Raw genomic sequence first — 55,893 nt, forward strand, 5'->3', positions numbered from 1 at the left:
CGCTCCGCCCCTCGCGCCCGCTCCGCCCCTCGCGCCCGCTCCGCCCCTCGCGCCCGCTCCGCCCCTCGCGCCCGCTCCGCCCCTCGCGCCCGCTCCGCCCCTCGCGCCCGCTCGGCCTCGGTGTCGGCGAGTGCGTGCAGGCGGTCCCGTACGGCGGTGAGCTCCTCGACGTCCACGCCGGTTCCGTACCAGCCGTCGCCGTGGCGCAGTGCCCGGCGCAGTGCGGCGTCACTGTGGCCGCCGATCCAGACCGGAGGGCCGCCGGGGGTGACCGGGGGGACGCCGAGCCGGGCCGCGCGCAGGGTGGTGAACGGCCCGTCGAAGTCGGCGGGGCGGGACGACCAGAGCGCCCGGGCGGCGGCGAGGTGGTCGTCGGTACGGGTGCCGCGCTCGCGCACGGGGACGCCGACGGCCGCGAACTCCTCCGGGTTCCAGCCGGTGCCGACGCCGAGGACCAGCCGGCCGCCGGACACCACGTCGAGGGTGGCCGCCTGGTTGGCCAGCACCGCCGCCGGGTAGTACGGCGCGACGAGCACGGAGGTCACCAGCCGCAACCGGGTGGTGGCGCCCGCGACGGCGCCCAGCAGGACGAACGGGTCGGTGTCGAGGCCGAGCCCGCTCTCCAGGAGGCGGTTGCCGACGGCGACGTGGTCGAAGCCCAGCTCCTCGGCGCGCCGAGCGGCGCGGAGAAGTCCGGCTCCGTCGTCCGACGGGCGGTCGGGCTGGAGCGAGACACCGATGCGGAGCCGGGGCACGGCGGGGCCTTTCGACGGGAGCGAGTGAACCGGTGGGGCGGTCGGCGCTCGGGCCGGCCGCCCACGGGTTCTCAACTCCTGTGCGGGCCACGATCATTCCGTCGGGGCGGGGCGGGGCGGGGCGGGGCGGGGCAGGTTGCGGTGCGTCGGCGGGTGCGGGGCGCTCTTCGGGGGCGCGGCTCCGCTGTGCGGAACCGCGCCCCGGTCAGGTCACTTCTTCGGGGCCGCCGAGGGCGACATCGAGGCGTGGGGGGTGGCGCTGGGCGCCGCGCTCGGGGTGCCCGTCGCGGTCGGGGCCGGGGTCGGGCAGCCGGGGGTGCCGGTCGGCGTCGCCGTCGGGGTGCCGGTGGGCGTGGCCGTGGCCGTGGGCGTGGCCGTGGGCGACGGGGAGCCCGTCGGGGTGGGCGTGCCCGTGGACGAGCCGGTCGGGGTGCCGGTGGGCGTGGCCGTCGGGTCCGGGCAGGCCGTGGGGGTGCCGGTCGGGGTGCCGGTGGGCGTGGCGGTCGGGGTGCCGCTGGGCGTGCCGGTCGGGGTGGTCGTCGCGGTCGGCGACGGCGAACCCGTGGGCGTGGGTGTGGTGGTGGGGCTGGGGTCCGTCGTCGGCGGCGCGGTCGGGGACGGCGAACCGGTCGGCGTCACCGGCGTGCTGGGCTCCTGCGTCGGGGTCGGCGTCGGAACCGGCGCGGTACCGGTGCCCGCCGCGCCGCCGGTCGTGGGGCCGCCGACCGTCGGGAGGTACGGCGAGGGCAGCGAGGAGGACGGCGTCGGGGAACCGGCGCGGTTCGGGACGGTGGTCACCGTGCCGCTGCCGTAGTGGGCCATCCAGTTGCGGACCGTCCGCAGGTACTCGCCCGAGTTGTTGTAACTGAGCACCGCCCGGTCGAGCTGGGCCGGGTCGGCGAGGTCGCGGCCGCCGGCGCAGAGGTAGCGCCCGGCCGCCTCGGCGGCGTCGAAGACGTTGTTCGGGTCGGCCTTGCCGTCGCCGTTGGCGTCCACGCCCCAGGAGGCCCAGGTGGACGGGATGAACTGCATCGGGCCGACGGCACGGTCCCAGCGGGAGTCGCCGTCGTAGCGGCCGCCGTCGGTGTCGGGTATCGCGGCGAAGCCGTTGCCGTCCAGGGCCGGGCCGAGGATCGGGGTGAGGGTCGTGCCCGCCGCGTCCACCTGGCCGCCGTTGGCCTGGCCGGACTCGACCTGGCCGATGGCGGCCAGCAACTGCCAGGGCAGGTGGCAGCCCGGCGAGCGCTGCGCCAGCGAGGTCTCGGCCTGGCGGTAGGCGGCCAGCACGGTGGCGGGCAGCGCGGGGCCGGTGGCGGCGAACGGGCCGGCGGCGGGCGCGCCGGGCAGCGCGCCCGGCGGCTGCGGGAACAGGAGGGTACCGCCACCGTCGGCCGGGACTCCCGTGCCGGGTATACCGGGTGAGGGGGTGCCGAACGGGGAGGAGGCCGTGCCCTGGCCGCCGTCCTGGGCGGTGCCGTTGGCCGGCCCGGTGTCGGCGGCCGCGACCGGCGCGAGCCCGAGGCCCGGCACCTGGGAACCGGTCAGCGCGGCCAGCGCGGCGAGGGCCGCCGCCGTGCCCGTGACCCGCTTGCCGACCCGGACCTTGCGCCCGCCTCGGGCGCTGCCGAACCTCACCGTCATCCGCTTCCCCTCCCCGTCGCCGTCCGGTCCACCCCGGAACGGTTGAGCTGTCGTCATCGTGCCCGTCCACCCGAGGACGGGAGCCGCCACCGGACGATTAGTATCACGACGATCTGACAGGGACGGGGTGACCTGGAGACGGCCGGGACCCCTCCGAGCGGTTGATTCGGCACGACAGCGGGGCTCCGGACGCGACCAGGTCGCAACCCGGGTGTCCTCCGAGCGTTCCCCGGCTCGCCGGGCGGCGGCATGTCCCCTGCTGCTACCGGGAGTTGACCAGGGCCCCGACGGAGGTGGGGCGGACGCCCGCGGGCCCGCGCGGGCGGTTCGGAGCACGAGGGTGGTACGGGCGCGGCGTTTCGGGCTCCCCGGCGGCGCCCGCGGCCGGACCGCCTGACCTGCCGGAACCTCCGGGGTGCGGTCGGCACGCCCTAGCAGGACGGGCCCCCGCGCGCCAGGGTGCGTCCCCAACTCGCCCCTGGACGGGTGACGTTCCGGTGAAAGTGGGCATGCCAGGAATCGCCGCCCGGCATGCTGTGCCGCGTGACGATGCGGATGGAGGTCCAGACCGTGAGCCCGAACCTGCCGGAGACCGTCGCCGAGGGAGCGGTCGTCCTGCCGGCGCCACCTCGGGTCGTGGACGACCTGGCGCGTGACCTGACCCAGGCCGCCGCCGCCGTCCGGGCGGTGTCGCGCGGCTGCCGCACCGGCGGGGACGTCGCGGTCGCCGCGTACACCGCCGTGGTGTGCACCGGACTGTCGGCCGCCCGCGCCCTGGAGGAGGCGGCCGCCTGGTGCCGGCAGGCTCCGGAGGCCGAGGTGCACTCCCTGGCCTGGGCGCGGGTACCGGGACACCGTGAGGACGTCCACGAGTACCGCGTCACCATGGCCGTCAGCTTCCCCGACGACGAGACCGGGGAGCACCTCGGAGACACCCACCACGCCCACCGCTGAGGCCGTATCATCGCCCCATGGATGAGGGGGGTACGAACGACGTGGTGGAGGACGGTACGGTCGGCGCGGCCGGCGCCGGGGCGACGGACGGTGTCGGAGGCGGCGCCGGGGCGACGGACGGTGTCGGGGGCGGCGACCCGAAGGAGCTCTCGCGGGGCGCCGCCGTCGCGGCCGCCGTCCTGGCCGCGCTCTGCGGGGCGGCGGTGCTGCTGGCCGTGTTCCACTGGCTGGGCTGGAGCGTCCCGGGGATCGGCTGGCTCGTCGCCAAGCTCGGCATCAAGCTGGCCGTCGGCGGCTTCGCCGCGGTGGGCGTCGGTCTCGCCTGGCTCCGGGCCAGGCTGCGGCCCCGGGCCCGGACCTGACCGAGCTCCGGGCCCGGACCTGACGGAGCCCCCGGCCCGGACCTGACGGAGCCCCCGGCCCGGGCCCCGGGGCCCGGGGCCGACCGGAGGCCGGGGCCCATGCCGGAGCGGGGCCGGGAGTCGGGCTGGAGCCGTCAACTCGCCTGCGGAGAGGCGCAGGTGAGGTCATGCGCCGGTGCCCGGTCGTCCAGCAGGTACCGCTCGACCACGTCGGTGACGCAGGAGTTGGGCCCGGGGTACTGGCCGTGGTCGCCGTTCCCGGTGACGGTCACCAGCCTGGAGCCGCGCAGGGCGCGGTGGGCGCCGAGCGCCGCTTCGTAGTAGGTCGCCGGGTCGTGCACCGAGTTGAGCATCAGCGTGGGCGGCAGGTGGGCGCCGGTGACCTTCACCGTGGGTGCCGGGGCGACCGGCCAGGCGGCGCAGACCGCGCCGAAGGCCAGCGTCCGGGCGCCGACCAGCGGCAGGCGGGCGGTGTTCTCGGCGCCGCGCCGGACCCAGGTGGCCAGGTCCCTGGTCCACGGGGTGTCGGAGCAGGTCACCGAGAAGTACTCGGCGAGGAACTCCGGGCTCAGGTAGCTGTTGAACGTCTTCGCGGCCGCCGTCCTGGTGGCGGCGTCGGCGGTCTGCCAGGAGTCGAGGACGGTCAACAGCCGGGCGAGGTCGGGGAAGTGGGCCGCCGAGTAGATCGCCGAGATCGCCACGTCGTCCAGCTGGTTGGGGCCGATCGTCAGTGCGCCCTCGACGATGGGGGCGTCGTGCAGCACGGCGCGCCGCTGCTCCCAGTGCGCCCGGACCTGCTCCGGGGTCGAGCCCCAGTGGTAGGTGGCGTCCCGGGCCGCGAGCCAGGGCACGAAGTCCTCGTCGAAGCGGCGCTGGAAGCTCATCGGCTGGCCCAGCTGGAAGTTCTCCCAGGTGCCCTCGAAGCCGATGTTGCTGTCCAGCACCATCCGTTCGACCCGGTGCGGGAAGAGCGCCCCGTAGTAGGCGCCGATCATCGAGGCGTAGGACGGGCCGAAGTAGCTCAGCTTGCGCTCGCCGAGCAGGGAGCGGAACAGGTCGATGTCGTGGGTGGTCTGCTCGGTGTTCAGATAGGGGATCAGGTCGCCGCTGCGCTCCTGGCAACCGGCGGCCAGCTTCTCGGAGTTGGCGATCACGCGGTCGATCGCGGCGGGCGACTGGTCGCGGTAGTCGCCGGCTAGGAAGTCCCGGAACTCCTCCGGAGTCTGGCACACGGCCTTGGTGCTCGCGCCGACTCCGCGCTGGTCGAAGCCCACGATGTCGTACGCAGCGCCGACGGCCGGGGCCGCCTCGGCCAGTCCGGCGGGGCGCAGCAGGCCTGAGGCGCCGGGGCCGCCGGCCGCCATCAGCAGCGTGCCCTTGCGCCGGGCCGGGTCGGTGGCGCGGTGCCGGGAGACGGCGATGGTCAGGTCGGCGCCGACGCCGGGGTGGTGCCAGTCGCGCGGGGCGGCCATGGTGGCGCAGTCCAGGGCGGGCCGGTCGGCGCAGGGTTGCCAGTCGAGGGTCTGGTGGGTGTAGCGGCCGGGTGCCGGGGTGGCGTCGCCCGGGTCGCGGGCGGTGTCGGCGCGGGCGGTCGTGGGCAGGGCCAGGCAGGCCAGGACGGCGGCGGCCACGGCGAGCGCGGTACGCCGGCCCCGGGGCGTGGTGGTGGCCGGGGCGCTGGTGCCGGTGTGGGTGGTGGCGGGAGTCCGGGTGGTGGTCACGGGATCGATCCTGCCGGGCCCGGTCCTGACGATCGATCACGTACGCGACAGTCTTCGGGGTGGTGCTGGGTGCACCTCCGCCCGGGCGCGGGGTGCAGCGTCCGGGCGGCGACGGTCGGCGGCGGCCCCGCCCCCCCGCTCGGGGCCGCCGCCGGTCAGTACCCGGCGGTGAACCGGGTACGGCGGTGGGTGGGCGTCTCGACCTCGTCCAGGAGGGCGACGGCGAGGTCCTCCATGGAGATCGCCGAGCGGCCGTCGGCGTCGACCAGCAGTTCGTCGCGGCCGAGCCGGAACCGGCCGGTGCGCAGGCCCGGTTCGAGCAGGGCTGCCGGGCTCAGGTACGTCCAGTCGACGTCGGGGCCGGCCGCGCGGTAGTGCGCGAGCTGCTCGTTGCAGGCCAGCGCGATCGGGCGGATCGCGGCGGGGAAGTCGGGGTTTTCCACCAGGGTGGCTCCGCCGGTGCCCGGGACGGTGAGGCTGCCCGCGCCGCCGACGGCCAGCAGTCGTGTGCCCGTCCCGGCGACTCCGGCCAGCAGGCCCTTGGTGGCGACGGCCAGTTCGTGCTCGCTGCCGGGCGCCGGACGGGTCGCGGTGATCAGCACGTCCTGCCCGGCGGCTATCCGGGCGACGTCCTCGGCGTTGCGGGCGTCGCCGACGGTCACGGCGAGGTCGGAGGGCAGGTCGTGCGGTTTGGCCCGGTCCCGGACGACGGCGGTGACCTCGTGGCCGCGGGCGAGGGCCTCGGCCACGACCCGGCGGCCGACGGTGCCGGTGGCGCCGAACACGGTGATGCGCATGCGAGTTCTCCTGGGGTGAGAGGGGCGAAGAGGGGTGAGAGGGGCGATGGAGGGCGGAAGCGGCGATGGAGGGTGTGCGGGGCAGGGCGGTACGGGATCGGGATCCAGGCGGCCGGGTCAGGCGGGCTCGCGCACCGGAGGTGCGGTGGCCGGGCGGGCCGGCGGTGCCGACGGCCCGGCGGCGCCCGGTCGTCGGGTCTGGGCGACGACGAGCGAACCGAGCACGACCAGCGCGCCGAGCGCCTGCAGCGGGCTGAGGTCCTGGCCGAGGGCCAGCCAGCCGATCCCGGTGGCGACCACGGGGCTGAGCAGGGCGAGGAAGGAGACCGAGGTCGGCGTCAGCGCCTGGATCCCGCGGAACCACAGCGCGTAGGTGAAGGCCGCGCCGATCAGGCACAGGTAGGCGTAACCGAGCAGGTTGGCGGCGCTGTAGTGGGTCGGCGGCGCGCCCTCGGCGAGCAGGGTGACCGGGAGCAGCAGCAGTCCGCCGGCGGTGAGTTGCCAGCCGGTGGTGGCGAGCAGCGGGGCCGGGGAGGCCCAGCGCTTGGAGAGGACGACGCCGGCGGCCATGACCACCGCGCCGCCGAGCGCGGCGGCAACCCCGACGGCGTCCAGCCGCGCGTCGGCCCGCAGGACCAGCAGGCTGACGCCCGCGACGCCCGCGATGCCGGACAGCACCGTGCGCAGGGTGAGCCGGTCGCCGAGGACGGCCGCCGAGAGGCCGGCGGTGATCAACGGCCCGACGGCGCCGACGGTGGCCGCGATGCCGCCGGGGAGGCGGTAGGCGGCGGTGAAGAGCAGGGCCTGGAAGGCCCCGATGTTGAGGGCGCCGAGGACGAGCGAGCGCCACCACCAACCGGCCTGCGGCAGGCGGCGGGTGAGGGCGATCAGCAGCAGACCGGCGGGCAGGCAGCGGATGACGGCGGCGAGCAGCGGACGGTGCGGCGGGAGCAGTTCGGTGGTGACGAGGTAGGTCGTCCCCCAGATGGCGGGGGCGAGGGCCGTCACCAGCACGATGGCGAGGCGATGTCTTAGCACTAAGCCAATGTAGCTCAGCGCTAAGGTAATTTCCGTCCGCATCCGAGGTGGCGTGGCTCACAGTTACCTCACCGCTAAGGAACCCAGTCGGAATCGCCTACCCTGGAGCGGTGACAGATCATGTGGACCGCGTCGTCGCGCAGTGGGCCGTCGAGCGGCCCGACCTGGACGTCTCCCCGATGGAGGTGTTCGGCCGGCTCAAGCGCCTCTACCGCTTGGTGGACGCGGCGCTCAACCGCACCTTCGCCGAGCACGGTCTGGACGCCGCCTCCTTCGACGTCCTCGCGACCCTGAAGCGCAGCGGCCCGCCCTACCGCCTCACCCCCACCGGACTGATGCAGTCCGCCATGGTCACCTCCGGCGCCATCACCCAGCGCCTCGACCGGCTGGAAGCCCGGGGCCTGGTCACCCGGACGCGCAGCGACCAGGACGGCCGCAGCCGGGAGGTCGCCCTCACCCCCGAGGGCCACGCCCTCATCGAGCGCGCCCTGCCCGACCACCTCGCCACTGAGGCCGAACTCCTCGCCGGGCTGGACGACGCCCGGACCGCGGCCCTGGTCGACGCGATGCGAACCCTGCTCGCCGCCCTCGGGGACGGCGAGGGCTAGCGGCGAAGCTCCGCCCGCCGGCACCCGGCGTCCCCCGGCTGCCTCGTCGATCTGTCCGCGTCCAGGTCTCCGAGGCAGCCGTCCCCACCGGTCAGCGGTCCGCCGGCCGGGTACTCGGCTCGGCGACGACGTGGATCTCGTGGACGGCGTTCCGGTCGCCGCCGAGCGGCTGGACGCGCCCGGCGGAGTCGGTGGCCCGGCAGCGGATGCGGTGCGGGCCAGGGGCGAGGTCGTAGCGCAGCCGGAAGCGCTGCCAGGCCGGGTCCGGCCCGCGCCGGTCCAGCGCGGCGGGCTGCCAGCCGGCGTCGTCCACGGCGACCTCGACGGACGTCACCTCGGTGGAACTCCAGGCGTACCCGGCCAGTTCGAGGGTCCCGGCCGGGACGGAGCACCCGTCGCCCGGGGCGAGCAGCTTGCTGTTGACGTCCTTCTCGCGCACCGGCCGGGCCTCGCTCTCGCCGGGCAGGACGCGGGTGTAGAGGCGCGTGGTGAAGAGGTGGTCGGGGCGCTCGGCGGCCAGCACGATCCGGGTCAGCCACTTGACCGAATTGGTGCCGAACATCCGGGGTGCCACCGCCCGCAGCGGGTAGCCGTGGTCCGGGCGCAGCGGTTCGCCGTTCATGCCGTGCGCGAGGACCACCTCGGCGGCCGCCTCGTCCAGGGGCAGGTCCTTGAGGTAGCGCACGCCGCTCTCACCCGCGAAGTCGCCCGCATCGGCGCCCTCCAGCCAGACGTGCCGGGCCTCCGGGCGCGGGCGGGCGAGCTCCAGCACGGCGGCGAGCGGGACGCCGGCCCACTCCAGATTGGTGACCGCCCGGGTCGGCACGGTGGGGTGCAGCGGGTTGCCGAAGCACTCGTGGACGGCGGTGAAGCGGGTCTGCGGCAGGCCCCGGAGGGTCGGGAAGTCCAGCCGCAGCGGCCGCTCCACCAGGCCCTCGACGGTGAGCGACCAGCTCGCCGGATCGAGCCGCGGGTGCGGACCGAGGTGGTTGCGGATGAACACGTCCTCGACCGGGGTGCGGAAAAGGTCGGGTGTCGGCGGGTCGGTCCTGATCATCGGTCATTCCCCCGTGTCGATCTGTGCGTTGCGTGCGGTCGACGGTACAAGGAGCACCTGACATCGCGCGGGCCGGGGCCCGGGGAAGGGAGCTGCGGCCGGGGCCGGGGCCGGGCCCGGGGCTGCGGCCGGCATCGGGCGCCCCGGCGACCGGCGCGGGGCACGTGGCGGGTGACCCGGTCGGCGTAGCGCGGCGCGCGGGCCGGGTGGGGTGCTGCGATCTTCGGAGGGCACCCGGCCGTGCCCGACCGCCGGGGACGCGTCGTCGCGAGACCGTGGAGGCCCCGGATGTGGCAGGCACCCCCCGCCCCCGTCAGCCGTGAGTGGCTCCCGGTGCTGGACATGCCGGCGCCCGGCCCGCAGAACCGCTGGACGGTGCTGCTGCGCGCCCTGCTGCTGATCCCTCAGTTCGTGGTGGTGTGGGTGCTGTCGGTGGTGGCGTTCTTCGCCACCGTCATCGGCTGGTTCGGTGCGCTGGTGCTCGGCCGGCTGCCCGGTTTCGTCGCGGACTACCTGGCCGGGTACGTGCCGTACGAGACCCGCGTCACCGCGTACCTGATGCTCACGGTGGACCGCTATCCGCCGTTCCGGTTCCGGGCCCCCGAGTACCCGGTGCAGGTCGGACTGGAGCCCGGCGAGTTGAACCGGCTCGCCGTCCTGTTCCGCATCGTCCTCGTCATCCCGGCCTCGATCGTGCAGGGCCTGGTGAACGCCGGGTGGTGGGCGGTGTCCTTCGTGCTCTGGCTCGTGGTGCTCGTCCTCGGCCGGATGCCGCAGGCGCTGTATGAGGCGACGACCGCCATCCTGCGCTACCGGATGCGGTACACCGCCTACCTGGTGATGCTCTCCTCGGCCTACCCCAAGCGCCTGTTCGGCGACGAGCCGGGCAGCGAACCGGACGGCCCGGTGTCGGCCACCCGCCCGCTGGTCCTCAGCGGTGCCGGTCGCGGCCTGCTCGTCGCCTTCGTCATCCTGGGCCTGGCCTCCTGGGCGACGAGTTCCGTCACCGCCACGGTGAACTCGGACGACGACGGCGACACCACCAACCCGACCCAACGCGTCGTCGCGCCCCTCGTGCCGGGCCCGCTGATCCGGCAGGACGGACTTCGCTAGTCTGATCGGATGACCGACAAGCTGGTGCACCGTTACCGCGGGGCTTTGGCACCCCTCCTGGCGCCCGGGGAACGGCTGCTGGACGTGGCCACCGTCTACCCGGTCGCCGGAGCCGAGGGACTGGGGGACGGGCTGGGCGCCCGGCTCGGCAACAAGCTGGGGCGGATGGGCGCGGTGTCGGGGGCGGCGGGCAGCCTGGCCCACGGCTTCCCCACCGGTGAGGGCGCGGCGCTCCACAAGCTGCTCATGGTCACCGACCGGCGGGTCGCCTTCGTCTCCGCGCGTGACATCCGGAAGGCCGGCGAGGTGCTCTGGCACGTACCGCGCCACCTGGTCGCACGGATCGAACGCCGCCCGAGGACGCAGGCGATGGCCCGCTTCCGGCTGCACTTCGCGGACGGTTCGGCGGTGGCGGCCCTCACCCCGCGTCGGCGCACCATCGAGGCCCTCGCCGACCAGCTGGGACGGTAGGCGCCACCGGCGGCTCATGAGCTTCTCTCATGGGGTGCGGGCATGAGCTCGTCTCATGGGCCGACGCCATGAGCGCTTCTCATGGGCGCACGCACCGATGAGCTCCTCTCATGGCCCAGGCCCATGAGCTTCGTTCATGACCCCGTGCATGAGCCCGGCTCATGGCCCGTCCGGGTGACTGCGGCTCACGGCTCGACCGCCACCGCCTTGAAGAAGGTGTAGTGGAACGTCCCGCCCGGCTCGGCCGCGCGACGCAGCTCCGTGATGCCCCGGTCGAAGGCCGCCGGTGTGGTGAGCCCGGCGGCCAGCGCCTCCGCCCGGACGGCCTCGACCATCGCGACGAAGGTCCGCCGGGTGAAGCCCTCCGTCAGCGCCGGACGGCCGCCGTCGGCGTAGACCGTCCGTGGACGGACGTCCACCTCCGCGAAGCCGGCCGCCGTCAGCAGCGGGTACAGACGGCGGCCGAGCAGCCCGTCGCCGCCGCCGTCGGCCTGGAGCCGGACCAGGTGGTCGATCGTCCGGCGGGCGGCCGGGCTCTCCGGGTGGAAGAAGGCCGAGCCGTGGTCGCCCTCGATCACCGTGATCGTCCCGCCCGGCCGCAGTACCCGGCGCAGAGCGGCCAGCGCGGCCGCCGGATCGGGCAGGTGTTCCAGCACGAAGCAGAGGAAGACGTGGTCGAACGCGTCGTCCGGGAACGGCAGGCGGTGCAGGTCGCCGTGGTGCCAGGAGACGTTCGCGGCCGGCGCCTGCGCCGCCACCCGGGCGCGGGCCTGCGCCAGCGACCCGGCCGAGAGGTCCACGGCGGTCAGCACGACCCCCGGGCTGTTGGCCAGCAGGTGCACCGTCTGCGCCCCCACCCCGCAGCCCGCCTCCAGCACCCGGCTGCCCGCCGGGAACACGGTGTCCGCGTGCAGCAGCCCGGCGAGGGTGTCGGCCTGGTCGCCGAGGCGCCGCGCCTCGGTGTCCGAGTATCCGTGGACGTAGTCGTGGACGTACTCGTGAAACCGGTCCCGGTCGTCAGCGTGGCTCGGTTCGTCCATGCGGTCCTGGTCGTCAATACGGTCCTGGTCGTCAGTGCGGTCGTGGTCGCCGGCGCGGCCGCGGCCGTGGTCGGTGTTCCCGGCGAGTGCCGTTTCCGTGGTCATGGCCCCACCCTCGCGCCACTATGGTCCGGTGAACAGGTCCAAAGCCGCCGCATCCGACCGGTCCAAAGAGGCCGGTGCCGACTTCCTCCAGCTCGACACCGCCGACGCCCCGCCCGGCGGACTCACCGACTGGCTCGCCCGCCGGCTGCGCGAAGCCGTCGCCGACGGGCGCCTGACGACCGGCAGCCGACTGCCCGCCAGCCGGGTCCTGGCGGCCGAACTCGGCGTCTCCCGAGGAGTGGTGACCGACGCCTACCGGCGCCTGGCCGAGGAGGGCCAGGTCTCCGGGCAGGGCCGCGGCGGCACGGTCGTCGTCGCCACCCCGGTCCCCGCCGCCACCCCCGCCCCCCGGTCGCCCCGCGCACCGCAGGCGGCGCCCGCCCTCTTCCGGGACGACCCGGACCCCGAGGTGTTCGACCTCCTGCGCGCCACCCCCGCCCGGATCGACCTCACCCCCGGCGTCCCCGACCTCGCCGCCTTCCCCCGCACCGCCTGGCTGCGCGCCGAACGCGCCGTCCTCGACGGCCTCGCCGCGCAGGACCTCGGCTACGGGGACGTCCGCGGCACCCCGGACCTGCGCCGGGCCGTCGCCCACTGGCTCGCCCGCAACCGGGGCATCCGCGCCGACCCCGAGGAGGTGCTGATCGTCGCCGGCACGGCCCAGGCCCTCGCCCTGCTCGGCCGCGCCCTCGACCGGGCGGGCATCACGGAGGTCGCGGTCGAGGACCCGGGCTCGCTCGGCGCCCGTCAGCACCTCGCCCACTGGCTCGCCGCCACCCCGCCCGTCCCGGTGGACGCCGAGGGCATCCGGGTCGACGCCCTGCGCGCCACCGGCGCCCGGGCCGTCCTGCTCACCCCCGCCCACCAGTACCCGACCGGCGTCGTCCTCGGCGGCGACCGCCGGCGCGAGCTGCTGCGCTGGGCGGCGGAGGGCGGTCTGGTCATCGAGGACGACTACGACGCCGAGCACCGCTACGACCGTCCGCCCGTCCCGGCGCTGCGGGCCGTCCTGCCGGATCGGGTCTGCTACGCGGGCAGCATCTCCAAACTGCTCGCCCCCGCCCTGCGCACCGGCTGGCTGCTCGTCCCCGACCGCCTCCGGGACGCCGTCCTCGACGCCAAACGCTTCGCCGACCTCGGCAACCCGGCGCTGCCCCAGCTCGTCCTCGCCCGCCTGATGGAGTCCGGCGAACTCGACCGGCACCTACGGCTGCTGCGCCGCCGCCACCGCCGCCGCCGGGACGCCGTGATCGCCGCGATCCGCGCCCACCTCCCCGGGGCCACCGTCCACGGCGCGGCGGCAGGCCTCCACCTGATGCTCACGCTGCCGGAGCGACTCGGCTGCACCGACACCGAGTTGGCCACCGCGGCGCTGGCCCGGGGCGTCAAGGTCCAGCCCCTCTCCTGGCACGCCCGCCTCCCGTACCCACCCGGACTGGTGGTCGGCTACGCGGCGCTCTCGCCGTCCGACCTCGCCGAAGGCATCGCGGTCCTGGGCGACCTGGTCCGCCGCGCGGGGTGAGCCCGCTGCCGCGTCGGGTACGGGTACTCAGACGAGGAGGGGACGGCTACTCATGCGCCGACCGGCCGCCACCGGGCACGATGCCGGGCATGGAGAACGTTTCCCGCACTGCCGATCCGCGTCCTGCCGGCACGCGTCCTGCCGATCCGCGTCCTGCCGGTCCGCGTCGCATGGCCGCCCCGCTGGTCACCGGCCTGGCGCTGTCGGTCGCCCTGGCGCTGTCGGTGGTCCTGGCGACGAGTGCGATGGCGTTCGGCCGCGCCTGGACGAAGGAGTGGGAGGGCGAACCCTTCCCGACAGCCGACCCGTCCGCCACGGCGAAGCACCTGAACGATCGCGCCCTGACCGTCTTCGACGCCCTCGGCCTGCCGCCGACCGCGGTGCTCGACGCGAGGTCCACCGCCGACATCGAGGCGGACGTCTACGACTGCCACCGCCGCGGGCTCGCCCATGTCCTGGACGGTCTCGACGCCTCCGCTCCGCCCGCGCTCCGCACCGCCAGGATCCACGCGGGCTTCACCGTCGCGGGGCTCACCGACTCCCAGGGGCAGACGGCGCTCCTCCGGGCGCAGCGGACGCTGACCGGGCAGGGCTGGGTGGTCGCCGACTCCACCGGATCCGGCCGCGCCGGCCTCCACCTGACGCCGCCGGCCCCGGGCCCCGGCGGCCTCACCGCGGCCGTGTCCGTCTGGTACGACAAGGGCTACCTCGACATCCATGCCGGGACGGAGTGCGCCCACTACCCCGACGACACCGCCGTGGACCGGGAGGGCAAGCCGCAGGGCCTGCCCGACCTCGTCCTCCCAGCACAGCTCCGGCGCGGATGAGCGCCGAGTCGACCGCTACCCGGCGCCGCCCGGCGCCGTGCCACCAGGGGGCCGCGATGCGAGCGAGCTTGGCGGGGCGCCGTCGGGCAGCTCACGGTCCGGCCCGCGGACGGCGTTCCGAGGACGCTGCACGGTGGCGGTCGCGGAGAGGCGGCGGCAGCAGTCACCGGTGGCGGGTTCGGCACGCCGAGCCGTCGCCGGCGCGGCTCCGCCGTCCTGCGGATTCGGCAGCTCGGCCGTCCGATCCGACGCCCCGGGGCCACGACGTCCTCGCCCTTCCCCGTGGACCCGCACCCCGGCGGGGCGTGAGGCCAGGGGGCACGATCTGCAGCTCCGGTCGCTCGACCATCCGACCACTCAGGGTCGGTCGTCAGGCTCCTGACGTCCGCCCGGAAGGCGGGCCGGAGGAGGGTTCGACCCACGCAACCCTCGTCCCGCGCGGTGCACGGTCGGTCGGGATCCCGGAAGGCTCCGGCGCGGGGAAGGGCCGGCGGCCGTGCTCCCGGGTACGCTGACGGGCCGTAGACCCGCTGTCGACCCAGGAGGCGTGATGGCCCGGCTCCGGCGAGTCGTCCGGTTCGGTGCGGTGCTGGCGGTCCTGGGGGCCGCGCTCGGGCCCGCCTCGATCGGGGCGGCGTCCGCATCGCGCAACGCGCACCCCGAGAGGACCGCCGCCATGGCCGCCCTGGAGCACGAGCAGTCCCGCACGCTCGCCGGACGGCGGATCGTGCTCTCGTACGCGGGTCCGACGCCTCCTCCCGGGGTCCTGCGGACGATCCGGGAGGGCCGCGCGGCGGGGGTGATCCTGTTCGGCGAGAACATCACGGGCCCGGAGCAACTCGCCGAGGCGGTGGCCGCCTTGAAGCAGGCCGCCGCCGAGGCGCCGAACCCGCGCCCGCTGCTGCTGATGACCGACCAGGAGGGCGGCATGGTCCGGCGGCTGCCCGGGGCGCCGGAACTCTCCGCCCGCCGCACCGGATCGGCCGCGGACCCGGTGAACGCCGCACTGTCCTCGGGCAGCGGCGCCGCCCGGAACCTCACCGACGCCGGGCTGAACGTCAACCTCGCCCCGGTGCTCGACGTCTACGCCACGCCGGACAACTTCATCGACCACCACGAGCGTTCCTACAGCCAGGACCCGGACACGGTGGCCCGGTTGGGCAGTGCCTTCCTCGCCGCCCAGCAGGTGCTCGGCGTGGCGGCGACGGCCAAGCACTTCCCCGGTCTCGGCACCGCGGCCCGCGAGGAGAACACCGACGAGCGCCCGGTCACCCTCACCGTCCCGCTGGAACAGCTCCGCGCCCGGGACGAAACGCCCTACCGGTCCGCCATCGCGGCCGGCGTCCGGCTGGTGATGGCCTCCTGGGCGGTGTACCCGGCCCTCGACCCCGAGCGCCCGGCCGGACTGTCGCCCACGATCATCCAGGGCGAACTCCGCGGCCGGCTCAAGTTCGGCGGCGTGACCGTCACCGACGCCATGGAGGCCGGCGCCCTCGCCCCGTACGGAGGCACCGGCTCCCGCGCGGTGGCCGCCGCGGGGGCCGGCATGGACCTGCTGCTCTGCTCCGCCCGTGACCCGCGGCAGGCCGAGGACGCCGCCGAGGCCCTGGCCGCCGCCCTCGACTCCGGACGCCTCGGCCGGGACGCCTTCCTCGCCGCCGTCGCGCGCGTCGACGCCCTGCGCGCCTCCCTCGGCTGACCCCGCCCACCCTGACCGGCGGCACCGCCCACCCCCTGGTCGCTCGGGGCCGGAGCGGGCTGCGGGGTCGATGGCGCGGGCGTCGCGGGCGTGGGCGCGGGCGCCGTCGATGTCGCGGGGGAGGGCTTCGGCGTCGAGGCAGTCGAGGGAGGCAGGCGAGGCGGCGGTCGGTGCCGGCGGCGAGCGGGGCGAGGTCGGCGATGACGGCCGCGGCCGTGGTGCGCAGGCGGTTCATCCGGGGGCAACGTGGCCGTCGCCCGGAGGGGTGCGCGGGTTCGACTGGGCGAGGGAGATCGCGCCATCGAAGGTCAGATTTCGGTCGCGGCATCGGTTCAATGGGCAAAAGCGGCTCGCGCCATGGGAATCGCATGGCACAGTCTCTGTCGTGGGCCTGTGAAATGTCATATGTGCCACGCCACCTGTCCTTGACCGTCCTCAAGCCCTCCGAGGAGGAGCCATGAACCGCATCGCCAGCATCGCGGCCGGTGTCGCCGGTGCCGCCGGTGCCGCCGCACTGCTCGCCGCGCCCGTGCCGGCGTTCGCCGCCGCCCAGCCGACTGCCGCTGCCCAGTCGACTGCCGCCGCCGTCACCACCTGCGGGTGGTCCGGCCTGCAGGCGGGGCTGTCCACCAAGGTCTGCGCCGACGTCACCGGTGACAGCGTCGTGCTGTACGGGCAGATCGGGCTGGCCGGTCCGCCGTCGCCGGGCACTCCGTGGCCGCCGGCGCCGGAGGAGCTGCTCACCCGCCTGTCGGCCGAGGTCGTCGGGGGTGGCACGCTCGGCGCGGTGAACGGCCGCACCGTGTTCCAGGTCAGCACCGTGCGGGTCGACGGGGGCACCGTGCACGCGCCGTGCGGTTCGACCGTGCACGCATCCTTCTCGGTCGAGGCGGTCTGGCGGGGACCGGCCCCGGTCACGGTCGATGTGCCGGTAGTCTGCTGACGGCTCGTCACGGTGGCCGCCGAGCCCGGGAGTTGGCAGCCTCCCGGGCTCGGCTTCGGCGTGTCCCGGCCAGGCTCCGACTGTGAGCCGGGTCACCTTCCGGGTGGGGCGGGGAGCCGGCGCGCTGTGACGACTTGAAGAAATCTTCATCTGTCGCGATGATGCCTACCGGCCGCGGCGCACGGACCCCGCCCGGCCGGGATGACCACCGAACCGGAACCGAGGGAGGCGCGCGGACGATGCCGGTCCCGCTGTACCAGGCCAAGGCGGAGTTCTTCCGCACCCTCGGGCACCCCGTGCGGATCCGCGTGCTGGAACTGCTCCAGGACGGACCCCGTCCGGTGCGCGAACTGCTGGCGGAGATCGAGGTCGAACCGTCCAACCTCTCCCAGCAGCTCGCGGTGCTTCGCCGCACCCAGCTGGTCACGGCCACCCGGGAGGGCAACACGGTGGTGTACGCGCTCAGCACCCCGGACGTCGCCGAACTGCTGCGCGCGGCACGCCGGATCCTGACCGAGCTGATCACCGACCAGGGCGTGCTGCTCACCGAGCTGCGCGCGGCCGGCGTCCGGCAGCCCCGCTGAACCGCACCCGCTCCGGACGCCCCGTCCGGACGCCCGATCCGGCTGAACGGCCGGGCTGAACGGACAGGCTGCACGGCCGGGCCGTACGAACCGAGGAGAACCACCCGCCATGAGCGACAGCACCAGCGAGGAGAAGAAGCGCCGCAAGGCGATGCTGATCCGTGCGGGCATCTACATCTTCGCCACCCACCTGTTCGCCGGCTTCGTCCTGCTGCTGTTCGCGCTCGGCGGCCGGAAGTAGCGCGTCGGCGCCGGCCCCGCTCGGCGCCTGCCCCGTCGGGCCGAGGCCCTGCCCGGCGGAACCCCCGCTCGCCCCGGTCTCGGCGCGGCCGTCCGGTCAGCGCGGCCGTCCCCCGTCCGGCACCTGGTAGCGGTCGCTGGTGCTGGTCCACGCCTGCACGCCGGCCACGAGTTCCCGGGTGCCGTCCAGGTACCACCGCCCCGCCGGGTGGCGGCGCCCGAGGTCGCGGCGCAGGGCCTCGTTCTCCCGCCGCAGACGCATCACCCGGTCCCGTACGGCGCGCACGGCACGGCTGCGGGTGCAGCCGCGGGCCCGCTGCAGGGTCAGCACGGTGTTGAAGGCGGCGGCGCTCTGCCGTTCCTCCCGCTCCAGCGAGTAGAGGTCGTTGATCAGGGTCGCGGCGTCGGCGGTGTTGGCGCGCAGCCGGTGCAGGGCGGGCTCCGCGTGCAGGGCGGCGGGGGCGTCGGCGCCGTGGACCCGTTCCAGTATGTTCATGAACGGGTAGAGGCAGCTGCCGTGCCGGCGCAGCCGCATGGTCTCGGCCAGGCCGAGGGCGGGGACGGTGCCGTGGGCGCGGTGGTGGGCCTCGGCGGGGAAGGTGGCCAGGCACGCGCGCCACTCCCGGGCGGCCCGGGCGCGCCAGGCGGGGGACATGGCGGCGCACTGGCGCTCCCACAACTCCCGCCAGGCGTCCAGCAGTCGTCCGTGCGGCGGTCGGGCGTCGGTGCCGTCGAGGACGGCGATCAGCGGGTCGACCAGGGCGTGCGCCTCGGCCGGGCGACGGCCGGGGCTGCCGTCGAAGCGGTCGTCCAGGACGGTGAACCACCCCAGCACGTCCACCAGGAGGTCGAGTTCGGCGCCGCGGGTGCGCGGGAAGGCGTGGCCGATCAGCTCGTGCAGGGCGTACGCCTGGTAGCCGGGGAGTTCGGCCGGGGCGAGCAGGCCGTGGCGCAGCACCCAGTCGGCGTGCCGGTCCGCGGCGGTGCGCAGCTCGCCGCGCGGGCGGGGTGGGAGCGGTCGCACCGCGAGGGGGAGTTCCGCGAGGGGCCGTTCGGCGAGGGCCCGCGACCGGAGGGCCCGCGGCGGGAGGGGCTCGGGGGCGGCGGTTAACGGACAGCCGGCGGGGACGGCGGGCTCGTCGGACGACGGCGCGGCACCGGTTCCGCGCGGTGTCCGCCGGTCGGCGGGCGCCTGGTCCCCGCCGGGCGTCCGCTGCTCGCCGGTCGGACGCTGCTCGCGCGGCGCCAGCCGGACGCGCAGCCCCTGCGCCTGGACCGTCGTCCAGACCACCTCCCGGGCCCGGGCCCCCGGCACGGCCACCGGCCGCCAGCGGCGCAGGATCGCGGCGGCCGCGACCGTCAGCTCCGCCCAGGCGAAGGCCTCCCCGATGCACTTGTGCTTGCCCGCCCCGAACGGCAGGAAGGACGGGCGCCCCGCGCCGCCGCCGTCCCGCCAGCGCTCGGGGCGGAAGGCGAGCGGGTCGGGGTAGCGCACCGGGTCGCGGTGCAGGGCCGTCAGGCTGTAGAGCAGCTCGGTGCCGGCCGGGATCCGGTACGGCCCGAGCTCGACCGGCACCCGGGCGGTGCGCATCAGGAAGGCGTTGGGTGCGTGCAGTCGCACCACCTCCTGGGTGACGCTGCGGGTGTAGTGGAGCCGGGCCAGCGCCTCGGGGGTGGGAACGGTGCCGGCGGGCAGGTGCTCGTCGAGTTCGGCGAGGAGGCGGGCCTCCACCTCGGGGTGGCGCAGCAGTTCGTCGAGCAGCCAGGTCAGCGTGGTGGAGACGGTCTCGGTGCCCGCGCCGAACATCGTGATCGCCTCGGACCGGACGTCGGCCTCGGTGAGCGGACGGCCGGTCGCCGGGTCGGTCGCGGCCCGCAGCAGGGCGGGCAGGGTGCTCCGGCCGTCGGCGGGATCCGTGTTCCTGGCGGGGCCGGCCGCCGCGGTGGGGCCGTTGACGGCCTGGTCGACGACCCGGTTGAGCGCCCGTACGGCGGCGGCGAAGCGGCGGTTGACGGGCAGTGGCAGCCGGGCGAGCACCGGGGTGGGGTAGAGCGACTGGACGATCTGGCCCTTCACCAGGTCCGGCAGCGCGCGGTGGAAGGCGAGGGTGGCGTCCTCGCTGAGCCTGGCGTCGAACAGGGAGCGGGTGACGATCTCCAGTGCGAGGTGGTTCATCTCCTTGGCGACGTCCAGGACTTGGCCGGGGCGCCAGCGTCCGGCCCGCTCCTCGGTGACCTGGTGCATCACGGCGAGGTACGCGCCCATCCGGTCCGGACCGAAGGCGGGCTGGATGATCCTGCGGCGGTCGCGGTGGGCCTGGCCCTCGGACATCAGCAGGCCGTCGCCGAAGGCGGTCTTCAGGGTGTCCTGGACGGCGCCGCGCGGACAGTCGTGGGCGAGCGCGACGAGCAGGGTGTGGACCAGCCGGGCGTCGGTGACGACGCAGACGGTGCGCGGTCCGAGCCGGATGCGGACGACACCGCCGTGGCGGGCCAGGGAGCCGAGGAAGCCGAGCGGGTCGCGGAGCAGGGCGGCGGCGTGCCCGAGGCCGGGGACCGCCCCGGGGGCGATCGGGGGGACGGCGGCCCGGACCAGGGGGGACGGGCGCGGCGCGGTTCTCGGCGGGACGATCCGTTTCGGGGTCTCGGTCCGCAGGGTCATGACACTACCTCTCACAGAGGGGCCGGCGCGGGCGGTGCCGGGAGGGCGTCAGCGGGCCGGCCGTGAGGCGGGGGGCCGGCCAACGCGGCCCCGCGCGCACCCCCGCTGTAGGGCGCACGCCATGGCAAACGCGCCGGTCCCACGGGCGTTGCGTCGAACGCGCGCGGATCACTCCAACGGCCGATCCCGCCGCCCCTTCCGCGCCCGCCCGGACGTCCGGGCTGACCTGCGCGGATGCCGGGGGCCGAAGGGTCCGGGACAGGGCCCCGCCGCAGGGTCTTTGGACCCTCGCCGCGCGGCCGCGCGAGGGCCAGCATGGTGGCGGAGAAGGAGGAACCCGATGACCCGTGTGCGCCACCGGCCCGCGCTCGACGTCCGGGTGGAGATCCGCCGCGAACCGCCGACGTCGCGGGCGCCGACCCCGGCGGCGACCGCATCCGGGTGCTCTACCGCCGCCATGACGGCCATGACGGCTTGATCGGACCGGTGTCGGGCGGCCGGATCGGGGCAGGAACCCTGTCGGCACTGAACTGACACGGCGACCACACGACCGCGCACGGGTACTCCACAGCACCGCGCGTGCACCACGAGCTCCAGTACTCCACGAAATCCAGTGCCGCGCGAACCCCAGTACTCCGCGAACCCCAGTACTCCACGAACTCCACGACAGGGAGCCGGGACCATGGACTGCGACGAGGTCATGCTGACCGTCCGGATCACCGCCGCCGAGCGCGCGCTGCTGCGCGAACTCGCCCGCGGGCACGGCGGCGACGTGTCCGACGTGGCGGTGGACGGTCTGCTGGAGGTCATCCCCGCGCTGCACGACGACTCCTCCGTCCTGCCGCTGCTGCGCGTCCTGGCCCGGCCCGCGCCCTTCGCCCTCACCCTGTGGCTGCCCGCCCCGGTCGCGGACCTGCTGCCGTTGCTCGGCGAGCTGCTCGCCAGGACCGGCGGTCCGGCGGCGGGCCCGGCCAGCGCCGCGCTCTCCGCCGCCCTGCGGCTCTGGCTCGCCGGGGACCGCGCCGCCCTGGTGGGCGCGCTGGCCCGGCTGCACGGCGGCTGCGACGCCGTCGAGGTGGCACGGCGCCCGGCCGTCGAGGCGGTGGGGGCCGTGGGGACGGTGGGGGCCGCCGCCTGAACGTCGGGCGGGAGACCGACGGGCGGGCGGCCGGCTGTCGTCTGACAGGTGTCGCTGGCATGTCCGGGGCGGAAAATCGCCTGGTCAGGGCACTGGTCAGCGCCCCTCCCCGGGTCTAGCATTCCGTCACGGCCGACGGAGTCGCGTGGCTCCGGGACTCCGTCAACGCGGCCGCCACCCCCCCCATGCCGGGGAGCGCATACCCCCCGAGTGCGCTCCCCGGCCCTGCCGTGCCCGGATGCCGTGGCTGTGTCGAGCCGCCCCGGGACGTGCTGGGCCGGGTCGCTCCCGGTCCGTGCGACCGGACCCGATCGGTCGTCAAGGTCTCTGCCCGACAACGTCGTCGGCGACGGTACCCGAACCACCCCTGCGTACCGGGCCCGAACGTCCGCTCGCCGCAGGCCGGTCGAACTGGTCGAAGATTTTCGCAAGAGGTTTCTGTTATCCCTGGTCGTCCGGTGCGCTCTCCGGAGTGTCGGAAGGCCCGGGCCCCCCTTCACCACGGGGCACGGGTCATCGCACGAGGAAAGGAACGCGATGGGACACCGGAGCAGCGAGCTTCGCCGGCGCAGGCGCCGCAGGCTCACCCGCAGGAGCACCCTGGTCGCCGCCCTGGTGGCGGCCGGACTGGTGGCGGGAACGCTCGGCATCCGCACCGCGCTGGAGCCGACGGGCGCGAACGGCGCCGTCACGGCCGCGGCGGACGCGGTCGACAACTCGGGGTCGGGGGCCGGGCTGGTCGGCGACGACGGCGGGCCGGGGGAGACCGGTACCGCCGAGGGCGCCACCCAGGCGCCCGCCCCGAAGCATGACGAGAAGCCCGTGCCGCTCAAGGCGATACCCAAGGACGAGCCCGAACGCGGCCTGGTCTACGCCGGATTGAGCCTGCCGGGCAGCGACCGCTGCGGCGGCACCCTGGAGGTCACCGGCAGCACCCAGTGCAGCCACGGTCCGGACGTCCCGCCCAAGGGCGTGGACATCCACCAGGACGTCGCGCCGGTCGCGGCCCCGGCCGCCCAGGCGCCCGCGCTGACGCCGACCGCCGGCGCCCAGCCGCCCGCGGCCGCCGACCTGCTGAAGGGCGCCGCGCCCGTCCTGGACGCCACCCAGAAGACCCTGCTCGGCGGCTCCGGCAGCGCCGCCGCCGACGCCCCGGCCGCCGGCTCGGCCCAGGGTGGCGCCCCGGCCGCGCCCGCGGGCTCGAAGCTGGTCTGCGAGGGCGACGGCAGCTCCGGCAACCGCGTCCAGGTGGTGTACGTGCACACCCCGGGCAACGACCGCTTCGCCCAGTACCTGGCCTCGTTCAAGAAGTGGGCCGCCGACGTCGACGTCATCTACAACGCCAGTGCCGCGGAGACCGGCGGCGAGCGGCACGTCCGCTTCGTCACCGAATCCGACTGCACCGCATCGGTGTTGAACGTGCAGATCTCCGACTCCGAGATCCAGGACTTCAACGCGAGCAACCGGGCCCTCGCCGCGCAGGGGTTCAACCGCAAGGACCGCAAGTACATGATGTTCACCGACGCCAAGGTGTACTGCGGGATCGGCACCTTCGCCGGGGACGAGCGCCCCAGCCAGGACAACCTGAGCAACTTCGGCCCCTCGTACGGCCGGACCGACTCCGGCTGCTGGAGCGGCAGCACCGCCGCGCACGAACTCGGCCACAACCTGGGCGCGGTGAACAACAGCGCCCCCAACTCCAGCAAGGCCGGGCACTGCGTCGACGAGTGGGACATCATGTGCTACTCGGACGCCCCGAACTACCCGCAGATGCGGACGGTGTGCCCGGACCGCGCCCATGACGACCGGCTGGACTGCAACCACGACGACTACTACAACACCTCGCCCGCACCCGGCAGTTACCTCACCACGCACTGGAACGTCGCGAACAACCGCTTCCTCATCTCCGGCGGCGGCACCGGTCCGAACCCCACGCCCACCCCGACTCCGACGCCCACGCCGACCCGCACCCCCTCGCCCACCCCGACGCCCACCGGCGGCACCACCCCCTCGCCGACCGGCTCCCCGTCGCCGACCGCGACCCCGACTGCGACCCCCACGCCGACCTCGACCCCGACTCCGGGCAACACCGGTCCGGCCGTGAGCGTCAGCCAGGTCACCCAGAACTCGGCCGTGTTGAGCTGGGCCGCCGCGCCCGCCGCGGCCGGCTACGACGTGCTGCTGAACGGCCAGACGATCGGCACCGTCCGCGCGACCGTGGTCGGCGTGGTCCGCCTCGCGCCCGGCACCTCGTACACCGTGGCCGTCGCCGTCCGCGACGCCGCCGGTGCGGTCGGCAAGCCCGGTCGCGCCGCCACCTTCCGTACCGTCACCGACGCCGGGCGCCCGCAGCCCGGTGCGAACTACACCATGGTCAACGGCCTCACGGGCCAGGCGGCCGACCTGTGGGGCAGCTCGATGAACGACGGCACGGTGGCCATCGCCTACCAGCGCACCGGTTACGCCAACCAGAAGTGGCAGTTCGAGGACGCCGGGAACGGCGCGGTGCGGATCAAGTCCGCGCGCTCCGGCAAGTGCCTGCAGCTGGGCGGCGCCCCGGTGGCCGGCCAGTACGTCGCCCAGCAGCCCTGCTCCGACGCGGCCGCGCAGAAGTGGCAGCTCAACGCCGCCGACGGCGGTTTCACCGTGACGGCGGACGGCGGTTCGCTGGTGCTGGGGCTCGGCAACCGCTGGTACTACGGCGGTTGGCTCCTGGAGCTGCAGCAGCCGAACGGCAAGCCCTACCAGAACTGGTCGCTGCTGAAGACCACGTGACCAGGACACCGGTGAGCCCGTGAACCGCAGGCGGGCCCACGAGCCCGCCGGTCCGGCTCGTCCGCCGGGTGCGGCCGCCTCCCACGCCGGGGCGGCCGCACCCGGCCCCCTGCTTCCCGCACCCGTCCCCCACCGCCACGAGGAACACCCGTCATGCGCAACCGCACGCTCCTCGCCGCCTGCGCCCTGGCCGCGGCGGCCGTCCTGCCCGCCGCCTCACCCGCCGCCGCCCACGGCGACAGCGTCCACCTCGACGTGACCGGCCAGCAGAACGGACACGTCACCACCGTCGCGACCTGGGAGAACGACCACGACCCGGTCACCGCGGACTTCGCCGGAACGCTCTCCGCCACCGCCGCGGACGGCCGCACCGCGGGCCCCTGGCGGCTGATCACCGTCCCGGGCCGGCCGGGGACGTACACCACCCGGGAGATCCTGCCCGCCGGGCACTGGCAGGTGACGGTGGACTGCGCCTTCCCCTCGCTCGGCCACGCCCAGCGCGAGCTCGACGTCGAGGCGGCCGTCATCGACGACCCGGTGCCCGCGGGCACGGCGGCCGCGTCGCCGACGGCCGCGTCGCCGACGGCCGCGTCGCCGACGGCCGGGGCCGCCGGCACGCCGCCGGGCGGGAGCACCACCGCTACCGCGCCCGTCCCGGCGCCGACCGTCGGGCCGGTGACCACGACCGCCCCCGCGCCGGTGCGGACCCCCACCGGCGCCGCCGCGGCCGCCTCGGACTCCCCCTCCGACACCGCCACTTGGGCCGCCATCGGCACGGCCGCCGCAGCCGTCCTCCTGGTCGGCACCGGTCTCTGGCTCCGCCGACGCCGCCGCGCCTGAGGACCCACGCCCGAGGCCGTCCGCACCCGAGGCCGTCCGCACCCGAGGCTCCCGCACCCGAGGGAGCCCGTGCCGAGGTCTCCGCCACGGCCCTCGGGGAACCGCGTGGGCACGAACCGGCGTCCTTCCCGGTCATCGGGCGCCACCGGGCGCCCGGCCGACCGCGAGGGAGCAGCCGCGCATGAAGAAGGTCCTGATCACCGGCGGTGCGGGGTTCATCGGCAGCACGGTGGCGTCCGCCCTGTTCGACCGGGGGATCACCCCCGTCGTGCTGGACGACCTCTCCAAGGGCCGGGCCGAGTTCGTCGAGGACCGGATCTTCTACCGGGGCGACGTCGCCGACGCCGCCCTGCTCGACCGGATCTTCACCGAGCACCCGGACATCGACGCCACCGTGCACTGCGCCGCGAAGATCGTCGTACCGGAATCGGTGGCCAAGCCGCTGTACTACTACCGCGAGAACGTCGCCAAGACCGTCGAGCTGCTGGACTCCCTGCAGCGCCTCGGCTGCACCCGCGTCGTGTTCAGCAGCTCCGCCTCCATCTACGCGCCGACCGCCGACGCCCGGGTCGACGAGAGCTGTCCGGTGGACGCCACCAGTCCGTACGCGCGCACCAAGCAGATGATGGAGCAGGTCCTCCAGGACTGGACCCGGGGCGAGGGCGCCGAGCGGCAACGCGTCATCGCCCTGCGCTACTTCAACCCGATCGGCGCCGACCCCCAGTTGCGCACCGGCCTGCAGGACCTCCACCCCACCCACGCCCTCGGCAAGCTGATCGAGGCGCACACCACCGGCGCCCCGTTCACCGTGACCGGCGTCGACTGGCCGACGCGCGACGGCTCGGGCATCCGCGACTACGTCCACGTCCAGGACCTCGCCGAGGCGCACGTCGCGGCCCTGCTGCGGTTCGACGAGGTGATCGCCCCGGGCGCGGCGGACCGCTACCGGGTGATCAACATCGGCACGGGGGACGGCACCACCGTCCGCGAGCTGGTCACCGCCTTCGAACAGGCGGTCGGCGCCCGGCTCGACGTCCGCGAGACGGGGCCGCGCCCCGGCGACGTGATCGGCTGCTACGCCGTCGTCGACTCCGCCCGGGAGCTGCTCGGCTGGCAGCCGCGACGCGGCATCGCCGAGGGCGTCGCCGACGCGCTCGCCTGGCGGGCCACGTGGGCGGCCCGGCTGGGCGTCTGACCGGTCCTCCCGGCCACGTGCTACCTCGCCGTCACGGCCTCGCCGGACTTCGTCCAGTTCTCCCGCAGGCGGTCCAGGTAGGACTGCGCCTGGGAGCCGATCTTGACGCCCCGGGCGAAGGCCAGCATGTTGCCCGCCCCCGCGTTGTAGCCGAGCGCCACCAGTTCGTCCCGGCTCAGCGGCACGCTCGGACGGGCGGGGAGCTGCTCGGCGAGGTCGTGCAGGTGCCAGGCGGCGGCCTGGACGGCGAGGTCGCGGTCGTCCGGGAGCTCCTCCCACTGGCGGGAGGCGAAGGGGCGGCCCGGCTTGGTGTCGTCGAAGGCGGCCCGGTGCATGTTGGCGATGCCGAAGGAGGCGTCCGGCTTGCTGCGCTGCCAGGCCTTCTCGAACTCCGGGTCGTGCGGCTTGTACGACTCGTTGTAGAGGATCGCCATCAGCAGTTGCGGGTTGACGCCGGCTTCGGCGGCGTACCGGCGGACCGGCGCGGCGTAGTCGGCCGGGTCGTACCGGCCGGAGGGCTTCGACGGTGCCGCGGGGGCGCCGGTCGAGGGCGTCGCGCCGGCGGACGGGGTGGTGGTGGAGGTGGCGGTGGGGGCGGGGTCGGCGGAGGTCGCGCCGTCGTGGCCCTTGCCGCGGACGAGCCCCAGCCCGGCCACGACCACGACGCCGATCACCAGCCAGCGCCCCCAGCCGGCGCTCTTCCGTTCCTCGCTCACCGCTGCCGGCCCTCCCCGCTCGCCCGTGCGCTCGTTCGACCACCGTACGATCGGCCGTCCCCGGCGGCAGGTTACCCGGTGGCCTCGTCCGCGCGGTTCTCCGGACCGTCAAACACGTGACGATCTGCGCCTTCGGGGCGTTCCTCATGGTGTGCCGACGTGGCGGGGATCATGATCGCCCTGACGACGGCCCGCCGGACGGTTCGCCCGGTGCCGGTCGGTGGCGGGTGACTTTGCTGAAATGGGTTTGTAGGCTCCAGTCGGACTTCTACAGCGGTGTAGAGGACGGACCGATGCCGGGACCGAGGCGTTCCGGCACCCGCGGTGGTGCGGACGCGCCGTCGCGGCCGCAACGATCGATCGAGGGAAGTGCGCATGGCCGGCCAGCGGGCGAGAACGCCGTACCAGGACGCGGGACCGCGCACCGAGGACCGCGCCCTCCCGGCCCAGCGTTCCCGCGCGGCGGCCGGCGCGGGGGGCGCGGCGGACACCGGGGACGCGGGCCCGGAGCGATCGGCGCGACCGGAGCGATCGGGACGGGTGCAGGCGGGCCCGGCGCGCCGCCGGCAACAGGCCCGCCGCCGCGGCGGGTTGGCCGCGGTCTGCGCGGCGGTCGGACTGCCGGTGCTGGGCGGGATCGCGGACGAGTTCGGCGGCCCCGGCGTCGGCCTCCTGTTCGCGATGGGCTCGGTGTTCGGCACCGGCGTCGCGGCGGCGGTGTGCAGCCGCTCGGGCCGCTGGTGGGTGGTGACGGCGGCCCCGGTCGTGGTGCTGCTCGCCGCCTCGGGCGTCGAGTACGCGGCGCACCCCGACGCGTACCAGGGCCGGAACCTCGGCACCGGCGCACTGCGCTGGGTGGTCGGGGCGTTCCCGGTGATGGCCACCGCGGTCGGCGCGGCGCTGCTGGTGATCGTCGGCCGGGTGGTGCTCGACCGCCGACGGCCCGCCGGCGCGGGCGCCCCGAGCGGAAGGGGCCACCGTGGCTGAGCGCAACCGGGGCCGCGACGGCGACGGCGGCCGGACCGGCGACCGCGGCGGGAACCGGACCGGGGGCCGACCGGCCGGGAGCCCCGCCGTCCGCCGGACGACCGGGCACGCCGCCACGGCGCGCGCCCGCGCCCGGCAGCGCGGTACCTCGCCGCTGACCGCCGCGGGCCGCACCCTGGCCTGCATGGTGTCCGTGGCCGTGCTCGGCGCCAGCGGCCTCACCTGGTACGAGTACCGCAGCCTGGACGACGGCATGATCAAGTCGCTCGCGCTGAGCGAGGCGAAGAAGAACGCCCCGCCGCACCTCGACAAGTCCGTCAACCTGCTGCTGATCGGCCTGGACAGCCGCAAGGACATGGACGGCAACGACCTGCCCAAGCAGTTCGTCGAGGACGAACTGCACGCCGGCTCCAGCGAGATCGGCGGCTACAACACCAACGCCCTGATCGTGCTGCACATCCCGGCCAACGGCGGCAAGGTCGCCGCGCTGTCCGTCCCGCGCGACGACTACGTGCAGACCGTCGGCGCCGACGGAAAGATGCACAAGATCAAGGAGGCCTACGGCATCGCCAAGGAGGCGGCCGAGCAGAAACTCGGCGGCAAGGGGCTCTCCAAGGCCGAGCTGGAGCGGCAGAGCCGGGAGGCGGGCCGCTCGGCCACCATCCAGACCGTGCAGAGCCTCCTGGACGTCCCGATCGACCACTTCGCCGAGGTCAACCTGATCGGTTTCTACGACATCGCCAAGGCCGTCGAACCGATCCAGGTCTGCCTGAACCATCCGGTGGACGACCCGATCATCGCCCGGACCGCGACGCACGAGGGCGGCGGCACCGGCCTCAAACTGCCGGCCGGGATCAGCTCCCTGAACGCCGCCCAGGCGCTCTCCTTCGTCCGCCAGCGCCACCACCTCACCAACGGCGACCTCGACCGCACCCACCGGCAGCAGGCGTTCATCTCCTCCGTCGAGTACAAGCTCAAGCAGCAGGGGATCCTGAACGACTTCGGGCAGATGCAGAAGCTGTTCGGCGTGATCAAGAAGGACGTCGTCATCGACAACGAGTGGAACATCCTCGACTTCGCCCAGCAGGCGCCGAACCTGACGGGCGGCAACGTCGAGTTCAACACCCTGCCGATCGCGGGGTTCAAGACGGTCGGCGGACAGGAGGTCAACACCGTCAACCCGGAGCTGATCAAGAAGATCGTCCGGCAGCTGTTCAACCACGAGTCCGCGCCGGACGTCCAGGCCCCGGCCGAGACCCCGGGCGACCCGGCGCCGTCCCCCTCCGCCTCCGCCGCCGGGCCCCCGAAGGCGGTGGTCGACATCAACGCGGCGGCCGGCGCCGGCGCGGCGTCCACCGAGTCCAAGGCGCTGGCCGAACTCGGCTACCAGGCGGGCAAGATCGGCGACGCTCCGGCGCGGACCCGGGTGACCACGGTGGCCTACGGCACCGGCGCCAAGACCGACGCCCAGCAGCTCGCCGACCGCTACGGCGCCACCGCCACCTCCTCGGCCGCCGTCCCGCCCGGCCACGTCCTGCTCACCCTGGCCGCCACCCGCACCCCGAGCCCCGGCCCCGCGGTGCCTTCGGGCGCCACACCGGGCGACCCGTCCACCGATCCGGCGGCGGGCCTGCCGATGCAGGGGCCCGCGGTGAAGGCGGGCGGCATCCCCTGCGTGGACTGAGCCTGCGGGGCCGAGCCGGCGGGGAGCGAGGCTGCGGATTGCCGAGCTTGCGGGGCCGGGCCGGCGCCGACCGGCACCGCGGGGACCGAGCCGTGCCCCGCCCCGGCCGTCGCCGCCCCGGCCGTCGCCGGGACGGCCGGAGCAGGCCGGACCGGGGTGCCGGTCAGGGGCGCGGGGCCTTCTCGCCGTGCACGGCGGTGTACTCGGCGGCGAGCCAGGGGCCCAGGTCGTCGATGAACCCGGCGAGGTGGCCGCGGTCCGTGGTCGGCGTCCGGGCGGTGGCGGCGGCCAGGCGCATCTGGTCGGCGCGCTCGGGGTAGTGGGCGGCGAACGCCTCGGCGGAGGTGGCGAGGTCGCTGGTCCAACCGCCCCAACGGGGCATCACCAGGGTGAAGCCGGTACGGACGACCCGGCGGGTGACCGACCGGCTGAGGGCCCGGAGCTCGGCCTCCGTACCGGCGGCGGCCAGGCGTTCGCGCCAGCCGGGGAGGGCCAGGGCCAGGTCACCGTTGGTCTCCCGGGCGAGCAGCGGGGTGGGGCGGTAGCGGGGGAGGCGGGCCGCGAGGTCCTCGCCGAGCAGCGGGGTGCAGAGACAGGCCACGAACCACCCCAGGTCGTGGCGTTCCAGCTCGCTGAGCAGCGTGCCCGTGGCGAAGAGCAGCACGCCGGCCCCGTCGATCTGCGCGAACTCGGCGTCGAGCGCGGCCTCCACGGCCGCGGCGTCGGCCCGGTCCGCCGCCGTCGGCTCGTGGTGCAGGGCCAGCAGCACGTCGAGGTCGGACACGCCGGGGACGGCGGTGCCGCGCGGGATGCTGCCGTAGAGGTAGGCGCTGTGCAGCCGGGTGGGGTCGAAGGCGGCGGTGATCCGCGCACGGGCGGCGTCGACCACCGGTCCGAACGCGGCCGGCACCTTGTCGAGCGAGCCCTCGCGGGCGATGCATCCGTCGGGGTCCAGCCCCCGCGTGGTGTCCATGCCGCCACCCTGCCCCACCGCCCGCCCCCCTGACCAGCGAATTCCTCTCCTGCGGACTGCGGACTGCGGACTGCGGGCTGCGGGCCTGCGGGCCCGGGAAGGCCGCTGCCACCGGCCGGGGCGGACGGTGGCAGCGGGCAGGCGCCGGGTCAGCTCGGCGGGGGAGTGGTCGGGCAGGGGGACAGCGTCGAGGGCGCGGTGGTCGCGCAGGACGCGGTGGGCGTCTTGGGGACGGTCGTGGTGGGCGGGGCCGAGCTGGTGACGGTCGCCTTGGTGCTGGTCGTCCCGGAGGCGGTCGTGGCCGCGGTGCTCGACGAGGACTTGCTCTCGGACGGGGTGCCCGAGGAACTGGAGGAGGTCGCCGTCGAGGAGCTCGGCCCGCCCGACGAGGTGGTCGACCCCGAGGTCGTGGAACCCGAGGTGGTCGAGCCCGACGTCGTGGCCCCGGAGGTGGTCGACCCCGAGGGCGTGGTCCCGGAGGCCGTCGGCATTCCGGACGGGGCGGTGGGCGTCCACGTCCCCGGCGGCGGGACGCCCGGCACCAGCGGGCCCTTCGGCGGCTCGACGCGCTTGTCGACGATCTCGACCCGCCCGGTCAGCCGGGCGAACCAGCCGCCGGTCTCGACGTTCACCAGGACGATCTCGGTCACCGGCTGCGGCGCCGGCACCACCACGACCAGTGTGGTCGGCTGGAAGCCCGCCCAGGCCTTCCCGGTGTACTTGGCGTTGCTCACCAGCTTCGGCGGCTTCAGCGGGTTGCCGCAGGAGCAGCGCACCCGGGGCACGCCCAGGTTGTCGACCAGGACGGCGGTGCCCGCCTGCAGCGCGGACTGGTACTCGACCACCGCGCCGCTCTTGTAGTTGTGGTTGGTCACCCGGGCGTCCACCCGCAGGTAGGTGGGGGTCAGCGAGCGGAGGTAGCCGGGGATGTCGGCCTGCGCGATGCCGGCGGCGGAGGCCCAGGCCCGCCCCTTGTCCCCGGCCGAGACCATGCCGATCAGCCGTTCGGTGTCACAGCTGGACTTGCCCATCACCCCGCCGTACAGCCCGGCCGAGCTGCCTTCGACGCTGTGCAGGGCGGCCGGTGAACCGTTCGTGGTGGTTGCGCCACCCGGGTGGGAGGTCGCGCCGCCGGGCTGCGCCGGGGTGGAGGCGGGCGCGGGGGCGCTCATCCCCTGGGTTTCCACTGACGGGGTGAAGGGGTCGGGCCCGGGATCGGACGGCGGCTGCAGCGCCACCTCGTTCGCGGCGGGGACGGCCTCGTTGTGGCTGCCCTGGTTGTTGACGATCACCACGGTGGCCACCACCGCCACCGCCAGGGTGCCCGCCGCCAGCGCCAGGCCCTTCCCGGAACGCCACCACGGCCTGCGCGGCCTGCCGCCCGATCCGCTGGAACCGTTGCGGCCGCCCGAGGGCGGTCCGGAGCCGCCGGGCGGGCCCGAGGGCGGCGGGGGCACGGACGCGCCCCCGCCGGACGGCCGACCGGCCAGCGGGCCGGACGGCGGACCGGAGGGAGGGCCGTACGGCGGCTCGCTCGGCGGGCCGGACGGCGGCGGTTGGGAGGTCATCGAGGCTCCGTTTCGCAGGTGGCCGGCGATCACGACCGGCACAGGAAGCTCCTGCCATCGGTTTCCATTTCTCCCCCGGTGCCCCGTACGTCGCAACAGCAGGTGCGCCGCCCGTCGCCGAGCGTGCGCACCGTCCGTCGGCCACCCTGGAAGCCGACCGGGCGGACCGGACACCCGGTGCGGCCGGCCCGCCGACCGGACACCCGGTGGGACGGGCCGGCCGGGCCCCGGAACCGGCCCGGCCCGGCCTGTCGGCAGAGTCGGCCCGGCCCGGGGCGACACCGGCGCGACACCCCGGCCGGTCCGACGGGCGGCAGGTCCGGCACCCGTCCGGTCCGACACACCGCCGGCCCGCACACGCGGTCGGCCCGACGAACGACGCCCGACGAGCGAGCAGGAGGCGGCATGCAGCAGCCCACCACCCGGGCCGCGGGCCCGCCCGGCGCCGTCCGCGGCTGGCTGGACGCGCTCGCCGTCGTGCTGGCGGGAGTGGTCGCGATGGCGGCGGTGGCCGCGCTCGGCCTCTGGCTGGCCGGCGCCGACGACCTCCCGGACGGCGGCTTCCCCTCCGTGGTCGCCGCGACGCTGGCGCTCGCCGTCGGCGGATCCGTCCAACTCGACGGCGGTGCGGGCAACTTCGCCGCCGTGGATGCCGGGATCAGTGCGATGCCGCTGACCGTCTCGCTGGCCGGGGCGGTCGCGATGGCCGAGGTGTTCCTGCGTCAACTGCGCTTCCGGGCGGTGGCCGGCGGCGGCGAACTGCTCGGCCGGATCGTCCGGACGGTGGTGCTCTGGGTGCTCGCCCTCGTCCTGCTCACGCTCGGCGCCCGGCACAGCTTCATCGTCCCGCTCGGCAACGACCTGGTGCAGTCGATCGGCGGCGCCCTCGGCCTGACCCCGGAGGTGGGCTTCCACGCCGAGGCCCCGAGCACGATCGGCATCGGGCTGGCCTGGCTGCTGTTCGTCCTCGCGGCCACCTTCGCGGTGTCCCGGCGGGCGCCGCTGCCGCCCGCCCTGGTGCGCTACCAACCGGCCGTGCGTCCGGCGGCGTTCGCGCTCTGGGCGGTCCTGCTGGCCTGTCTGGCGATCGGCGCGGTCGCCGGGGTGCTGACCGCGATCGTGCACGGCAACGCCCGGCAGACCCTGGCCGTGGTGGTGCTCGCCCTGCCGGACCTGGTCTGGCTGGCGTTCGGCCTCGGGCTGGGAGCCGAGTGGCGGGGCCGGCTGGAGGGCGGGCTCGGCCTGCCCGTGCCCGAGCCGCTGGCCGAGGTGCTGCGCGCGCCGGACGGACAGCAGGCGACGGTCGACCTCGGCACGCTGGCCGACCAGGACGCCCGCGCCTGGTGGCTGCTGCCGCTCGCCGCCGTCCTGCTGCTCGCGGCCGCCTTCCTCGCGGCCCGGCGCACGCCGCGCGGCGTCCGGCTCTGGCGGCACGCCGTGCGGTTCGCGCTCGCCACCGCCGTCACCATGCTGCTGGTGGGCCTGTGGACCCGGATGGACGCCGAGTACGGGCTCTCCGTCCTGGGCGTCGGCCTCGGCCAGGGCGGCCTCGCCGACCTGCTCGGCTCCGCCCTCGGCGGTGCGAACCCGCTGGGCGGCCTCGCCGGGGGCAGCCTCGTGCTGCGCCCGGTGTTGTGGACGTCCGTCCCGCTCGCGGCGGGCTGGGGCCTGCTCACGGGCGCGCTCGGTGGGCTGCTCGCCGCCCGGGTGCGGCACCCCGGCGAGGTCGCGGAGGAGCGGCCCTGAGGCGGTTCAGAACAGCCGGTGGCCCTGGACCAGGGCGGTCTTGGTGCCGTCGTCCCGGAGGAGCCGCAGCTTCCTGACGCCGCTGTGCATCTTCGCGCTGAACAGCAGGGACGGGCCGACGATCACCCCCGCCGCGGCCAGGGCGACGAGCAGGCCGATGGTGTCGGTGGTCCGCTGGTCGCCCTCCTCGACGGTCCGGCCGCCCAGGTCGATCAGCAGGGGGACGGTGACGAGGAGCGAGAGCAGCAGCAGCCAGCCGAGGCTCCGGTGGACCAGCTGCTTGGCCCGCGCGCGGGCGGCGCTCTCCACCCGGACCGCGAGGGCGCGGGTGCAGCGCGGGCAGATGAGGGAGATCTCCCGGTCCCCGCTCTTGGGCCGGGGCGCGCCGCCGGCCGGCAGGCGGGTGACGCTCCACTTGACCGTCGTCGTGGTGAGCCCGTGCTCCACGCTCGCCCGGCAGCCGAGGCTGACGACGTACCGGTCACCGATCGAGGACCGTGCCACTCGGCCACCCCCCTGCCGTGCCGCCGCGCCCGTCGCGGAGGGCAGCCGGATTGTAGCCCCCCGCGGCGGGGGACGGAAGGTGTGACGGAGCGTCAGATCGCCTCGGCCAGAAGGATCACCGCCGCCGGGACGGCCTGGCCGAGCGCACCGCGCCACAGCCTGGGCTCGGAGACGAAGAGGGTGATCCCGCCGGCGAGCATGAAGGCGCCGATGTAGACGATCACCGCGCGGCCGGAGGCGCTGTGCCCGGTGTGCAGCAGGACCAGGCCGGCGACCAGGCCGAGGGCCAGGAAGAGGTTGTAGAAGCCCACGTTGAACCGCCACAGCCGGACCTCGGGGGCGTCCGCGGTGTTGCCGGTGAGCAGGTAGCGCACCCGCGGGTGGCCGTACAGGAAGCTCTCCAACGGCCACACCACCAGGTGGATCGCGGCGGCGACCATGGCGAAGACCTGGCTCACGGCGTTCATGGCACGGTGCTCCCTTCGGGGGTGTCACCACAGCGGCGGGTGGACCACCGGGGCGGCCCACGCGGGCGGCTCGGGCACCGCGATCCGGCCGGGGACGGCCGCCGGCACGACCTGGGTGGGCGGGCCCTCGCCACCCCACCGGACCGGGGCGGCAGCCGACGCCGCGCGCAGCTCGGCGACGAACTGCAGGCAGCTCGCGTACCGCTGCTCGGGCGTCTTCGCGAGCGCCCGGGCGACCACCGCCGCCACGGCGGACGGCAGGTCGGTGCGGCGCTCGTCCAGCGCGGGGGGCGGATCGTTGAGGTGCGCCCAGAGCAGCGCGAGGTCGCTCTCCCGGCGGAACGGCGGGGAGCCCGCCAGCATCTCGAAGACCACGCAGCCGAGGCTGTACTGGTCGCAGCGCCCGTCCAGCGGCTTGCCGGAGATCTGCTCGGGCGCCGCGTAGTCGAGCGTCCCGACGATCTGGCCGACGCTGGTCAGCCCGCTGAGCGAGAGGGACTTCTTGGTGAGCCCGAAGTCCGCCAGGTACAGGTGCTCGGGGTGCTCGCTGTCCGTTCCGGCGGCGACCAGCACGTTGCCCGGTTTGACGTCCCGGTGCACCAGGTCGTGGTCGTGCGCGGCGTCCAGCGCGGAGGCGATCTGCAGGGCCAGTCGGGAGGCCCGCTCGACCGCGAAGGGGCCGCCCCGGTTGATCAGGGCGCGCAGGTCGCCGCCCTCGACGTAGCGCATCGCGATGAACAGGATGCCGTCGTGCTCGCCCGCCTGGAACACCGGGATGATGTGCGGGTGGTCGATCGCGGCGGCGGCCTCGGACTCGTGCATGAAGCGCTGCCGGAACACCTCGTTGCGGGCCAGTTCGGGGGCCAGCAGCTTGACCGCGACCGTCCGGCCGAGTCGCAGGTCCTTGGCCCGGTAGACCACGGCCATGCCGCCGCGCCCGATCTCGCTCTCCAGCCGGTAGCCCGCGACCTTCCGCCCGACCAGGCCGGCGGGCAGGCTGGGGGCGGACGGCTGGTCGGGGGTGCTCACGGCTCACCGGCCTGGGTCGGGGCGTACGGGCCGGGCGCCGGCGCTTCGCCCGGCCGGGGCGCGGGGCCCGGCGGGCGCCCCGGGACGGGGGCCGGGGTGTTCCTCGGGGTGTGGGTCGACGTGGGGCCCGGGGCCGGTGCCGGCTGCGGCGTCGGCGCCGGGGGGACGGAGGACGGCGGCCGGTCGGTGGCGGCGTACGTCTGCAGCTGCAGGCCGTCGCAGTAGCACCACCGGTCGTGCACGGGGTCGAACACCCAGAGCGCCTCGCCGTCCACCACCAGGCCCAGCCGCAGACCGCGGGCCCCTTCCCGGAAGGACTCCAGGTCGAGGGTGGCCGCCGCGAGGTCCTCCAGCAGGGCGCGGTAGCGGGCCAGTGCGCCCTCGGCCTCGGCCAGTGCCGGGCGCGGGTCGGCCGTCCGGGCGGGCGGGCCCCCGGCCGCCGGCGGCGGCTGCGGGAGGGCGACCAGCAGACGGCCGTCCACCCAGGTGGTCCAGCCGTTGGAGCACAGGACCTGTGCCCAGTCGCCCTGGTGGCCGAGCAGCTGCAGCGGCAGCAGCGAGTCCAGCCGCGCGGAGGGCCGGGCCGGATCCGGGGCGGCCCAGGAGGCCAGGCCGCCCGGCGGGGCGACGTGGGTGGGGCGGAACGCGAACTCGTCCATGGGCGGCTACATTTCCTCCGCCGCGCGACCCCCGCGCGCGGCACGAATCGCACCACAGGGCTGTTCCCACTCTACCGGGGGCCGCCCGGCCCGACCCGGCGTCGCCGTGGCCGTCGCCGTGGCCGCCCGCGCGCCGGGCCCGGCGCGCGGCGGGCCGCCCACCGTCACTTGCGCATGATCGCGGGCTCGTGCCGCCGCAGCAGGGCCAGCACGACCAGCCCGTACGCGGCGGACAGGGCCGGCAGCATGATCATGCTCAGCTCCCACCCGGACCGCTGGTGGCGGAACATCGGGTCCTGGGTGATGTCGTTGGGGAAGAGCGTGTGCAGCTCGACCGTGCGGGCCATCGCCGACATGCCCCAGCGGGACGGGATCAGCCAGGCGAACTGCTCCAGCCCGGGAACGCCGTACAGCTTGAGCATCAGGCCGCTGAAGACGATCTGGACGACGGAGAGGAGCACCAGCAGCGGCATGGTGGCCTCCTCCTTGTCCACGAGCGCCGACACCACCAGGCCGAGCATCATCGCCGAGAACGCGAGCAGGGCCACCGCGATGATCAGTTCGGGCAGTTGCGGCATCACCACCCCCGTCGGCACCGCCGTCGAGAGGTCCACCCCGGCCAGGCCGACCACCGTGAGCACCGCGGCCTGACCGACCGTGACGATGCCGAGGATCACCACCTTGGAGACCAGGTAGGCCGACCTGGACAGCCCGACCACCCGTTCCCGCTGGTAGATCGGGCGTTCCTTGACCAGCTCGCGCACCGAGTTGGCGGCGCCGGTCAGCAGACCGCCGATGCAGAGCGTGAGCAGGCAGTTGACGGCGTTGACCGGGGTCAGGCGCGAGCCGGCCATCGCCCGGCACATCAGGCCGATCACGAACGGCAGCACCACCATGATGGTGAGGAACAGCCGGTCGGCGGCCAGCACCGACGCGTACCGGCGCATCAGGGTGCCCAGTTGGGAGAACCAGCCCTGCGGCTGCTCCCGGCCGATCGCCGGGGCCGGCTCGTGCGCCCGGACCGGGACGGGCAGCGCGGGCACCGCCTCGGCCGTCACGTACCGCCGGTACTGCGGGGAGGCGCGGAAACGCGCCTGCCACGAGGCGTGGTCCTCGTTCTCGAAGGCCTCGAAGGCCTCCGGCCACTCCTGGTAGCCGAAGTAGTCGAGTGCCTCGCCGGGCGGCCCGTAGTAGGCCGTCCGCCCGCCCGGGGCCAGCACCAGCAGGCGGTCGCAGACGTTCAGGCTGAGCACGCTGTGCGTCACCACGACCACCGTGCGGCCGTCGTCGGCCAGCCCGCGCAGCATGTGCATCACCGAGCGCTCCATGCCCGGGTCCAGGCCGGAGGTCGGTTCGTCGAGGAAGAGCAGGGACGGCTTGGTGAGCAGCTCCAGGGCGACGCTGACCCGCTTGCGCTGGCCGCCGGAGAGGCTGGCTATCACCTGGTCGGCCCGGGCGTCCAGGCCCAGTTCGTGGATCACCTCCAGGACCCGGGCCTCCCGCTCGTGCGGGTCGGTGTCGCCGGGGAAGCGCAGCTCGGCGGCGTAGGACAGCGCGCGGCGGACGGTGAGCTGGGTGTGCAGGATGTCGTCCTGCGGCACCAGGCCGATCCGGCGGCGCAGCTCGGCGTAGTCGCGGTACAGGTCGCGTCCGTCGTAGAGCACCGTGCCCTCGTCGGCGGGGCGCAGCCCGGTGAGCGCGTTGAGCAGGGTGGACTTGCCCGCGCCGCTCGGGCCGGCCACGGCGAGCAGCGCCCTCTCGGGCAGCGGGAAGCCGACGTCGTCCAGCAGCACCCGCCGGTCGGGGCCCACCCGCACCACCAGGTGCTGGACGTCCAGCGAGATCTCGCCGGTGTCGGTGTACTCGACCAGGTGGCCGTCGGAGAGGCAGAGCGCGGAGTGGCCGATGCCGATGATGTCGGCCGGGCCGACCGGGGCGCGCTGGACCGGGCTCCCGTTGAGGTAGGTGCCGTTGTGGCTGCCCAGGTCGACGATCTCGTGCCCGCCGTCGGGCAGTTCGCGCAGTTCGGCGTGGTGCCGGGAGACCACCAGGTCGTCCAGGACCAGGTCGTTGTCGTCCGAGCGGCCGATCCGCACGGTGTGGTCCGGCAGCTGCAGGACGGCGCTGGGGCTGCGGAAGGTGCCGGAGCTCTGCGGGGCGATCAGGGACGGGCGCTCGTCCGGTGCGGGCGCGGGCAGGCCCGCGAAGGTCGCGGACGGGCCGTCGGCCGGATCGCCGAAGCGCAGCCTGGTGCCCGGACCGACGTCCTCGCGGACGACCCGGTGGCCGTCGTCGAAGGTGCCGTTGGTGCTGCCGACGTCCTCCAGCAGCCAGTGGTCGTCGGTGGCGCGCAGGATCGCGTGGTGCCAGGAGACCCGGGGGTCGTCCAGGACGATCTCGCTGGTCGGGTCGCGGCCGAGGTGGTAGGCCCGGGTCGGGTCGATCAGCTGGGAGTCGGTGTCGGTCACCAGGACGAGGGGCGGCGCGGTGAGTGCGCCGGGGCGCTCTCCCATGCTCGGCATTCTATCGCCGGGCGGTCCGCGCGGCCTTTCCGGACCGGGCGCCCGGCAGGAGCGTCCGCCCGGGCGTTCGGCGGAGCCGTTCACCCGGGGCGCCCGGCAGGAGCGTTCGGCAGGACGTTCACCCGGGGCGTTCGGCGGGGTCGTTTCCGAAGAGCCGTGCCGGACTGCGGGATTGGACTGGACCACTGGACGCGCCCGGCACTATCGTTCGGCGTGCCCGCGCGTCCGGCGTGCCCGCGCCGGGCGCGGCCGGAGTGGCCGAGTCCTGCCGAGCGTCGTCGAGTGCTGCGGAACGGAACCCATGAGCATCTGGCCCCGGTTGCGCCGATCCCGGACCGTCCGCGCCGGGCGGGCCACCGGGCGGGTGCTGCGCTGCGGCCTGATGGACACCATGCTCGCCGACCTCGCCGTCTCGGTGGTGCTCTGCTTCGAGCACGCGCTGGACGAGGACCGGCTGGCCGCCGGACTGGCCCGCGCGCTGGAACGGGTGCCGGTCTTCGCCGGACGGCTGCGCACCGTCGACGGTGTCCTGGAAGCGGTCTGCGACGACTCCGGCGTGCCGTTCGGCGCCTCCACCGTGGAGGGCACGCTCGCCGAGGCGATGGCCCGGGCCACCGCCCCCGGCGCCGACCTGGTCGACCAGGTGGACGCCCCGGTCGCGCGGACCGGCGGCGCCCCGCTGCTCACCGTCCGGATCACCCGGACCGCCGACGGCGGGACGGTGCTCGGCTGCTCCTGGCACCATGCGATCGGCGACCTGCACAGCTTCCTGCTGTTGCTGCGGATCTGGTCGGCGGCGGTCGAGGGCGAGCCGCTGCCGGAGGCCGAACTCGTCGCCGACCAGGACGCGTTGCTGGACGGGGTGCTCCCCGCCGAGGACTGCGGCCGGCCGGGCTTCCGGGTGCCCTCGCCCGAGGAGGCGGAGCTGCTGGCCCGTACGGTGGCGGCCGCTCCGCGCGCCAACCGGACGGTCCAGATCGCCTTCACCGACGCCGAAGTGACCCGGATGCGAGCGGAGTTCGGCGCGGCGACCGGCCGCCGGCTGTCCTCCGGTGACGTGCTCTGCGCCCATCTCCTCGACACCCTGCGCGAGTTGGACGGCGACGACGCCGAGCGGATGCTGACCGTCCCGGTCAACGCCCGCCGCTGGCTCGGCCTCCCGCCCGCCCTGGTGGGCAACCTGCTGAGCGAGGTCCACGTCCCGCACCGGCCCGCCGATGGTCCGGCGGCGCTCGCCGGCGCGCTGCGGTCGGCGGTCGAGGAGTTCCCGACCGCGCACCTCAACCTCCGCTCCAACCTGGGCTTCCTGGCCGCGCTCGGGCGCTCCCGGCTGCGCGAGTGCGTGCCCCTGGGCTTCGACCCGGCGGAGCGCCGGTTCAGCTTCTCCAACTGGAGCCGCTTCGGGGCCTACCGGGTGAGCTTCCAGGGGCACCGCCCGGTGTTCTTCAGCCCCGCCGCCAACTACCCGCTGCCGTGGGTCAGCTGGACGGTCGAGGGGTTCCGCGGCGAGGGGTACCTGAGCACGGTGGTGCTGCCGGCCCGGCTCGCCGCCCGGGTCCGCGGGGCGGAGGGCCGGGCGGCACTGCACCGGTACCGTACGGCGGCCGACGAGCTGCCCGGGTCGTCGGCCGTGCTGCCGAAGGTGCTCTGACGGCTACCGGCCGCCGGTCAGGTGAACGAGCGCTCGATCGCCGTCCACAGCGCGGAGCGGGCCCGCAGGGCGGTGCGGACGGTCTCGGCGCAGGAGTCCCACTTGGCCTGGTCGTCGCCGCACAGGTCGATCAGCATCTGCATCGCCATCGGGGTGTGCTGCTCGCCGTCGACCTCGATGTGCCGGGCCAGGTAGTCCTTGAAGACGGTGAGCACGCCCTCCGGGTCCTCGATCGCGATCACCTGGGTGAACATCTCCGGGATCAGGTCCTCACGGCCGAAGGCGAAGGCGGCGGCCCGGCAGTGCAGCGGCGCGTGCTCGATGATCGACCAGGTGGTGCCGGTGAAGTCGACGGCGGCCTGCGGGACTTCGGCCGCCTTCAGGGCCTCCGGCACGGCTCTGCCGGTGCCCAGCAGGCCCAGGAACTCCGTCACCGGGCGGGTGTCGGCGCCGGCCTGGCGCATGCCCTCGAGATAGAGCTCGAAGTGACTGGTGTAGCCCTCGCCGAGTTCGTCGCTCTCCTCGACCAGCACGATCTCGTTGATCAGCCGGCGGCTGGCCGTCGGGCCGCTCGGGACCCACGGGACCTCGACGCAGGTCAGGTCGCGCTGCAGGCTCTTCAGCAGCGACATGAAGTCCCATACGGCGAAGACGTGGCTGTTCAGGAAGGTGCGGACGCGCTCGATGCTGGTGAGCTCGTGGTACACGGAGTGGCCGACCACCTCGTGGCGCAGCGGGTCGATGGCCCGCTGCAGGCTGGTGAGGCCGGGGTGGGAACGGTCCCAGTGGTAGCGGTTGGCGGACATGCGGGCTCCTTGTCGCTCAGTGGTGGTGCTTCATGACGCCGTACAGCGCGTGCCGCAGCTGTTCGCGGGTGGGCTGAAGGGCGCGGTCGAGGGTGGGGGCGAAGGGCAGGACGGCGCCGTCCGGGCGGGTGACCCGGCGGGGTGGCGCGATCAGCCGCATGTCCTCGGCTGCGGTGGCCAGGACCTCCGCGCCGAAGCCGCAGCTGCGGTTGGAGTCGTCGATCACGACCAGTCGGCCGGTACGTTCCAGCGAGGCGGTGAGCGCGGCCCAATCTAGGGGGTACAGCGTGCGCGGGTCGAGGACTTCGACAGAGATCTCTTCGGCGACCTCCTCCGCCACGGCGAGCGCGTCGTGCACCAGGTGTCCGACGGCGACCACGGTGACGTCGGTGCCCGGTCGGTGGATCCGGGCCCGGCCGAGCGGGACGGGCCCGAGCTCCCGGGTGACGGTCTCGCGCACCGGCAGGGCGGCGGCCGGCGCGAACACCACGACCGGGTCCGGGTCCCGGATCGCCGAGCGCAGCAGCCCGTAGGCGTCCGTGGGAGTGGCGGGCACCACGGTCTTCATCCCGGCGTGCGCGAACAGGCTGTACGGATGGTCGGAGTGCTGCCCGGCCCAGCCGTCCCGCGAGCCGGATCCGGGCACCAGGCAGGTCAGCGGCACCGCCGCCTGGCCGCCGGTCATCAGCGAGAACTTGTGCGCCTGGTTGACGAGTTGCTCGAAGACCAGGAACAGCAGGGAGGGGATCTGGAACTCCAGCACCGGGCGCCGGCCGGCCAGCGCGGCGCCCACCGCCAGTGCGGTGAAGGCCTGTTCGGACAGCGGGGTGTCGACGATCCGCCCAGGGCCGAAGCGGTCCAGCAGGCCGAGCGTGGGCCCGGCCAGGCCGGCCCCGATGTCCTCGCCGAAGACGCAGACCGCCGGGTCCGCGGCGAGTTCGTCGGCCAGCGCCCGGTTGAGGGCCTTGGTGTACGAGAGCCTGGTCACGGCGCCGCCCCCGCCCGGGGCCGCAGCCCGTCGGCGTACAGGTGGTCCAGGGCGCCCGCCGGGTCCGGGTGGTCCGAGGCGTGCGCGAACTCCGCCGCGTCCGCGAGTAGTTCGGCCACCGACCGGTCCAGCTCGGCGACGACGGCGGGGTCGAGCAGGGCGGCGGCCCGGGGGAGCGGGTCCCGCGCGCGCCAGGTTTCCACCTCCTCGGGGGTCCGGTAGCGCAGCTTCATCCTGCGTTCCATGGTGTGGTGGCCCTCGAAGCGGTAGGTGCGGCACTCCAGGAAGCCGGGGCCACCGCCCGCCCGGGCCCGCTCGACGGCGCGCAGGGCGGCGGCGCGCACGGCCTCGGTGTCCATGCCGTCCACCGCCTCGGCGGGGATGCCGAAGGCGGCCGCCCGCCCGGTGGCGCTGCCCGCGACGGCCGTCGCGGCCGGCAGGGTGGTGGCGTAGCCGTTGTTCTCGCAGACGAACAGCACCGGCAGGCGCCACATCGCGGCGAGGTTGAGCGACTCCAGCAGGACGCCCTGGTTGAGCGCGCCGTCCCCGAAGAAGGCCACCGCCACCGGGCAGCTGCCGCCCGGCTCCCCCTGCTCGGTTCCGTCCGGCCGGGTCCGGGCGGCTGGGGACGGCGTCTGCCGCGCCTGCGCCTGCTGGGCGGCCCAGGCGGCGCCGACCGCGATCGGGGCGCCGGCGCCGACGATGCCGTTGGCGCCGAGGATGCCCAGCGAAAGGTCGGCCGCGTGCATGGAGCCGCCCCGGCCGCCGTTCAACCCGCCGACCCGGCCGAGCAGTTCGGCGAGCAGCCGGTGCGGCGCGGCGCCCCGGGCGAGCACGTGGCCGTGGCCGCGGTGGGTGCTGGTGAGCCGGTCGGCCGGGCGCAGCACCGAGCAGACGCCCACCGCGACGGCCTCCTGCCCGATGTAGGGGTGGATGCCGCCGGGGATCCCGCCGGTCTTCACCAGGCCGAGCGCCACCTGTTCGAAGTCGCGGATCAGCCGCAGCATCCGGTAGCGCTCGGCGGGCGTGCCGAGCGCGGCGGGGACGCCGGGTGCGCGCAGCACCTGCGGGGGAGCCGTCACGGCCGGCCCCGCCAGACGGTCGGGCAGAAGTCCGGGTCGGCGTAGTCGGGCCGTCCGTCCGGGGTGCGGCGCACCAGCACGTCGTGGTTGTACACCACCGGTTCGCCGTCGGCCCGGTCGTGCCGGCGGTACTCGTTGGCGCCGTCCTGCAGGTGCAGCGAGACGGCCCGGCGCGGGTGGCGGGCCAGGTTGGGGCCGCTGCCGTGGTAGGTGCGGCAGTGGTGGAAGGACACGTGGCCGCGCGGGATCGGCATCGGGACCTTGGTCACCCGCTGTCCGTTGTGGGCGGCGTTGGCGGCCAGGATGCCGTCCAGTTCGGAGCGGTCGCGGTCGGCGAAGTGCCGGGTGGAGTCCTCGGCGGAGGGCAGCTCCCGCCAGCGGTGGCTGCCGTCGACCATGGTGATGGTGCCGTTCTCCTCCCGGCAGTCGTGGAACGGGATGAAGGCGGTGAGCATCTCCTGCGAGGTGCAGGTCTGCCAGTAGTGCTTGTCGAAGTGCCACGGCACCCGGTTGCTGGGCTCCTCGGGCACCGGCGGCTTGTAGATCAGGGTGGCCTGGAAGATCCGGATCTCCTCGGCCCCGGCGAGCAGGGCGGCCACCGCCCCGACCAGCGGCTTGCGCAGGATCGCGCCGATCGCCTCGCTCTCGTAGTGGACGTAGTCGTTGTGCCGCTGGACCGGCCCGTCGGAGGGCTGCCAGGCGGCCAACCGGGGCGGGCGGACGGGCAGTTCGCGGTCGCGGTGGCCGGCGTAGTAGAGCTCGGTGGCGGCCTGGAGGGTGTCCAGCTCCTCGTCGCCGAACAGCCGGCGGGACAGGTACCAGCCGTGCTCGCGGTAGTGGGCCACCTCCTCGGGGGTGGGCAGCAGGGCGCGCTCGGCCTCGGTGAGCCGGAACCCGGTGGTCGTGGTCATGGTGGCGGGCCTCCTTCGGAGGTGCGGGGAGGTGCGGAGGGGCGGAGGTGCGGAGGTGCGGAGGTGCGGCGGGCAGAGGTGCGGCGGGGCGGCCGCGGGCGGTCAGACGGCGGCGGCGGAGCCGTGCCGCTCGACCGCCTCGTACAGGGCCTTGATGTTCGCGGTGCCGAAGGTGCCCGCGCCCTGGCGCTCGATCAGTTCGAGGAAGAAGGTGCGCCGGGGGTGGGTCGAGCGGGCGAAGATCTGGAACAGCTGGCCGCCGTGGTCCTGGTCGACCAGGACGTGGAGGTCACGCAGGGTCTCCACCGGGATGGCCGTCGCGCCGAAGCGCTCGGCCAGGACGTCGAAGTAGGCGTCCGGGGTGGTCAGGAACTCCACGCCGCGGGCGCGGATGGTCCGGACGGCGGCGGCGATGTCGCGGGTGCTGAACGCGAGGTGCTGCACGCCGGCGCCGCCGTGGGCGGCGAGGAAGTCGTCGATCTGGCCGGGACGGCGGCGGGTGTCGGGCTCGATCAGCGTGAAGGTGACCGCGCCGGAGGGGCTCTGCACCACCTTGGAGTCCATGGCCTGTTCGCCGACCTCGATGTACTCCTCGAAGATCGTGTGGAAGCCCAGCGCGGCCTCGCAGAACCGCACGGAGGGGGCGAGTTCGCCGGCCGGGAGGCAGATCGCGACGTGGTCGAGCCGGTCCAGCAGGGGCGGCTGCGCGCTGCCGGCGGTCGGCGCGCCGGTGGATCCGTCGGTGGATCCCCGGGCGGAGCCGGTGCCGGATCCGTGGGCGGAGCCGGGGACGGGCAGCGGGACGAAGCGCAGCGCGGTGTCGCCGAAGCCGGCGACCAGGGCGCCCTCGCGGTCCAGCACGCGGGCGCCGTGCCGTTCGGCGCGCTCCAGGGCGGCCCGCGGATCGGTGCAGCCGAGGGCGAGGACGGCGACGCCGTCCCCGTGCCGGGCGACGAACCCGGCCACCGGGTGGCCGGGGTCGACGGCGGAGGCCAGCTGCAGCCGGATGGCGCCCTGGTCGAGCTCAACGGTGCGGGTGCCGCCCGGGCCGAGCGTCGGATCGGCGGCGGTGAAGCCGTAGTCGGCGCAGAGCTCGGCCGCGGCCTTGTCGGCGTCGGCGCAGTGGAACTCGGCGTGGACGATGGTCTGGATGGACAACGGGATCTCCCCCCGGAGGGATGGCGGGTCGTGGATCGGCGCGCTGCCCGGCGGGACGTCCACCGGGCTGCCGTGCTGCCCGGTACGGCGTCTACCGGGCGGCCCGGGTGGCCGGGCCGAGGATGAGGCTGAGGTTGTGGCCGCCGAAGGCGAAGGCGTTGCTCAGCGCGGCGCGCACCGGGGCGGACCGGGCGGCGGCCCGGACGTGGTCCAGGTCGCAGGCCGGGTCTGGGTCGGTCAGGTTGAGCGTGGGCGGCAGCGTCCCCCTCGCCACCGCCAGGGCGGTCACCGCCGCCTCCAGCGCGCCGGCGGCGCCCAGCAGGTGCCCGGTGGCGCCCTTGGTGGAGCTGACCGCGGGCGGGTGCGGGCCGAAGACGGCGCGCAGGGCCGCGGTCTCGGCCACGTCACCGAGCTTGGTGCCGGTGCCGTGGGCGTTCACGTAGTCGATGTCGCCCGGCGCCAGGCCGGCGTCGGCGAGCGCGGCGCGCATCGCGTCGGCGGCGCCGGTGCCGTCCGGCCGGGGCATGGTCGGGTGGTGGGCGTCGGTGGAGGCGCCCCAGCCGATCACCTCCGCGTAGCCGGCCGCGCCGCGCGCCTCGGCGTGCTCGACGCTCTCCAGCACGAGCACCGCGCTGCCCTCGCCCAGCACGAAGCCGTTGCGCCGGGCGTCGAAGGGCCGGCTCGCCTGCTCGGGATCGTCCCAACCCTGAGCGAGCGCCCGGGCGTTGGTGAAGGCCGCGGCGATCGTCGGGTGCAGCGAGGACTCGGTGCCGCCGCACACCACCACGTCCGCGTCGCCGGCCCGGATCAGGCGCAGCCCCTCGGCGATCGCCTGGGCGCCGGCCGCGCAGGCCGTCACCACGGCGGAGCTGTAGCCCCGGATGCCGTGCTTGATGGCGACCCGGGCGGCGGCCATGTTGGAGAGCATCCCGGGCAGCAGGTACGGGCTGACGCCCGGGCGGCCGCGCTCCAGCCGGCGGTGCGACTGCTGCTCGAAGGTCTCCAGCCCGCCGCCGCCGGTCGCCAGCACCACGGCGGTCCGGTGCGGGTCGGCGTCCCGGCCGACCACCAGGGCGGCGTCGGCCAGCGCGTCGTCGGCGGCGGCCAGGCCGAGCAGCACGAAGCGGTCCACGCAGCGGGTCTCGGTCGGCGGCAGCACCTCCCGGCCGTCCACGGCGGGGGCGATTCCGGCGGCGGGCAGCCAGCCGTGCGCGGCGTGGCCCTCGGGGACGGCGCGCACGCCGGAGCGGCCGGCGGTCAGCGCCTCGAACACCTCGACGGGCTTGCGGCCGAGCGGGGAGACCAGGCCGATGCCGGTGACGACGGCGCCGCGGCGCGGCCTCGCGCCGCTCACCGGACGGCCGCCGCTCGGGCGCGGAGTGCCGCTCGCGCGCGGAGTGCCGCTCACGCGTCCACCGCCGCGAGGTGGCGTTCGCGCAGCAGGACCTTGCGGACCTTGCCGGTCGGGCCGAGCGGGATGTCGTCCCCGGAGACCACCGACACCCGGCGGACGGTCGCGGCGGTGGGCCCGTCCAGGGCGGCGAGGACGTCCTCGGTGCGGTCGAGCGCCGGGTCGGCCCCCTCGGCGAGCAGCAGCAGGACGTCGGTGACCACCCGCCCGCCGTCCCGTACCGCCACCACCGTGCAGTCCACCGCCTCCGGGCAGGCGGCGAGCACCCGCTCCTCCGACATCGCGGTGAACAGCCTCTCGCCGTCGCCGAGTTCCACCGAGTCGACGGCCCGGTCGACGTGGTAGTAGTAGCCCTCCTCGTCGCGGTACATCAGGTCCCCGGTGAGGAAGCGGCCGCGGACCCGGGTGCGGAAGGTGGTGGCCGAGTCGTTCCAGTAGCCGAGCGCCAAGGTCGGTGAGGCGGTGGCGAGTTCACCGACCTCGCCGGGCCCGAGCGGCTCGCCGTCCGGGCCGACCACCGCGCAGTCGACGAAGGCGTGCGGCCGCCCGACGCAGCGGCCGTACCGCTCGGTGCCGGGGCCGTGGGTGATGAAGAAGTGCGAGTGGCCCATCTCGGTGGAGCCGAGGCCGTCCACGAACAGCGAACCGGGCACGCGGGAGCGGCCCGCGCGGGTGACGGTCTCCCGGCTGCCGACGGCGATCAGGCGGCGGATGTGCACCTCGTGCGCGCAGTCGCCGGTGTTCCACCAGAGCGCGACCGAGCCGAGGTCCCGGGCGGCGAGGTCGTGGCGGGCCAGGTCGGCCCAGGTGGCGGCGAAGCCGATCACCCCGGTGGGCCGCCACCGCTCGATCGCGGCCAGCACGCCGTCGCCGGACTGCCGGGAGAGGAAGGCCAGTCGGGTGTGCGAGCTGAGCGCCAGGTTGAGCGCGATGACGGTCGCGGCGTGCGGCGCGGGCAGGGCGCTGAGCATCCGGTCCTGGCCCTGCGGGCGGGGCAGCCGCAGCCGGTGGCGGATCGCCGCGTACAGGCTCGCGTGCGAGTGGACGACGGCCTTGGGCATCCCGGTGGTGCCGGAGGAGTGGGTGATCGCCACCGGGTCGCCGGACCAGTGCCGGTACGGCTCCGGGGCGTCGTCGGGGTCGCCGGCGGCGAGGGTGCCGATCTCCGGCAGCAGCGGCGCGCCGGGGTCGTGGCCGGTCAGGGCGGCCAGGTGGGCGGGATCGGCGAGGACACCGGCGGCGCCGAGACGGGCGATGTAGCGGGCGGCGCGCTCGCCGTCGAGGTTGGGGTTGAGCAGCGCGGGGATGGCGCCGAGCCGGGCCAGGGCGAGGAAGGCGAGCACGTGGTCGGCGGCGGCGCTCGCGTACACCACGACCGGGTCGCGCCGGGCGATGCCGAGCGCGTGCAGGGCGGCGGCGCGGGCCCGCACGGCGCGGTCCAGCTCGCGCAGCGTGAGCGGCTGCCAGGCGGGGTGGTCGTCCACCGTGGTGTCGAAGGTGAGCAGCGGCTCGTCGACGTCCAGCCCGAGCGCGATCCGGGTGGTGAGGACGTTGCCGGCGCCGACGTCGGGGTCGTCCGCGAGCAGGGTGCGGAGACTGCGGATGGTCACGGGGGTGGGTCCCTCCCTCGGGGCCGGTGGACGGCCCGGTCGGCTGATCGGGTGGCAGGGTCGGTCGGCCGCGCGGGCGGCGCGGCGGGCCGGGGCTGGGGGCCCGGACGTGGGGCCGGAACTGTGGGCCCTCAGGACCCGGACGGAGGTCGCGGGTCTTCAGGCGCCGGACGGGGGTGCCGGGTCTTCGGGGGGGCCGGGCGGAGGTCGCGGGCCGTCAGGCCGACGGGTGCGAGAGCAGGACGGCCGCGGCGTGGTCCCCGTCGGGCGTCTGCTCGGCGGCGATGACCAGCACCTGGTCGGCGTCACCGTCGGCGAGCAGCAGCGCGGCGAGTTCGTACGCGTCCGCGGGGACGCGCCCGGGGGCCGCGGGCCGGGCCGGGCAGATCGCCACCACCGGGCCGGTCAGGCCCCAGCGGGCGGCGATGTGCCCGAGGACGGCATTCGGGTTGGACTGGAAGAACAGCAGCGGACCGGTGCGCCGTCCGGGTCCGGCGCTCTGCTCGATGGCCCGCGCGGTGGCGAGGTCGCCGCTCGCACTGGCCAGCAGCAGGGCGGTCCGTCCGGGGGCGGGCGGTTCGTCGTGCAGGGCGCGCAGGCAGCGGTCGGCGGTGTCGGCGACCAGCGGGTTGAAGCCGGAGGCGGCGAAGCCGGGCAGCGGTGGCGGCGGCCCGGGCAGGCCGGGGGCGGGGCGGCGGGCCTCGGCGAGGAGTCGCAGGCCGTGGGTGTCGTCGGCGGGGGAGGTCATGGTGGTGTCGGTGTCATCCAGGGGCCAGCAGCAGGGCGGTGTTGGCGCCGCCGAAGGCGGAGTTGAGGCTGAGCGCGTAGGCGGGGCGGGCGGCGCGCGGGCCGTCCAGGACGAGGTCCAGGCCGACGTCCGGGTCGGGGCCGAGCCAGCCGGCGTTGACCGGCAGCAGGCCCGATCCCAACGCGCCGACAGTGACGGCGAGTTCGATCAGGGCCGAGGCCTCCAGGGCATGGCCGTGCACGGACTTGCTGGAGCTGACCGGCAGTCGGTCGGTGTGCCGGCCGAACACCCGTCGCACGGCGCGCGCCTCGGCCAGGTCGGACAGCGGCGAGCCGGTGCCGTTGGCGTTGACGTAACCGACCTCGGTCGGGGCGACGCCCGCGCGGGTCAGCGCGGCCTCGACCGCCCGGGCCACTCCGGCGCCGTCCGGCTCAGGGCGGCAGACGTGGTGGGCGTCCCCGGCTCTGCCCCAGCCGGCCAGCCGGGCCAGCGCGGGCGTACCGCGCCGCTCGGCGGCCGCGGTGGCCTCGATCACGACGGCGGCGGCCGCGTCACCGAGCAGGGTGCCGCTCCGCCCGGTGCTGAACGGGCGCAGCTCGCCGTCGCGGGCCAGCGCGCGCCCGGCGTCGAAGACGGCGAACACGCCCGGTCCGACCAGGTGGACAGCCGCGACCAGCACCCGATCGTGCCGGCCGGTGGCCACCAGGACGGCGGCGTCGGCGATGGCCGTCGCGGCGGCCACGCAGGCGCCGGTGTACACCCGGGTGACGCCGGGGGCGCCCCAGTCCGCACGCACTCCGGTGGCGACGGCCTCGGCGGTCGCCCGGGTGGACGCGTCGCTGTGCAGCGCGAGCAGGACGGGCAGGGCGGCGCCCTCGGAGGTGGTCAGTCCGGCCTGCCGGCAGGCCTGGCCGATCGCGTCGAGCACCGCTCCGGCGGCAAGGACGGCGCTGCCAGGGGGTGCCTCCTGGGCATGCGGGACGGGCATGGCGGACAGGGCGTCGGGGAGGAGAGCGGCCCGGGTGGTGCGGCGGGCGCCGACGTCGAAGCGGGTGACCCGGCCGAACGAGGCCTTGCCGTGCGCGGCGGCTTCGGAAAGCGCCGCGAGCCCGCGTCCGGCGGCGCTGAGCACGCCGATGCCGGTGACGACCGGGATCGCGACCGTCGGCATCCCGGGCGTCCACGGCGTGCGCCCCGGCGTCCGTGGCGGGGGCCCGGCCCCGGCGGCGGGGCCGTTCACGGCCGCGTGCCCGCGCGTCGCCCGGCCGCGACGGCGTCGCGCAGCAGCCCGGTCGCGTCGTCGACCGTCCGTACCGCGCCGAAGCTGTCGTCGTCCAGGTCCAGCTGCAGTCCGTAGCGTTGCTCGAACTCGGCTACCAACCAGGTGAGTTCGAGTGAGCCGAGCTCCTCGGGCACGGTGTCGGCGGCGCGCTGCCCGAACGCCGCCAGCATCGTGAGCACCTCGGCCCGGTCCGGGAGGCCGTCCGCGCCGGTCGCGCCGTCTGCGCCGTTAACGTCGGTCGCGTCGGTCGCGCCGTTTGCGTCGGTCGCGCCGTTTGCGTCGGTCGCGTCGGGGGAGCCGGTCACGCGGCGCTGCCGGAGGTGGCGGGGGAGGCGGTCAGGGCGTCGATCCGCCGGGCGACGTCGGCGGTGAACTCGTCCAGCGTCATCAGCGCGGTGGTCTCCATCTCGTCCAGGTCGAACTTGATCCCGAACTCGTCCTCGACCTGCACCGACAGGTCGGCCAGCGCGAGCGATTCGAGGTCCAGCCCGGCCGGGCCGAGGTCGGTGTCGCCGGTGACGTCGGAGACGTCGTACTGCATCTCGGTGAGGGCGGCGAGCACGAAGGCGCGGATGCGGTCCTGCATGGTGGTGGACTCCTTGTCGGGCCTGTCGGGGGGTGCGTGCGGTACGTGCGGTAGGGGCGGTCAGCGCGCGGCGGTCACGGCGGGCGCGGCGGTGGCGGCGGCCGCGGCGGAGTCGCGCAGGGCGGCCGGGTCACGCAGCAGCTTTCCGGTGGCGGTGCGGGGCAGTGCGGGGAGCAGGGTGAGCCGGCGCGGCCGCTTGTAGGCGGCGAGGCGGCGGGTCAGTCCCTCCTGGAGGAGGGCGAGGTCGGCGTCGGGTTCGGTGGCCAGGTAGGCCTCGATCGCTCCGCCGTCGAAGACGACCACCGCCTCGCGGACCTCGGCCAGCGCGGTGAGGGTCTGCTCGACCTCGGTGAGGTCGACCTTCAGTCCGCCGATCGAGACCTGGGAGTCCAGCCGGCCGAGCACGGTGACCAGCCCGTCGGCCTCGGACAGCTCGGCGGCGTCCCGGGTGCGCAGCCAGCCGTCCGACCACCGCGTCGGGTCGTCCGGTCCGGGGTACGGGGAGGACGCCGCGCCGAGCTGCAACTCGCCCTGCACCACGCGCAGTCGCATCCCGTGGACGGGGCGCTTGGCCGGGTGGAGGGTGCCGTCGAGGTCGGTGGCGATGACCCCGGTCTCGGTCATGCCGTACATGGTGCCGAGCGGGACGCCGTAGCGCCGGGTGAACAGCGCGGGCAGGCCCGGGCGGACGAGTTCCCCCGCGACGACCATCCGCCGCAGCCGGGGCAGCGGCGGTGGAGCGACCGTCCCCGCCAACAGCTCGGCATGGAAGGGCACTCCGAGGACGGTGGTCGGCCGGTCGGAGCCGGCGACCGCGGCCAGGATGCCCGCCGCCGTCATCCGCTCCGGCACGGTGAGCGCGGCGTGGGCGTACAGGCCGTTGAGCAGCCCGCCGACCAGCCCGAGCACGTGTACCACCGAGGAGAGCAGGACGACCCGCTCGCCCTCGCCGGGGAAATCCACCAGCCTCCGGTAGCAGTCCAGTTCGCGCAGCAGGTCGGAGGCGGTTCGGCCGATGACCTTGGCCGGGCCGGTCGATCCGGAGCTGAGCTGGATCAGCGCGTGCCCGGTGCGGGCGGGCCGGCCGTCCGGCAGCGCGACGGGCACCGGGTCCACCTCGGAGAAGCCGCGCAGCGCCGCCGCGGGCCGGTGGGCGGAGCCTACCAGCACCTGCGGGGCCAGCCGCGAGACCGCCGCGTCGACCTCGTGGTCGGTCAACCGGTGGTCGATCAGGGCGACTTGGGCACCGAGCCGCCAGCATGCCAGCAGTACGGCGACGAACGCCACCGAGGGGGGCAGTCGCAGTGCGGCCGTCCCGCCGGGGCCGAGTCCGGCGGCCGTCAGTCGTACGGACTGCTCCGCGACCAGGGCGCGCAGGGCGTCCCGGTCGAGCGGCGCGCCGAGGTGCAGGCACTCCTCGTCGCCGCGGCCGGCCAGCAGGAGCCGGTCGACCCAGTCGCCGGGGGCGTCCGAGTGCGGCGGTGCGGAATGCGGAACTGAAGAGAGGGAAAAGCCGGTCAACGCGGCTCCACACAAGTGAGGGGATTTGACATGAACGCCGTTCACAGCCAAAGCGGTCAATTCCGTTGCCAGACCATGGCACAGACGTTTGGTCAAATCAAGGTCTATACCAATGTGGTCGTTGCTCCTACGCTGCCGAACCGGGACTGGCCCGCGCGTGGCCGTCCGGGAACGAGGAATGCCCGTGGGCGCACTCACGCTGGCCGGGATCGAGCGCGCCGCGCGCGCACAACTTCCCCCGGAAATCTGGGATTTCATCGAAGGGGGCAGTGGCGATGAACGCACCCTGACGGCGAACCGGGAGATGTTCGGACGCTATGCGCTGCGTCCGCGCACCCTGGTCGACGTCTCCGCCTGCGACCCCGCGCTGACCCTGCTCGGCGCGCCGCTCGCCCTCCCGCTCGGCGTCGCCCCGATGGCCTACCACCGGCTGGTCGATCCGGAGGGCGAGACCGCCACCGCGCGCGCCGCCGGCCGGACCGGCGCCCTGCTGGTCGCCGGGATGTTCGCCAGCCGCACCCTGGAGGAGATCGCCGCGGCCGCCACCGGCCCGCTCTGGCTCCAGCTGTACTGGCTGCGCCGACGCGAGGCCCTCGCCGCCCTGGTCGAGCGCGCCGAGGCGGCCGGGTACCGGGCCCTGGTGCTGACCGTGGACGCGCCCAGGATCGGCCGCCGGCTGCGCGACCTGCGCAACGGCTTCGCCATCCCGCCCGCCGTCCGTGCCGTCAACCTGGATCCGGCCCTGATGTCCGCCAGCCACCTCGCCTCCGACGGCAGTTCGGGCATCGCCGAGCACGCCCGCGAGCAGTTCGACCCCACCCTGACCTGGGCCGACCTCGCCTGGCTGCGCGAGCGCACCCGGCTGCCGCTGGTCCTCAAGGGCATCCTCACCGCCGAGGACGCCCGGCTCGCCGTCGAGCACGGCGCCGACGCCGTCCTGGTCTCCAACCACGGCGGCCGCCAACTCGACGGGGCGGTACCGGCGCTGGCCGCCCTGCCGGAGGTCGTCGAAGCCGTCCCGGCCGAACTCCCGGTGCTGCTCGACGGCGGTGTGCGGACCGGTGCGGACATCGCCGTCGCCCTCGCCCTCGGCGCCCGCGCCGTGCTGGTCGGCCGTCCGGTGTTCTGGGGCCTCGCCACCGGCGGCGAAGCCGGCGTGCACCGGGTGCTCGACCTGCTGCGGGAGGAACTGGAGCACACCCTGGCCCTGTTGGGCCGCCCCCGGCTCGCCGACCTGGACGGCACGGCCCTCGCCCGCTGGCCGTGCGGCGCCGCCGGCTGAACCCCGTGGCACCCGCCCACGTACCTTCGAGAGAGAGACCCGGATGACCGAGCAGACCACCGACCGCTTTCCCGGCTGGGACTGGGACGACCCCGACGGCCTGGCCGTCCGCCTGGACGACTTCAGCGCCGACGTCGCCACCTGCGGCACGCTCGAAGCGCACCCCGGCGGGCTCCCGCACGACCACGCCGACTTCCGCGAACTCGGCCTCAGCGGCATCGAGTTCGCGGCCTTCCGGACCGCCCACCCGCAGGGCCTCGGCACCGACCTCGCCACCCTGACCGCCACCGGCACCGGCGCCGCCACCGAGCCCGGCACCCTCTACCGGGTCGACGGCGACCGCTGGTTCACCCAGCTGGACATCGCCCGGCCGCTGCCCTTCGCCGACGCCAGCGTCGAGTGGGTGTACGCCGAGCACCTGATCGAGCACGTCACCCTGCCCGTCGCGGTCGGCTGGCTGCGCGAGGCCCGCCGGGTGCTGCGCCCCGGCGGCGTCCTGCGGCTGACCACCCCCGACCTCGCCCGCTACCTGGTCGGCTACGCCACCGGTGACGGCTTCCTCGCCAAGCACCGCCGCCGGCTGACCACCCTCGGCTTCGGCCCGCCGATGCCCGCGCGCCCGGCCTTCCTGGTCAACCAGATCTTCCGCCACTACGGCCACCAGTGGATCTACGACCTGGACGAGCTGCGGCACGTCCTCACGCTGGCCGGTTTCGCGCCCGAGCAGATCCGCCCCTGCGCCTACCGCCAGGGCCTGCGCGCGGACGTGGCCGACCTCGACACGGCCTTCCGCACCGACGAGACCGTCTACGTCGAGGCCGACCGCTGACCACCCCGAACCGCCCACGCAGGCCCCGAGCCCGCACCCCGACGGCCGCCGCCCCGGACCGCCGAGGGCCCGGACCGCCGAGGCCCCGGGCCCCGAGGCCCTCGGACCGCCGAGGCCCTCGGCGAACCCCGCCCGACGACCCCGCCCGAAGCACCCCGCCGCCCCAGAACGGGACCACCGCCCATGCCCCTGCACCCCCAGGCCAAGGCCCTGCGCGCCCGGCGCGCGAGCAGCGGCGCACCGCCGCTCTACACCCTCACCCTCGCCGAGGCCCGCGCCGCCGACCTCGCCGACATCCGCGCCGCGGCCGGCACCCCCGAGCCGGTCGCCGCCGTCGAGGAGCACCGCTTCCCGGGCCCCGGCGGCGAACTCGCCCTGCGGCTCTACCGCCCCGAACCGCCGGGCCGCCGGCTGCCCGCCCTGCTCTACCTGTTCGGCGGTGGCTGGACCCTCGGCTCGCCCGACACCAGTGACGCCGTCTGCCGCCGCCTCACCAACGCCGTCGGCTGCCTCACCGCCTCCGTCGGCTACCGGCTCGCCCCCGAACACCCCTTCCCCGCGGCCCTGCACGACTGCCGCGCGGCGCTCCTGGAACTCGTCGCCCGGGCCGAGGAGTTCGGCCTCGACCCGGACCGCCTTGCGGTCGGCGGCGACAGCGCGGGCGGCAACCTGACCGCCGCCCTCACCCTGCTGCTGCGTGACGGCGGCGGCCCCGCCCTGCGCCACCAACTGCTCGTCTACCCCAACACCGACCACCGCGCCGACACCCCCTCGCTGCGCGAACACGACGACCCGCTGCTGTTCAACCGGCGCTCGGTCGCCTGGTACTGGGGCCACTACCTGGCCGACCGGGTCGACGGCGCCGACCCGTACGCCTCCCCGCTGCGCGCCGCCACCCTGGCCGGACTCCCGCCCGCGACCGTCCTCACCGCCGAGTACGACCCGCTGCGCGACGAGGGCGAGCAGTACGCCGAGGCGCTGCGCACCGCCGGGATCCCGGTGGAGCTGCGCCGCTACGAGGGCGTGCCGCACGGATTCTTCGCCATGACCGGCACCCTGGACGCCGCCACCGAGGCGCAGGCGTAC

At 75.3% G+C, this 55,893-nt stretch carries 51 protein-coding genes (1 of these 51 only partly in view); 23 read left to right on the forward strand and 28 right to left on the reverse strand.

Features of this window, described 5'->3' with window-relative positions; genetic code table 11:
• Together ACZ6Y7_RS06475 and ACZ6Y7_RS06480 are read right to left on the reverse strand one after the other, a co-directional pair.
• On the reverse strand, window positions 1-755 hold a 755-nt coding region (locus tag ACZ6Y7_RS06475), incomplete at its 3' end, for a TIGR03619 family F420-dependent LLM class oxidoreductase (protein WP_465756695.1).
• 210 nt (window positions 756-965) lie between these two features.
• A complete protein-coding gene (locus tag ACZ6Y7_RS06480) occupies window positions 966-2,396 on the reverse strand; it encodes a lytic transglycosylase domain-containing protein (protein WP_465756696.1) in 1,431 nt (476 codons plus the stop codon).
• Window positions 2,397-2,939: 543 nt separating this feature from the next.
• Here ACZ6Y7_RS06480 and ACZ6Y7_RS06485 point away from each other — a divergent pair.
• Window positions 2,940-3,350, forward strand: coding sequence for a hypothetical protein (locus ACZ6Y7_RS06485; protein WP_465756697.1), 411 nt, complete (start codon window positions 2,940-2,942; stop codon window positions 3,348-3,350).
• A gap of 17 nt (window positions 3,351-3,367) precedes the next feature.
• Complete coding sequence (locus tag ACZ6Y7_RS06490) at window positions 3,368-3,712, forward strand: hypothetical protein (RefSeq protein ID WP_465756698.1); 345 nt, start codon at window positions 3,368-3,370, stop codon at window positions 3,710-3,712.
• Window positions 3,713-3,846: 134 nt separating this feature from the next.
• Here ACZ6Y7_RS06490 and ACZ6Y7_RS06495 read toward each other — a convergent pair whose 3' ends face one another.
• From ACZ6Y7_RS06495 to ACZ6Y7_RS06505, 3 genes are all read right to left on the reverse strand, one after another.
• Window positions 3,847-5,433 (reverse strand): alpha/beta hydrolase, encoded by a 1,587-nt coding sequence (locus ACZ6Y7_RS06495; RefSeq protein ID WP_465756699.1) that lies wholly within the window; start codon window positions 5,431-5,433, stop codon window positions 3,847-3,849.
• Between the two features lie 155 nt (window positions 5,434-5,588).
• Window positions 5,589-6,230 carry an NAD(P)-dependent oxidoreductase gene (locus tag ACZ6Y7_RS06500; RefSeq protein ID WP_465756700.1) on the reverse strand — a complete coding sequence of 214 codons (642 nt, stop codon included), beginning with the start codon at window positions 6,228-6,230 and terminating at the stop codon, window positions 5,589-5,591.
• A 117-nt stretch (window positions 6,231-6,347) separates the two neighbouring features.
• The gene (locus ACZ6Y7_RS06505) at window positions 6,348-7,268 is read right to left on the reverse strand and encodes an EamA family transporter (protein WP_465756701.1); all 921 of its coding nucleotides are present in this window, start codon (window positions 7,266-7,268) and stop codon (window positions 6,348-6,350) included.
• 110 nt (window positions 7,269-7,378) lie between these two features.
• On the opposite strand from ACZ6Y7_RS06505, the gene ACZ6Y7_RS06510 reads away from it, so the two are divergent.
• Window positions 7,379-7,876 carry a MarR family winged helix-turn-helix transcriptional regulator gene (locus tag ACZ6Y7_RS06510; RefSeq protein WP_465756702.1) on the forward strand — a complete coding sequence of 166 codons (498 nt, stop codon included), beginning with the start codon at window positions 7,379-7,381 and terminating at the stop codon, window positions 7,874-7,876.
• Between the two features lie 91 nt (window positions 7,877-7,967).
• Here ACZ6Y7_RS06510 and ACZ6Y7_RS06515 read toward each other — a convergent pair whose 3' ends face one another.
• Entirely contained in the window at window positions 7,968-8,933 is a 966-nt protein-coding gene (locus tag ACZ6Y7_RS06515) for a molybdopterin-dependent oxidoreductase (RefSeq protein ID WP_465756703.1), read from the reverse strand.
• A gap of 288 nt (window positions 8,934-9,221) precedes the next feature.
• On the opposite strand from ACZ6Y7_RS06515, the gene ACZ6Y7_RS06520 reads away from it, so the two are divergent.
• The gene (locus tag ACZ6Y7_RS06520) at window positions 9,222-10,046 is read left to right on the forward strand and encodes a DUF4389 domain-containing protein (RefSeq protein WP_465756704.1); all 825 of its coding nucleotides are present in this window, start codon (window positions 9,222-9,224) and stop codon (window positions 10,044-10,046) included.
• A gap of 9 nt (window positions 10,047-10,055) precedes the next feature.
• A complete protein-coding gene (locus ACZ6Y7_RS06525) occupies window positions 10,056-10,517 on the forward strand; it encodes a hypothetical protein (RefSeq protein ID WP_465756705.1) in 462 nt (153 codons plus the stop codon).
• 185 nt (window positions 10,518-10,702) lie between these two features.
• Here the strand turns inward: ACZ6Y7_RS06525 and ACZ6Y7_RS06530 are convergent, their stop codons facing one another.
• The gene (locus ACZ6Y7_RS06530; RefSeq protein ID WP_465756706.1) at window positions 10,703-11,662 is read right to left on the reverse strand and encodes a methyltransferase domain-containing protein; all 960 of its coding nucleotides are present in this window, start codon (window positions 11,660-11,662) and stop codon (window positions 10,703-10,705) included.
• 28 nt (window positions 11,663-11,690) lie between these two features.
• On the opposite strand from ACZ6Y7_RS06530, the gene pdxR reads away from it, so the two are divergent.
• The 6 genes from pdxR to ACZ6Y7_RS06560 all read left to right on the forward strand — a co-directional run bounded on the left by pdxR (window position 11,691) and on the right by ACZ6Y7_RS06560 (window position 17,478).
• A complete protein-coding gene (gene pdxR / locus ACZ6Y7_RS06535) occupies window positions 11,691-13,184 on the forward strand; it encodes a MocR-like pyridoxine biosynthesis transcription factor PdxR (protein WP_465756707.1) in 1,494 nt (497 codons plus the stop codon).
• Between the two features lie 170 nt (window positions 13,185-13,354).
• The gene (locus tag ACZ6Y7_RS06540) at window positions 13,355-14,011 is read left to right on the forward strand and encodes a hypothetical protein (RefSeq protein WP_465756708.1); all 657 of its coding nucleotides are present in this window, start codon (window positions 13,355-13,357) and stop codon (window positions 14,009-14,011) included.
• Window positions 14,012-14,561: 550 nt separating this feature from the next.
• Window positions 14,562-15,710 carry a glycoside hydrolase family 3 N-terminal domain-containing protein gene (locus ACZ6Y7_RS06545; protein ID WP_465756709.1) on the forward strand — a complete coding sequence of 383 codons (1,149 nt, stop codon included), beginning with the start codon at window positions 14,562-14,564 and terminating at the stop codon, window positions 15,708-15,710.
• Window positions 15,711-16,167: 457 nt separating this feature from the next.
• Window positions 16,168-16,653, forward strand: a complete 486-nt coding sequence (locus ACZ6Y7_RS06550) for a hypothetical protein (protein WP_465756710.1) — start codon at window positions 16,168-16,170, stop codon at window positions 16,651-16,653.
• 239 nt (window positions 16,654-16,892) lie between these two features.
• A complete protein-coding gene (locus ACZ6Y7_RS06555; protein ID WP_465756711.1) occupies window positions 16,893-17,237 on the forward strand; it encodes an ArsR/SmtB family transcription factor in 345 nt (114 codons plus the stop codon).
• 109 nt (window positions 17,238-17,346) lie between these two features.
• Window positions 17,347-17,478 (forward strand): DUF6126 family protein, encoded by a 132-nt coding sequence (locus ACZ6Y7_RS06560; RefSeq protein WP_402212557.1) that lies wholly within the window; start codon window positions 17,347-17,349, stop codon window positions 17,476-17,478.
• Between the two features lie 96 nt (window positions 17,479-17,574).
• Here ACZ6Y7_RS06560 and ACZ6Y7_RS06565 read toward each other — a convergent pair whose 3' ends face one another.
• A complete protein-coding gene (locus ACZ6Y7_RS06565) occupies window positions 17,575-20,139 on the reverse strand; it encodes a cytochrome P450 (protein WP_465756712.1) in 2,565 nt (854 codons plus the stop codon).
• Between the two features lie 340 nt (window positions 20,140-20,479).
• Between ACZ6Y7_RS06565 and ACZ6Y7_RS06570 the strand changes: the two genes are divergently transcribed.
• The 5 genes from ACZ6Y7_RS06570 (at window position 20,480) to galE (ending at window position 26,087) form a co-directional block, all read left to right on the forward strand.
• Window positions 20,480-20,617, forward strand: coding sequence for a hypothetical protein (locus ACZ6Y7_RS06570; RefSeq protein WP_465756713.1), 138 nt, complete (start codon window positions 20,480-20,482; stop codon window positions 20,615-20,617).
• A 204-nt stretch (window positions 20,618-20,821) separates the two neighbouring features.
• The gene (locus ACZ6Y7_RS06575; RefSeq protein WP_465756714.1) at window positions 20,822-21,277 is read left to right on the forward strand and encodes a hypothetical protein; all 456 of its coding nucleotides are present in this window, start codon (window positions 20,822-20,824) and stop codon (window positions 21,275-21,277) included.
• A gap of 537 nt (window positions 21,278-21,814) precedes the next feature.
• Complete coding sequence (locus tag ACZ6Y7_RS06580) at window positions 21,815-24,052, forward strand: RICIN domain-containing protein (protein ID WP_465756715.1); 2,238 nt, start codon at window positions 21,815-21,817, stop codon at window positions 24,050-24,052.
• A 153-nt stretch (window positions 24,053-24,205) separates the two neighbouring features.
• Window positions 24,206-24,892, forward strand: coding sequence for a hypothetical protein (locus tag ACZ6Y7_RS06585; protein ID WP_465756716.1), 687 nt, complete (start codon window positions 24,206-24,208; stop codon window positions 24,890-24,892).
• Between the two features lie 181 nt (window positions 24,893-25,073).
• A complete protein-coding gene (gene galE, locus ACZ6Y7_RS06590; protein ID WP_465756717.1) occupies window positions 25,074-26,087 on the forward strand; it encodes a UDP-glucose 4-epimerase GalE in 1,014 nt (337 codons plus the stop codon).
• 20 nt (window positions 26,088-26,107) lie between these two features.
• Here galE and ACZ6Y7_RS06595 read toward each other — a convergent pair whose 3' ends face one another.
• Window positions 26,108-26,803, reverse strand: coding sequence for a transglycosylase SLT domain-containing protein (locus tag ACZ6Y7_RS06595; RefSeq protein WP_465756718.1), 696 nt, complete (start codon window positions 26,801-26,803; stop codon window positions 26,108-26,110).
• Window positions 26,804-27,178: 375 nt separating this feature from the next.
• Here ACZ6Y7_RS06595 and ACZ6Y7_RS06600 point away from each other — a divergent pair, with 375 nt between their 5' ends.
• Together ACZ6Y7_RS06600 and ACZ6Y7_RS06605 are read left to right on the forward strand one after the other, a co-directional pair.
• On the forward strand, window positions 27,179-27,790 hold the full coding sequence (locus ACZ6Y7_RS06600) for a DUF6542 domain-containing protein (RefSeq protein WP_465756719.1): 612 nt from the start codon (window positions 27,179-27,181) through the stop codon (window positions 27,788-27,790).
• The gene (locus ACZ6Y7_RS06605; protein WP_465756720.1) at window positions 27,783-29,474 is read left to right on the forward strand and encodes an LCP family protein; all 1,692 of its coding nucleotides are present in this window, start codon (window positions 27,783-27,785) and stop codon (window positions 29,472-29,474) included. The genes ACZ6Y7_RS06600 and ACZ6Y7_RS06605 overlap by 8 nt, the downstream gene beginning before the upstream one ends.
• A gap of 163 nt (window positions 29,475-29,637) precedes the next feature.
• Here ACZ6Y7_RS06605 and ACZ6Y7_RS06610 read toward each other — a convergent pair whose 3' ends face one another.
• Both ACZ6Y7_RS06610 and ACZ6Y7_RS06615 read right to left on the reverse strand, forming a co-directional pair.
• On the reverse strand, window positions 29,638-30,447 hold the full coding sequence (locus tag ACZ6Y7_RS06610) for a nucleotidyltransferase (protein ID WP_465756721.1): 810 nt from the start codon (window positions 30,445-30,447) through the stop codon (window positions 29,638-29,640).
• Window positions 30,448-30,596: 149 nt separating this feature from the next.
• Entirely contained in the window at window positions 30,597-32,015 is a 1,419-nt protein-coding gene (locus ACZ6Y7_RS06615) for a DUF6777 domain-containing protein (protein ID WP_465756722.1), read from the reverse strand.
• A gap of 405 nt (window positions 32,016-32,420) precedes the next feature.
• Here ACZ6Y7_RS06615 and ACZ6Y7_RS06620 point away from each other — a divergent pair, with 405 nt between their 5' ends.
• Entirely contained in the window at window positions 32,421-33,761 is a 1,341-nt protein-coding gene (locus tag ACZ6Y7_RS06620) for a streptophobe family protein (protein WP_465756723.1), read from the forward strand.
• A gap of 6 nt (window positions 33,762-33,767) precedes the next feature.
• Here the strand turns inward: ACZ6Y7_RS06620 and ACZ6Y7_RS06625 are convergent, their stop codons facing one another.
• From ACZ6Y7_RS06625 to ACZ6Y7_RS06645, 5 genes are all read right to left on the reverse strand, one after another.
• Entirely contained in the window at window positions 33,768-34,265 is a 498-nt protein-coding gene (locus ACZ6Y7_RS06625; RefSeq protein ID WP_465756724.1) for a hypothetical protein, read from the reverse strand.
• Between the two features lie 92 nt (window positions 34,266-34,357).
• Entirely contained in the window at window positions 34,358-34,732 is a 375-nt protein-coding gene (locus ACZ6Y7_RS06630; RefSeq protein ID WP_465756725.1) for a DUF1304 domain-containing protein, read from the reverse strand.
• Window positions 34,733-34,756: 24 nt separating this feature from the next.
• Window positions 34,757-35,761 carry a serine/threonine-protein kinase gene (locus ACZ6Y7_RS06635; RefSeq protein WP_465756726.1) on the reverse strand — a complete coding sequence of 335 codons (1,005 nt, stop codon included), beginning with the start codon at window positions 35,759-35,761 and terminating at the stop codon, window positions 34,757-34,759.
• Window positions 35,758-36,420: a hypothetical protein gene (locus ACZ6Y7_RS06640; RefSeq protein WP_465756727.1), complete on the reverse strand. Its 663-nt coding sequence runs from the start codon at window positions 36,418-36,420 to the stop codon at window positions 35,758-35,760. The genes ACZ6Y7_RS06635 and ACZ6Y7_RS06640 overlap by 4 nt, the downstream gene beginning before the upstream one ends.
• A 164-nt stretch (window positions 36,421-36,584) precedes the next feature.
• Window positions 36,585-38,933, reverse strand: coding sequence for an ABC transporter ATP-binding protein/permease (locus ACZ6Y7_RS06645; RefSeq protein WP_465756728.1), 2,349 nt, complete (start codon window positions 38,931-38,933; stop codon window positions 36,585-36,587).
• 310 nt (window positions 38,934-39,243) lie between these two features.
• On the opposite strand from ACZ6Y7_RS06645, the gene ACZ6Y7_RS06650 reads away from it, so the two are divergent.
• Window positions 39,244-40,593 (forward strand): acyltransferase, encoded by a 1,350-nt coding sequence (locus ACZ6Y7_RS06650; protein WP_465756729.1) that lies wholly within the window; start codon window positions 39,244-39,246, stop codon window positions 40,591-40,593.
• Window positions 40,594-40,610: 17 nt separating this feature from the next.
• Here the strand turns inward: ACZ6Y7_RS06650 and ACZ6Y7_RS06655 are convergent, their stop codons facing one another.
• The 12 genes from ACZ6Y7_RS06655 to ACZ6Y7_RS06710 all read right to left on the reverse strand — a co-directional run bounded on the left by ACZ6Y7_RS06655 (window position 40,611) and on the right by ACZ6Y7_RS06710 (window position 52,696).
• On the reverse strand, window positions 40,611-41,399 hold the full coding sequence (locus tag ACZ6Y7_RS06655; protein WP_465756730.1) for a DUF3050 domain-containing protein: 789 nt from the start codon (window positions 41,397-41,399) through the stop codon (window positions 40,611-40,613).
• A gap of 16 nt (window positions 41,400-41,415) precedes the next feature.
• Window positions 41,416-42,387 (reverse strand): alpha-ketoacid dehydrogenase subunit beta, encoded by a 972-nt coding sequence (locus ACZ6Y7_RS06660; RefSeq protein WP_465756731.1) that lies wholly within the window; start codon window positions 42,385-42,387, stop codon window positions 41,416-41,418.
• The gene (locus ACZ6Y7_RS06665) at window positions 42,384-43,394 is read right to left on the reverse strand and encodes a thiamine pyrophosphate-dependent dehydrogenase E1 component subunit alpha (RefSeq protein WP_465757006.1); all 1,011 of its coding nucleotides are present in this window, start codon (window positions 43,392-43,394) and stop codon (window positions 42,384-42,386) included. Before ACZ6Y7_RS06665 ends, ACZ6Y7_RS06660 begins: the two co-directional genes overlap by 4 nt.
• A 71-nt stretch (window positions 43,395-43,465) precedes the next feature.
• Window positions 43,466-44,380, reverse strand: a complete 915-nt coding sequence (locus tag ACZ6Y7_RS06670; RefSeq protein WP_465756732.1) for a phytanoyl-CoA dioxygenase family protein — start codon at window positions 44,378-44,380, stop codon at window positions 43,466-43,468.
• A gap of 102 nt (window positions 44,381-44,482) precedes the next feature.
• Window positions 44,483-45,538: a 4-hydroxyphenylpyruvate dioxygenase gene (gene hppD / locus ACZ6Y7_RS06675; RefSeq protein ID WP_465756733.1), complete on the reverse strand. Its 1,056-nt coding sequence runs from the start codon at window positions 45,536-45,538 to the stop codon at window positions 44,483-44,485.
• 91 nt (window positions 45,539-45,629) lie between these two features.
• Window positions 45,630-46,946: a beta-ketoacyl-[acyl-carrier-protein] synthase family protein gene (locus ACZ6Y7_RS06680; protein WP_465756734.1), complete on the reverse strand. Its 1,317-nt coding sequence runs from the start codon at window positions 46,944-46,946 to the stop codon at window positions 45,630-45,632.
• Entirely contained in the window at window positions 46,943-48,559 is a 1,617-nt protein-coding gene (locus ACZ6Y7_RS06685; RefSeq protein ID WP_465756735.1) for a class I adenylate-forming enzyme family protein, read from the reverse strand. Before ACZ6Y7_RS06685 ends, ACZ6Y7_RS06680 begins: the two co-directional genes overlap by 4 nt.
• Before the next feature lie 217 nt (window positions 48,560-48,776).
• The gene (locus ACZ6Y7_RS06690; RefSeq protein ID WP_465756736.1) at window positions 48,777-49,307 is read right to left on the reverse strand and encodes a beta-ketoacyl synthase chain length factor; all 531 of its coding nucleotides are present in this window, start codon (window positions 49,305-49,307) and stop codon (window positions 48,777-48,779) included.
• A 13-nt stretch (window positions 49,308-49,320) separates the two neighbouring features.
• Window positions 49,321-50,478, reverse strand: coding sequence for a beta-ketoacyl synthase N-terminal-like domain-containing protein (locus ACZ6Y7_RS06695; protein ID WP_465756737.1), 1,158 nt, complete (start codon window positions 50,476-50,478; stop codon window positions 49,321-49,323).
• Window positions 50,479-50,543: 65 nt separating this feature from the next.
• Window positions 50,544-50,894 carry a hypothetical protein gene (locus ACZ6Y7_RS06700; RefSeq protein ID WP_465756738.1) on the reverse strand — a complete coding sequence of 117 codons (351 nt, stop codon included), beginning with the start codon at window positions 50,892-50,894 and terminating at the stop codon, window positions 50,544-50,546.
• Window positions 50,891-51,175, reverse strand: a complete 285-nt coding sequence (locus ACZ6Y7_RS06705; RefSeq protein ID WP_465756739.1) for a phosphopantetheine-binding protein — start codon at window positions 51,173-51,175, stop codon at window positions 50,891-50,893. The genes ACZ6Y7_RS06700 and ACZ6Y7_RS06705 overlap by 4 nt, the downstream gene beginning before the upstream one ends.
• Window positions 51,176-51,235: 60 nt before the next feature.
• A complete protein-coding gene (locus ACZ6Y7_RS06710; protein ID WP_465756740.1) occupies window positions 51,236-52,696 on the reverse strand; it encodes a class I adenylate-forming enzyme family protein in 1,461 nt (486 codons plus the stop codon).
• 178 nt (window positions 52,697-52,874) lie between these two features.
• On the opposite strand from ACZ6Y7_RS06710, the gene ACZ6Y7_RS06715 reads away from it, so the two are divergent.
• From ACZ6Y7_RS06715 to ACZ6Y7_RS06725, 3 genes are all read left to right on the forward strand, one after another.
• Window positions 52,875-53,978 carry an alpha-hydroxy acid oxidase gene (locus tag ACZ6Y7_RS06715; protein WP_465756741.1) on the forward strand — a complete coding sequence of 368 codons (1,104 nt, stop codon included), beginning with the start codon at window positions 52,875-52,877 and terminating at the stop codon, window positions 53,976-53,978.
• 43 nt (window positions 53,979-54,021) lie between these two features.
• A complete protein-coding gene (locus tag ACZ6Y7_RS06720; protein ID WP_465756742.1) occupies window positions 54,022-54,807 on the forward strand; it encodes a class I SAM-dependent methyltransferase in 786 nt (261 codons plus the stop codon).
• 183 nt (window positions 54,808-54,990) lie between these two features.
• Window positions 54,991-55,893 carry the 5' portion of an alpha/beta hydrolase gene (locus tag ACZ6Y7_RS06725; RefSeq protein ID WP_465756743.1) on the forward strand. It continues 33 nt past the right edge of the window, so the window shows 903 of its 936 coding nt (coding positions 1-903); the start codon lies at window positions 54,991-54,993; its stop codon lies off the right edge, out of view.

Source organism: Kitasatospora sp. NPDC053308, assembly GCF_055585785.1.

Coding starts and splice junctions, on each gene's coding strand:
- ACZ6Y7_RS06480 (WP_465756696.1), bottom strand. CDS start 2,396: ATGACGGTGAGGTTCGGCAGCGCCCGAGGCGGGCGCAAGGTCCGGGTC.
- ACZ6Y7_RS06490 (WP_465756698.1), top strand. CDS start 3,368: ATGGATGAGGGGGGTACGAACGACGTGGTGGAGGACGGTACGGTCGGC.
- ACZ6Y7_RS06500 (WP_465756700.1), bottom strand. CDS start 6,230: ATGCGCATCACCGTGTTCGGCGCCACCGGCACCGTCGGCCGCCGGGTC.
- ACZ6Y7_RS06515 (WP_465756703.1), bottom strand. CDS start 8,933: ATGATCAGGACCGACCCGCCGACACCCGACCTTTTCCGCACCCCGGTC.
- ACZ6Y7_RS06520 (WP_465756704.1), top strand. CDS start 9,222: ATGTGGCAGGCACCCCCCGCCCCCGTCAGCCGTGAGTGGCTCCCGGTG.
- ACZ6Y7_RS06525 (WP_465756705.1), top strand. CDS start 10,056: ATGACCGACAAGCTGGTGCACCGTTACCGCGGGGCTTTGGCACCCCTC.
- ACZ6Y7_RS06530 (WP_465756706.1), bottom strand. CDS start 11,662: ATGACCACGGAAACGGCACTCGCCGGGAACACCGACCACGGCCGCGGC.
- ACZ6Y7_RS06540 (WP_465756708.1), top strand. CDS start 13,355: ATGGCCGCCCCGCTGGTCACCGGCCTGGCGCTGTCGGTCGCCCTGGCG.
- ACZ6Y7_RS06545 (WP_465756709.1), top strand. CDS start 14,562: ATGGCCCGGCTCCGGCGAGTCGTCCGGTTCGGTGCGGTGCTGGCGGTC.
- ACZ6Y7_RS06550 (WP_465756710.1), top strand. CDS start 16,168: ATGAACCGCATCGCCAGCATCGCGGCCGGTGTCGCCGGTGCCGCCGGT.
- ACZ6Y7_RS06555 (WP_465756711.1), top strand. CDS start 16,893: ATGCCGGTCCCGCTGTACCAGGCCAAGGCGGAGTTCTTCCGCACCCTC.
- ACZ6Y7_RS06560 (WP_402212557.1), top strand. CDS start 17,347: ATGAGCGACAGCACCAGCGAGGAGAAGAAGCGCCGCAAGGCGATGCTG.
- ACZ6Y7_RS06565 (WP_465756712.1), bottom strand. CDS start 20,139: ATGACCCTGCGGACCGAGACCCCGAAACGGATCGTCCCGCCGAGAACC.
- ACZ6Y7_RS06570 (WP_465756713.1), top strand. CDS start 20,480: ATGACCCGTGTGCGCCACCGGCCCGCGCTCGACGTCCGGGTGGAGATC.
- ACZ6Y7_RS06575 (WP_465756714.1), top strand. CDS start 20,822: ATGGACTGCGACGAGGTCATGCTGACCGTCCGGATCACCGCCGCCGAG.
- ACZ6Y7_RS06580 (WP_465756715.1), top strand. CDS start 21,815: ATGGGACACCGGAGCAGCGAGCTTCGCCGGCGCAGGCGCCGCAGGCTC.
- ACZ6Y7_RS06585 (WP_465756716.1), top strand. CDS start 24,206: ATGCGCAACCGCACGCTCCTCGCCGCCTGCGCCCTGGCCGCGGCGGCC.
- galE (WP_465756717.1), top strand. CDS start 25,074: ATGAAGAAGGTCCTGATCACCGGCGGTGCGGGGTTCATCGGCAGCACG.
- ACZ6Y7_RS06600 (WP_465756719.1), top strand. CDS start 27,179: ATGGCCGGCCAGCGGGCGAGAACGCCGTACCAGGACGCGGGACCGCGC.
- ACZ6Y7_RS06610 (WP_465756721.1), bottom strand. CDS start 30,447: ATGGACACCACGCGGGGGCTGGACCCCGACGGATGCATCGCCCGCGAG.
- ACZ6Y7_RS06615 (WP_465756722.1), bottom strand. CDS start 32,015: ATGACCTCCCAACCGCCGCCGTCCGGCCCGCCGAGCGAGCCGCCGTAC.
- ACZ6Y7_RS06620 (WP_465756723.1), top strand. CDS start 32,421: ATGCAGCAGCCCACCACCCGGGCCGCGGGCCCGCCCGGCGCCGTCCGC.
- ACZ6Y7_RS06630 (WP_465756725.1), bottom strand. CDS start 34,732: ATGAACGCCGTGAGCCAGGTCTTCGCCATGGTCGCCGCCGCGATCCAC.
- ACZ6Y7_RS06640 (WP_465756727.1), bottom strand. CDS start 36,420: ATGGACGAGTTCGCGTTCCGCCCCACCCACGTCGCCCCGCCGGGCGGC.
- ACZ6Y7_RS06645 (WP_465756728.1), bottom strand. CDS start 38,933: ATGGGAGAGCGCCCCGGCGCACTCACCGCGCCGCCCCTCGTCCTGGTG.
- ACZ6Y7_RS06650 (WP_465756729.1), top strand. CDS start 39,244: ATGAGCATCTGGCCCCGGTTGCGCCGATCCCGGACCGTCCGCGCCGGG.
- ACZ6Y7_RS06655 (WP_465756730.1), bottom strand. CDS start 41,399: ATGTCCGCCAACCGCTACCACTGGGACCGTTCCCACCCCGGCCTCACC.
- ACZ6Y7_RS06665 (WP_465757006.1), bottom strand. CDS start 43,394: ATGCTGCGGCTGATCCGCGACTTCGAACAGGTGGCGCTCGGCCTGGTG.
- ACZ6Y7_RS06670 (WP_465756732.1), bottom strand. CDS start 44,380: ATGACCACGACCACCGGGTTCCGGCTCACCGAGGCCGAGCGCGCCCTG.
- ACZ6Y7_RS06690 (WP_465756736.1), bottom strand. CDS start 49,307: ATGACCTCCCCCGCCGACGACACCCACGGCCTGCGACTCCTCGCCGAG.
- ACZ6Y7_RS06695 (WP_465756737.1), bottom strand. CDS start 50,478: ATGCCGACGGTCGCGATCCCGGTCGTCACCGGCATCGGCGTGCTCAGC.
- ACZ6Y7_RS06705 (WP_465756739.1), bottom strand. CDS start 51,175: ATGCAGGACCGCATCCGCGCCTTCGTGCTCGCCGCCCTCACCGAGATG.
- ACZ6Y7_RS06715 (WP_465756741.1), top strand. CDS start 52,875: ATGCCCGTGGGCGCACTCACGCTGGCCGGGATCGAGCGCGCCGCGCGC.
- ACZ6Y7_RS06720 (WP_465756742.1), top strand. CDS start 54,022: ATGACCGAGCAGACCACCGACCGCTTTCCCGGCTGGGACTGGGACGAC.